Origin of the sequence: Modicisalibacter radicis (assembly GCF_900961225.1) — a bacterium.
Lineage (GTDB): Bacteria > Pseudomonadota > Gammaproteobacteria > Pseudomonadales > Halomonadaceae > Modicisalibacter.
Genome location: NZ_CAAHFN010000033.1, coordinates 1 through 56424, shown reverse-complemented (window position 1 = coordinate 56424; position 56424 = coordinate 1). Strand labels below are relative to the sequence as shown.

General features: G+C 64.6%; 52 protein-coding genes, 1 tRNA gene and 1 pseudogene (1 of these 54 only partly in view). 30 read left to right on the top strand and 24 right to left on the bottom strand.

Annotation, left to right across the window (positions count from 1 at the left end; all coding sequences use genetic code 11):
• Positions 1-1284, top strand: partial view of an adenylosuccinate synthase gene (locus tag HR9077_RS01865; RefSeq protein WP_136064542.1) — the 3' portion only. 12 nt of this gene lie to the left of the window's left edge; the window shows 1284 of its 1296 coding nt (coding positions 13-1296); the start codon falls outside the window, past its left edge; its stop codon occupies positions 1282-1284.
• A gap of 96 nt (positions 1285-1380) precedes the next feature.
• Here the strand turns inward: HR9077_RS01865 and HR9077_RS01860 are convergent, their stop codons facing one another.
• The 8 genes from HR9077_RS01860 to HR9077_RS01825 all read right to left on the bottom strand — a co-directional run bounded on the left by HR9077_RS01860 (position 1381) and on the right by HR9077_RS01825 (position 14329).
• Positions 1381-2376 (bottom strand): TerC family protein, encoded by a 996-nt coding sequence (locus tag HR9077_RS01860; RefSeq protein ID WP_136064540.1) that lies wholly within the window; start codon positions 2374-2376, stop codon positions 1381-1383.
• A gap of 288 nt (positions 2377-2664) precedes the next feature.
• Positions 2665-5436 carry a tetratricopeptide repeat protein gene (locus HR9077_RS01855; protein WP_136064538.1) on the bottom strand — a complete coding sequence of 924 codons (2772 nt, stop codon included), beginning with the start codon at positions 5434-5436 and terminating at the stop codon, positions 2665-2667.
• Between the two features lie 83 nt (positions 5437-5519).
• Positions 5520-6770 (bottom strand): alginate lyase family protein, encoded by a 1251-nt coding sequence (locus tag HR9077_RS01850; RefSeq protein ID WP_136064536.1) that lies wholly within the window; start codon positions 6768-6770, stop codon positions 5520-5522.
• Positions 6771-6851: 81 nt separating this feature from the next.
• On the bottom strand, positions 6852-8105 hold the full coding sequence (locus HR9077_RS01845) for an alginate lyase family protein (protein ID WP_136064534.1): 1254 nt from the start codon (positions 8103-8105) through the stop codon (positions 6852-6854).
• Positions 8106-8203: 98 nt separating this feature from the next.
• The gene (locus HR9077_RS01840) at positions 8204-9133 is read right to left on the bottom strand and encodes a polysaccharide lyase (protein WP_244612985.1); all 930 of its coding nucleotides are present in this window, start codon (positions 9131-9133) and stop codon (positions 8204-8206) included.
• A gap of 100 nt (positions 9134-9233) precedes the next feature.
• Complete coding sequence (locus HR9077_RS01835) at positions 9234-10799, bottom strand: PilZ domain-containing protein (RefSeq protein ID WP_136064532.1); 1566 nt, start codon at positions 10797-10799, stop codon at positions 9234-9236.
• A gap of 35 nt (positions 10800-10834) precedes the next feature.
• Positions 10835-12769, bottom strand: a complete 1935-nt coding sequence (locus HR9077_RS01830; protein ID WP_136064530.1) for a glycosyltransferase — start codon at positions 12767-12769, stop codon at positions 10835-10837.
• Between the two features lie 210 nt (positions 12770-12979).
• Positions 12980-14329, bottom strand: a complete 1350-nt coding sequence (locus tag HR9077_RS01825; protein ID WP_136064528.1) for a UDP-glucose dehydrogenase family protein — start codon at positions 14327-14329, stop codon at positions 12980-12982.
• A gap of 408 nt (positions 14330-14737) precedes the next feature.
• Between HR9077_RS01825 and HR9077_RS01820 the strand changes: the two genes are divergently transcribed.
• The 7 genes from HR9077_RS01820 to HR9077_RS01790 all read left to right on the top strand — a co-directional run bounded on the left by HR9077_RS01820 (position 14738) and on the right by HR9077_RS01790 (position 21508).
• Positions 14738-15205, top strand: coding sequence for an SUF system Fe-S cluster assembly regulator (locus tag HR9077_RS01820; RefSeq protein ID WP_136064526.1), 468 nt, complete (start codon positions 14738-14740; stop codon positions 15203-15205).
• A gap of 56 nt (positions 15206-15261) precedes the next feature.
• A complete protein-coding gene (gene sufB, locus HR9077_RS01815) occupies positions 15262-16704 on the top strand; it encodes a Fe-S cluster assembly protein SufB (RefSeq protein WP_136064524.1) in 1443 nt (480 codons plus the stop codon).
• Positions 16705-16807: 103 nt separating this feature from the next.
• The gene (gene sufC, locus HR9077_RS01810; protein WP_136064522.1) at positions 16808-17560 is read left to right on the top strand and encodes a Fe-S cluster assembly ATPase SufC; all 753 of its coding nucleotides are present in this window, start codon (positions 16808-16810) and stop codon (positions 17558-17560) included.
• Positions 17557-18942 carry a Fe-S cluster assembly protein SufD gene (gene sufD / locus HR9077_RS01805; RefSeq protein WP_136064520.1) on the top strand — a complete coding sequence of 462 codons (1386 nt, stop codon included), beginning with the start codon at positions 17557-17559 and terminating at the stop codon, positions 18940-18942. The genes sufC and sufD overlap by 4 nt, the downstream gene beginning before the upstream one ends.
• Positions 18926-20167, top strand: a complete 1242-nt coding sequence (locus HR9077_RS01800) for a cysteine desulfurase (protein ID WP_136064518.1) — start codon at positions 18926-18928, stop codon at positions 20165-20167. Before sufD ends, HR9077_RS01800 begins: the two co-directional genes overlap by 17 nt.
• Before the next feature lie 19 nt (positions 20168-20186).
• The gene (gene sufT / locus HR9077_RS01795) at positions 20187-20753 is read left to right on the top strand and encodes a putative Fe-S cluster assembly protein SufT (protein ID WP_136064516.1); all 567 of its coding nucleotides are present in this window, start codon (positions 20187-20189) and stop codon (positions 20751-20753) included.
• A gap of 77 nt (positions 20754-20830) precedes the next feature.
• On the top strand, positions 20831-21508 hold the full coding sequence (locus tag HR9077_RS01790; protein ID WP_136064514.1) for a SanA/YdcF family protein: 678 nt from the start codon (positions 20831-20833) through the stop codon (positions 21506-21508).
• Between the two features lie 63 nt (positions 21509-21571).
• Here the strand turns inward: HR9077_RS01790 and HR9077_RS01785 are convergent, their stop codons facing one another.
• The 4 genes from HR9077_RS01785 to HR9077_RS01770 form a co-directional block, all read right to left on the bottom strand.
• Complete coding sequence (locus tag HR9077_RS01785; RefSeq protein WP_136064512.1) at positions 21572-22018, bottom strand: ferritin family protein; 447 nt, start codon at positions 22016-22018, stop codon at positions 21572-21574.
• Positions 22019-22147: 129 nt separating this feature from the next.
• Positions 22148-23056: a 30S ribosomal protein S6--L-glutamate ligase gene (gene rimK, locus HR9077_RS01780; RefSeq protein ID WP_136064510.1), complete on the bottom strand. Its 909-nt coding sequence runs from the start codon at positions 23054-23056 to the stop codon at positions 22148-22150.
• A 75-nt stretch (positions 23057-23131) separates the two neighbouring features.
• Positions 23132-23569: an ATP-dependent zinc protease family protein gene (locus HR9077_RS01775; protein WP_136064508.1), complete on the bottom strand. Its 438-nt coding sequence runs from the start codon at positions 23567-23569 to the stop codon at positions 23132-23134.
• Between the two features lie 84 nt (positions 23570-23653).
• Complete coding sequence (locus HR9077_RS01770; RefSeq protein WP_136064506.1) at positions 23654-24682, bottom strand: DUF3549 family protein; 1029 nt, start codon at positions 24680-24682, stop codon at positions 23654-23656.
• A 304-nt stretch (positions 24683-24986) separates the two neighbouring features.
• Between HR9077_RS01770 and HR9077_RS01765 the strand changes: the two genes are divergently transcribed.
• The 5 genes from HR9077_RS01765 to HR9077_RS01745 all read left to right on the top strand — a co-directional run bounded on the left by HR9077_RS01765 (position 24987) and on the right by HR9077_RS01745 (position 28098).
• Complete coding sequence (locus HR9077_RS01765; protein ID WP_136064504.1) at positions 24987-25751, top strand: amino acid ABC transporter substrate-binding protein; 765 nt, start codon at positions 24987-24989, stop codon at positions 25749-25751.
• A gap of 16 nt (positions 25752-25767) precedes the next feature.
• The gene (locus HR9077_RS01760; RefSeq protein WP_136064502.1) at positions 25768-26442 is read left to right on the top strand and encodes an amino acid ABC transporter permease; all 675 of its coding nucleotides are present in this window, start codon (positions 25768-25770) and stop codon (positions 26440-26442) included.
• Positions 26439-27194, top strand: coding sequence for an amino acid ABC transporter ATP-binding protein (locus HR9077_RS01755; protein ID WP_136064500.1), 756 nt, complete (start codon positions 26439-26441; stop codon positions 27192-27194). Before HR9077_RS01760 ends, HR9077_RS01755 begins: the two co-directional genes overlap by 4 nt.
• A 74-nt stretch (positions 27195-27268) precedes the next feature.
• Positions 27269-27595, top strand: coding sequence for a YqcC family protein (locus tag HR9077_RS01750; protein WP_136064498.1), 327 nt, complete (start codon positions 27269-27271; stop codon positions 27593-27595).
• Between the two features lie 2 nt (positions 27596-27597).
• Positions 27598-28098: a gamma-glutamylcyclotransferase family protein gene (locus HR9077_RS01745; protein ID WP_136064496.1), complete on the top strand. Its 501-nt coding sequence runs from the start codon at positions 27598-27600 to the stop codon at positions 28096-28098.
• A gap of 118 nt (positions 28099-28216) precedes the next feature.
• Here the strand turns inward: HR9077_RS01745 and HR9077_RS01740 are convergent, their stop codons facing one another.
• Complete coding sequence (locus HR9077_RS01740; protein ID WP_136064494.1) at positions 28217-28795, bottom strand: OmpW/AlkL family protein; 579 nt, start codon at positions 28793-28795, stop codon at positions 28217-28219.
• A 261-nt stretch (positions 28796-29056) separates the two neighbouring features.
• Between HR9077_RS01740 and HR9077_RS01735 the strand changes: the two genes are divergently transcribed.
• Complete coding sequence (locus HR9077_RS01735; protein ID WP_136064492.1) at positions 29057-29335, top strand: cyd operon YbgE family protein; 279 nt, start codon at positions 29057-29059, stop codon at positions 29333-29335.
• Between the two features lie 52 nt (positions 29336-29387).
• Here the strand turns inward: HR9077_RS01735 and putP are convergent, their stop codons facing one another.
• From putP to HR9077_RS01700, 7 genes are all read right to left on the bottom strand, one after another.
• Positions 29388-30878, bottom strand: coding sequence for a sodium/proline symporter PutP (gene putP, locus HR9077_RS01730; RefSeq protein ID WP_136064691.1), 1491 nt, complete (start codon positions 30876-30878; stop codon positions 29388-29390).
• 300 nt (positions 30879-31178) lie between these two features.
• Positions 31179-34367, bottom strand: a complete 3189-nt coding sequence (gene putA, locus HR9077_RS01725; RefSeq protein ID WP_136064490.1) for a bifunctional proline dehydrogenase/L-glutamate gamma-semialdehyde dehydrogenase PutA — start codon at positions 34365-34367, stop codon at positions 31179-31181.
• Between the two features lie 205 nt (positions 34368-34572).
• Positions 34573-35382 carry an AraC family transcriptional regulator gene (locus HR9077_RS01720; protein WP_136064488.1) on the bottom strand — a complete coding sequence of 270 codons (810 nt, stop codon included), beginning with the start codon at positions 35380-35382 and terminating at the stop codon, positions 34573-34575.
• 112 nt (positions 35383-35494) lie between these two features.
• Positions 35495-35866 (bottom strand): hypothetical protein, encoded by a 372-nt coding sequence (locus HR9077_RS01715; RefSeq protein WP_136064486.1) that lies wholly within the window; start codon positions 35864-35866, stop codon positions 35495-35497.
• A gap of 8 nt (positions 35867-35874) precedes the next feature.
• The gene (locus tag HR9077_RS01710) at positions 35875-36864 is read right to left on the bottom strand and encodes a Bug family tripartite tricarboxylate transporter substrate binding protein (protein WP_136064483.1); all 990 of its coding nucleotides are present in this window, start codon (positions 36862-36864) and stop codon (positions 35875-35877) included.
• Between the two features lie 240 nt (positions 36865-37104).
• Positions 37105-37180 (bottom strand) — tRNA-Gly (locus HR9077_RS01705).
• A gap of 311 nt (positions 37181-37491) precedes the next feature.
• The gene (locus HR9077_RS01700) at positions 37492-37902 is read right to left on the bottom strand and encodes a CBS domain-containing protein (RefSeq protein ID WP_136064481.1); all 411 of its coding nucleotides are present in this window, start codon (positions 37900-37902) and stop codon (positions 37492-37494) included.
• Between the two features lie 367 nt (positions 37903-38269).
• Between HR9077_RS01700 and HR9077_RS01695 the strand changes: the two genes are divergently transcribed.
• A complete protein-coding gene (locus HR9077_RS01695) occupies positions 38270-38527 on the top strand; it encodes a hypothetical protein (protein ID WP_136064479.1) in 258 nt (85 codons plus the stop codon).
• 105 nt (positions 38528-38632) lie between these two features.
• The gene (locus HR9077_RS01690) at positions 38633-38791 is read left to right on the top strand and encodes a YqaE/Pmp3 family membrane protein (RefSeq protein WP_136064477.1); all 159 of its coding nucleotides are present in this window, start codon (positions 38633-38635) and stop codon (positions 38789-38791) included.
• A gap of 88 nt (positions 38792-38879) precedes the next feature.
• On the opposite strand, the gene HR9077_RS01685 is transcribed toward HR9077_RS01690, so the two are convergent.
• Entirely contained in the window at positions 38880-40739 is a 1860-nt protein-coding gene (locus tag HR9077_RS01685) for a sigma-54-dependent Fis family transcriptional regulator (protein ID WP_136064475.1), read from the bottom strand.
• A gap of 261 nt (positions 40740-41000) precedes the next feature.
• On the opposite strand from HR9077_RS01685, the gene HR9077_RS01680 reads away from it, so the two are divergent.
• The 6 genes from HR9077_RS01680 to HR9077_RS01655 all read left to right on the top strand — a co-directional run bounded on the left by HR9077_RS01680 (position 41001) and on the right by HR9077_RS01655 (position 47004).
• On the top strand, positions 41001-42080 hold the full coding sequence (locus HR9077_RS01680; protein WP_136064473.1) for an ABC transporter ATP-binding protein: 1080 nt from the start codon (positions 41001-41003) through the stop codon (positions 42078-42080).
• 10 nt (positions 42081-42090) lie between these two features.
• On the top strand, positions 42091-43206 hold the full coding sequence (locus tag HR9077_RS01675; RefSeq protein ID WP_136064471.1) for an ABC transporter ATP-binding protein: 1116 nt from the start codon (positions 42091-42093) through the stop codon (positions 43204-43206).
• A complete protein-coding gene (locus HR9077_RS01670) occupies positions 43193-44056 on the top strand; it encodes a carbohydrate ABC transporter permease (RefSeq protein WP_136064469.1) in 864 nt (287 codons plus the stop codon). The genes HR9077_RS01675 and HR9077_RS01670 overlap by 14 nt, the downstream gene beginning before the upstream one ends.
• Before the next feature lie 10 nt (positions 44057-44066).
• Positions 44067-44879: a carbohydrate ABC transporter permease gene (locus HR9077_RS01665; protein ID WP_136064467.1), complete on the top strand. Its 813-nt coding sequence runs from the start codon at positions 44067-44069 to the stop codon at positions 44877-44879.
• Between the two features lie 42 nt (positions 44880-44921).
• Positions 44922-45194, top strand: a complete 273-nt coding sequence (locus HR9077_RS01660; RefSeq protein ID WP_136064465.1) for a DUF2160 domain-containing protein — start codon at positions 44922-44924, stop codon at positions 45192-45194.
• 67 nt (positions 45195-45261) lie between these two features.
• Positions 45262-47004 carry an ABC transporter substrate-binding protein gene (locus HR9077_RS01655; protein WP_136064463.1) on the top strand — a complete coding sequence of 581 codons (1743 nt, stop codon included), beginning with the start codon at positions 45262-45264 and terminating at the stop codon, positions 47002-47004.
• Positions 47005-47098: 94 nt separating this feature from the next.
• On the opposite strand, the gene HR9077_RS01650 is transcribed toward HR9077_RS01655, so the two are convergent.
• On the bottom strand, positions 47099-47494 hold the full coding sequence (locus HR9077_RS01650; protein WP_136064461.1) for a DUF6314 family protein: 396 nt from the start codon (positions 47492-47494) through the stop codon (positions 47099-47101).
• A gap of 95 nt (positions 47495-47589) precedes the next feature.
• On the opposite strand from HR9077_RS01650, the gene HR9077_RS01645 reads away from it, so the two are divergent.
• Entirely contained in the window at positions 47590-48492 is a 903-nt protein-coding gene (locus HR9077_RS01645) for a carboxylate/amino acid/amine transporter (protein WP_136064459.1), read from the top strand.
• A 32-nt stretch (positions 48493-48524) separates the two neighbouring features.
• Here HR9077_RS01645 and HR9077_RS01640 read toward each other — a convergent pair whose 3' ends face one another.
• Complete coding sequence (locus tag HR9077_RS01640) at positions 48525-49649, bottom strand: SO_0444 family Cu/Zn efflux transporter (RefSeq protein WP_168380870.1); 1125 nt, start codon at positions 49647-49649, stop codon at positions 48525-48527.
• A gap of 78 nt (positions 49650-49727) precedes the next feature.
• Positions 49728-50714: a DUF1853 family protein gene (locus HR9077_RS01635; RefSeq protein WP_136064457.1), complete on the bottom strand. Its 987-nt coding sequence runs from the start codon at positions 50712-50714 to the stop codon at positions 49728-49730.
• A 97-nt stretch (positions 50715-50811) separates the two neighbouring features.
• Here HR9077_RS01635 and HR9077_RS01630 point away from each other — a divergent pair, with 97 nt between their 5' ends.
• From HR9077_RS01630 to HR9077_RS01600, 7 genes and pseudogenes are all read left to right on the top strand, one after another.
• On the top strand, positions 50812-51693 hold the full coding sequence (locus tag HR9077_RS01630; RefSeq protein ID WP_136064455.1) for an NAD(+) kinase: 882 nt from the start codon (positions 50812-50814) through the stop codon (positions 51691-51693).
• 1 nt (position 51694) lies between these two features.
• A complete protein-coding gene (locus HR9077_RS01625) occupies positions 51695-52702 on the top strand; it encodes a metallophosphoesterase (RefSeq protein ID WP_210725831.1) in 1008 nt (335 codons plus the stop codon).
• 226 nt (positions 52703-52928) lie between these two features.
• On the top strand, positions 52929-53774 hold the full coding sequence (locus tag HR9077_RS01620; RefSeq protein ID WP_136064453.1) for a rhomboid family intramembrane serine protease: 846 nt from the start codon (positions 52929-52931) through the stop codon (positions 53772-53774).
• Positions 53775-53849: 75 nt separating this feature from the next.
• Positions 53850-54107 (top strand): YeaC family protein, encoded by a 258-nt coding sequence (locus tag HR9077_RS01615; RefSeq protein WP_136064451.1) that lies wholly within the window; start codon positions 53850-53852, stop codon positions 54105-54107.
• Positions 54108-54136: 29 nt separating this feature from the next.
• Positions 54137-54931 (top strand): DUF2797 domain-containing protein, encoded by a 795-nt coding sequence (locus tag HR9077_RS01610; RefSeq protein ID WP_136064685.1) that lies wholly within the window; start codon positions 54137-54139, stop codon positions 54929-54931.
• 55 nt (positions 54932-54986) lie between these two features.
• Positions 54987-55865, top strand: a complete 879-nt coding sequence (locus tag HR9077_RS01605; protein ID WP_136064449.1) for a glycine betaine ABC transporter substrate-binding protein — start codon at positions 54987-54989, stop codon at positions 55863-55865.
• Positions 55866-56117: 252 nt separating this feature from the next.
• Positions 56118-56424, top strand: a pseudogene (locus HR9077_RS01600) (transposase); the annotation flags it as partial.

Here is a 56424-nt window from a genome sequence, read left to right as displayed (position 1 = left end):
GTAGTCGTACTGGGCACCCAGTGGGGTGACGAGGGCAAGGGCAAGGTCGTCGATCTGCTGACCGAGTCGGCGTCCGCGGTGGTGCGTTTTCAGGGTGGTCACAATGCCGGCCATACCCTGGTCATCGACGGCGAGAAGACCGTGCTGCATCTGATCCCGTCGGGGATATTGCGCGACGACAAGACCTGTGTGATCGGCAATGGCGTGGTGCTGTCGCCGGAAGCGCTGATCAGCGAAATCCGCGAACTGGAAGCCAAGGGCGTGCCTGTCCGCAAGCGGCTGAGACTGTCGCCGGCGTGTCCGCTGATCCTGCCGTACCACGTGCGGCTCGACCAGGCGCGCGAGAAGGCCCGGGGCATCGCCAAGATCGGCACCACCGGACGCGGCATCGGCCCGGCTTACGAGGACAAGGTCGCGCGTCGCGGGCTGCGCCTGGGCGACCTGCTGCATCGCGAACGTTTCGCGTCCAAGCTGGGCGAAGTGCTGGACTATCACAACTTCGTGCTGCAGCACTATCACGGCGAGCCCGCGGTGAATTTCCAGCAGATCCTCGACGAGGCGATGGTAATGGCCGAGGAGCTGCGACCGATGGTCTGCGACACGGTCAGCCTGGTGCACGACTTCCGCAAGGCCGGCGACAATATCCTCTTCGAGGGCGCCCAGGGCTCGCTGCTGGACATCGACCACGGTACCTACCCCTACGTCACCAGCTCCAACACCACCGCCGGGGGCACCGCTACCGGGTCGGGCGTCGGGCCGCTGTATCTGGATTACGTGCTGGGCATCACCAAGGCCTATACCACGCGCGTCGGCTCGGGACCCTTCCCCACCGAACTGTTCGACGAATTCGGCCGTCACCTTGCCGAGCGCGGTCATGAATTCGGGGCCACCACCGGGCGGGCACGGCGCTGCGGCTGGTTCGATGCGGTGGCGTTGCGCCATGCCGTGCAGGTCAATTCGGTCTCGGGCATCTGCCTGACCAAGCTCGACGTCCTCGATGGGCTGGAAAACATCCGGGTCTGCATCGGCTATCGCAGCAAGGATGGCGAGACCCTGGACGCGCCGGTGGATTCCGAGGGCTACGAAGCGGTCGAGCCGCTCTATCAGGACCTGCCGGGCTGGAGCGAATCGACACTGGGCATCAAGCGTGTCGAGGACCTGCCGTCCAACGCCCGTGCCTACATCAGTTTCCTCGAGGAGCAGACCGGTACGCCGATCGACATCATCTCCACCGGCCCCGACCGCAACGAGACGATCGTGCTGCGCAATCCGTTTCTCGACTGAGCGCGAGGCAGGCCGGCGAGCGTCGCCGGACTCGATCGAAAACCCGCCACCGTCACGGTGGCGGGTTTTTTGTAATGGCTACGCGGTCCGAGCTGATTATTTGCTTTGGGAGGCCGTGTGGCTCGACTTGATCAGGCTGGCGGCGGTGGTGACCACCAGCGTACCGACGATGATCGTCAGCGACAGCCAGATGGGGATTTCCGGAGCCCAGTGCACCCCTTCGCCGCCATTGATGAACGGCAGGGCGTTTTCATGCAGTGCCTCGAGGATCAGCTTGACGCCGATGAAGCCGAGAATGATCGACAGGCCGAGCCCCAGGTAGACCAGCCGATCGAGGAGTCCACCGAGCAGGAAGTAGAGCTGCAAGAGGCCGAGCAGCGCGAAGGCGTTGGCGGTGAAGACGATATAGGGCTCTTTGGTCAGGCCGTAGATCGCCGGGATCGAGTCCAGTGCGAACAGCAGGTCGGTAAAGCCCAGCGCGATGACCACGAAGAACAGCGGCGTCACCACGCGCTTGCCATTCGCCCTGGTCAGCAGCCGATTGCCATGATATTCGCCGGTCGCCGGAAACACCTTGCGGGCCCAGCGCTCGAAGCGCGTCTCGTGGTACTGCGGGCCGCCGGCCGCCTGATCCTTCAGGCTGTCATGGGCGAGCTTGAACGCGGTATACAGCAGAAAGGCGCCGAAGACGTAGAAGACCCAGCTGAACTGGGCGATGGCGGCCGCGCCGACGGCGATGAACACGCCGCGCATGACCAGGGCGATGGCGATCCCGATCAGCAGCACCTTTTGCTGGTACATGCGCGGAACCGTGAACTTGGTCATCAGGATCACGAAGACGAAGAGGTTGTCGACCGACAGGCTCTTCTCGGTGATGAAGCCGGCGAAATACTCGGTGCCGTGATCGGCGCCCCAGACCAGCCAGAGGCCGGCACCGAACAACAGCGCGATGGTGATGAAGAACAGCGACCAGCCGGCGGCCTCCTTGAGCGTCGGCTCGTGGGGCTTGCGGGCGTGGAAGATGAAGTCGAAGCAGAACAGCGCGATGATACCGGCCACGGTGGCCAGCCATACCCAGGTCGGGACGGACATAGGAGTCTCTCCGGTCGTCGTTAACGGACACCGAAGGTCTCTTCCGCCCCGGGTGGCGCCTCGCTAGCCGACGCCCGATCGGGACCGATGACGCCGGGGCGTTGTGCGCCCGTGCTGACGACGTCACCATCGTGGAGCCGCCGTTGCCGGTCCGCCTCCACCTCGGGAATACTCCCCTTCCTGTGGTGGCTGAGTGTCGCGCCGTTGTCCCCGACAAGCAAGAGGCCGGAGATAAAAAAGCCGGGCCCCAGAGGGGGCCCGGCATCGCGGTCGGTGGAGACCCGGCGGTCAGCGCGATTCGCTCCCGGTTGTGTTGCCGGCTGCTTGCGCCGCGGCTTCATCGGTCAGCAGGTCGCGCATGGTTTCCAGACCCATGTCGCCGCCTGAATCGAGGGTACTGTCGAGCCACACCAGCGCCTGCTCCTGGCTGACGCTTTCAAGACCGTTGGCCCTGAGGTAGGCCTTGGCGAGCGCCAGGCGAGCCGTGGGATGACCTCGCTCGGCGGCCTCGTAGAGGTATTCCGCGCCACGCGTCCTGTCCATGGGCAACAGGGTGCCACGCAGATATTCACGTCCCAGCGTTGCCATCGACCCGGCATGGCCCTGTTCGGCGGCATCGGCGAGTAATCGGCGACCGCGTTCGACGTCCTGTTCGAGCTGGAAGTCGCCATACAGCAGCGTCCGCCCGTAATACTGCTGGGCGGTCAGATCGCCCGCGTCGATGGCCTGCTCGAGCCATTTCACGGCCTGGTCGGTATCCTGTTCGACACCGGTACCTTCCATGTAAGCCGCGCCGAGAAGCTGGGCGGCGTAGGTATCGCCGCTGTCGGCGGCATCCGTCAGATAGCGGCGACCCTGGGCGGCATCCTGCTGAACGCCTTGGCCCTTGAGGTAGGCCTGACCGAGTACGATACGCGCGGAAATGTTGCCGCTAGCGGCGGCTTCACGGAGTAGCGAAACCCCGCGCTGGGGCCTGGCGTCGACGCCCTGGCCCTTGAGATAGGCTTCGCCGAGGTCGGCCTTGGCGCCGTTATGCCCACGATTGGCGGCGCGTTCGAGATAGTCGACGCCGCGCGGTACATCACGGGCGACACCCTGACCCTCGAGGTACATACGGCCCAGCGTGGCAGTCGCTCCGCCGTGGCCTTGTTCGGCTGCTCGGCGTAGCCAGTTCAGCGCTTGCCGGCTATCGCGGCGCACGCCGTCGCCATTGAGGTAGGCGCGGCCCAACGCGGCCATGGCCGGAACGTTGCCCATCTCGGCGGCCTTGCGCAGGGCGTTGACGTTGCCTCGTTCGCCGAGGTCCCGGTAGGTGCGTGCCAGTGCCTCGGTAGCCGAGGGGTGGCCACTTTCCTCGGCTTTCTGAAGCCAGTACTGCGACCGTTCGTAGTCGCGTGGGATGCCGCGACCTTCGCGATAGGCGCGGCCCAGCACGACCATGGCGTAGCCATCGCCTTGATTGGCGGCTTCCTCCAGCATGCTGATGGCCTTGGCGGGGTCGCCCTCGCTGAGCTTGCCGCTTAGATAGGCATCGGCGAGCTTGGTGGCCGCCGTGACATCGCCCTGGTCCGCCGCCTGGCGAAGCCAGCGCTCGGCTTCTGCGGGCTGGAAGGGCAGGGCTTCGCCTTCGAGATAAGCCTCGCCAAGCTGACGCGCGGCGGTGGTCTGCCCCTGTTCCGCCGCTTCCTGCAACAGGGCCTGAGCGCGCTGCGGGTCCTGGCTCGTACCCGTACCGGTAAGGTAGGCCGCGCCGAGTTGCGCGGTGGCATACGGATGCCCCACCTCGTGACCGCGCTCGAGGTACTCGACGGCCCTGGCCGGTTGGGCGCGTACGCCATCGCCTTCCATGTAGGCCTTGCCGAGGGCCGCATAAGCGAGACCGTCACCCGCCTCTGCGCCTTTTTCCAGCAGGCCGATGCCTCGCTGAGGTGCGGCAGTCAGGACATCGCCGCTCAAATAGGCGCGGCCCAGGGTAATGGCGGCGTTGGTCGAGCCAGCGTTGGCGGCGCGCTCGAGCCAACGCTGGGCCCGGTCGGGGTCGGCCGCAACGCCATGGTCTCCGAGATAGGCGTTGCCCAGCTGGGTCATGGCTTCCACGTCGCCTGCGTCGGCGGCTTTCTTCAGCATCTCGAGCCCACGTTGCTGCTGGCCGGATTCCAGGAACATCTCACCGGCTTCACCCAGGGCATCGGGGTTTCCGGAATCGGCCGCCGCCGTCAACCACTTCCGGTGGAGTTCGGGGCGCGAACCCAGCAAGCCGTCGTCGGCGTACAGGCGTGCTAGCTGCACCATCGCCTGGGTATCGCCGGCCCGAGCCGGCTGTGTGAGTGCCTCGGCATAACGCTCGGCGTAGCGTTGGGAGCGCTCACGATTCGTCTCTAGCCAGCCGCCTGGCGCATAGCCGCGTGCCAGCGAGAGTAGAGAGCCGTTATTGCCCCCTTTGGCGGCCGCCTCGTAAAGCGCACGAGCGCGCTGTGGATCGGCTTCGACACCTTCGCCGGTCGCCAGCATGTCGGCGAGGTCGGCTCTGGCACTCGACAGGTCGCCGTTTTCGACGGCTTGCTGGAATAGAAAATAGGCGAGTGTCTTGTTCTGCTCGACGCCATCGCCCTCGCGATACAGTCGCCCCAGGCGATGCGAGGCATTGTCGAGCACCGAAGAGGGGTTGCGTATGGCCTGGGCGTAGAGCTGGGCTGCTTGCCCGGGGTCGCGGGGAACGTACTCGCCATCGTCATAGATCTTGCCGAGTTCGTAATACGCAGGAATGATGCCTTCGGCCTGGAGCGATTCGAGGTTCGCGATGGCTTCTTCCGTGTTGCCCTTGGCCAGCGCCTGGCGCGCGAAATCCATGCGGCTCCAGTCCAGCGAGCTCATGTCGTAGGGCGTTCCGCCATCGAACCAGTCCTGGTATTGCGGGGCGAGCCGGGCTTCGACCTCGTCCATGTGCTGGCTGGTACCGACGGCGCAACCGCCTAGAAGCGAAACCGTGCCCAGCAAGGCGAGCGCCTTGAAGGGACGTTGATGCTGCTGGCGGAGAGTCGATCGTTGTGGGTCAGTCATAGGTCCATCCTGGATTGTTAGCCAACGCCACCCCTGTCGTGCCTTGTGCCGGCTTCGCGGTCAGGCTCAAGGGGGCAAGGTTGCTACTCCGGGGAATCGGGGATGGTGATCCCCGATCGTTGCTTGTTCGAATCGTTCAGCACGATGCGTTGCTGGGCCTCGGGGGCCATGAAGTACAGCGTGATGTAGCCCCCGGCACTGCGGTTGTTGAGGGGGCGGTACTGCTTGAGAAAGCGTTCCATGCGTGGGTAGTCCTTGTGATGCAGATAGATCTCCATCCATGAGAAATATTGGTCATCGTTCAAAAAGCCGTGATATTGCTCGTGCGGTGCATAGTCCTCGAGCCGTGTGGGATCGTCGATGATCTGGAACAGGTAGGTCACCGGATCCTGGATCGTCAGGCCGTCTATCTCGAGGTTGAAGATGTCGTAGCCCTGGCGGGCGATCACCTGCATGTTGGTGACCAGATAGAGCAGGGCGTAGTTCTGATAGTGCGTGGCGCGCCGTCCGCGGGTGAGTTCGTGGGGCAGGCCCCCTTCGGGGGTCAGGTCGCTGAGCGCCGAATAGACGGCACTGACACCGTACTGGAACAGCGCGTCGTCGTCGGTCAGGACACCGATCATCGAGGCATAGAGCGCCCGACGGTAGAAGTGATTGTTGCAACAGTCGCCGGAGCTGCCGGGAATGGCGGAATGCCGCTTCGCGAGGCTGCTCAGCCAGTCGTCGATGTGCTGTTTTTTCTCCTCCATGCCCTCGATGCGGGGGCGCACGATCGAGTAGGCCAGGGCCGCGGCAAACATCATCGACTCGGTGCTATACCAGGCCTGGGGATCATGGGGGGAATAATAGAATTTCCACAGGGCATTGGCTTCGGCCCATTTATTGAGAAACTTGATCAGGCATTCGCTGTAATAGTCGTTCTGTGTGGCGACGTAGGCCCCGGCGAGTCGGCTGACATCGTCCTCGAAATTGAACAGCGGTCGTGTGGCTTCACGCCAGGCGTCGGGGCTCGGATAGAACCCGGGGATGCGTATCCGCTCGTCCAGCGGGGGCGTAGCCATGAGCGAGGTACAGTTGTCGGTGATCTGCAGCCTGTCCATCTGGCCCAGCAACAGCGAATTCGACGTGTCGTCGAGTAGCGCCATGCGGGCGCTTACGTCGAAATACGAGGCATCGGGGTCGGTGACCGTATATTGCGAGAAGTCCTTTTCCTGGCGCTCCTCGTAAGTATAGCTCCAGGCCGAGGAGCAAAGCAGGCCGGTCAGCAAGCCAGCTGCCACGATCCGGAGCGGTTTCAGGTTGCCCCGAGGGGGCTGAGTAAAGCGCTGTGTCATGTTTTGTGCGTCCCTGCGTTATCGGCTCGGAAGGCTGGTTCCCTTGCGCATCCAGGCGCAACCAGCCCAGGCGATCATTTTTTAGTTCTCGGTGTCGGGTATGGTGATCTCTGTCTGTTGATCTTGTGACTCCTCCTTCATGCTGAGCTGCTGCGCCTCGGGATCCATGAAATACAAGGTAATGTAGCCACCGGCACTGCGGTTATTGATGGGGCGATATTGCTCCAGGAAGCGTTCCATGCGCGGGTAGTCCTCATGGTGAAGATAGATCTCCATCCATGAGAAATACTGTTCATCGTTCATGAAACCCTGGTACTGCTCGTGCGGTGCGTAGTCCCCAAGACGAGTGGGGTCGTCGATGATCTGGAACAGGTAGGTCACCGGATCCTGGATGCTCTGGCCGTTTACCTCGAGGTTGAAGATGTCGTAGCCCTGGCGGGCGATCACCTGCATGTTGGTGACCAGGTAGAGCAGGGCATAATTCTGATAGTGCGTTGCGCGCCGCCCGCGAGCGAGTTCGTGGGGCAGGCCTCCTTCGGGGGTCAGGTCGCTGAGTGCCGAGTAGATGGCACTGACGCCGAACTGGAAGAGTTCGTCGTCGTCGGTCAGGACACCGATCATCGAGGCATACAGCGCACGGCGATAGAAATGGTTGTTGCAGCAACTGCCACCCAGCCCTCCTCTGACACCGGAATGCCGCTTGGCCAGACGATTGAGCCAGTCGTCGATATGGGTCTTTTCTTCCGCCATGCCTTCGATACGCGGACGCACGATGGAGTAAGCCATCGCGGCGGCAAACATCATCGACTCGGTCGCATACCAGGCCTGAGGGTCATAGACCGAGTAATAGAACTTCCACAAGGCGTTGGCTTCCGCCCATTTGTTCAGGAACTTGATCAGACATTCGCCATAGTAGTCATCCTGGGTGGTGATGTAGGATCCCGCCAGGCCGCTGACATCCTCCTCGAATTCGAACAGTGGCTGCGAGGCTTCACGCCAGGCATCGGGGCTGGGGTAGAAGCCGGGGATGCGTATCCGTTCGTCCAGAGGCGGTTTTGCCAGCAGCGAGGCACAGCTGTCTTCGATCTCCAACCGGTCCATGACGCCCAGCAGCAAGGAGTTTGACGTGTTTTGCAGCAGCTTCAGGCGGGCATCCACGTCGAAATACGAGGCGTCGGGGTTGGTAACCGTGTACTGCGAGAAATCCTTTTCCTGACGCTCCTGGTACGTATAGCCCCAGGCCGAGGTGCAAAGCGCACCGCCCAGCAAGCCGGCCGCCAGTGCCTGGAGCGGTTTCCGCGTGCCTAGAAGGAAACGGGTGAAGCGAAGAGTCATCGATAGTCTTTCCTGATTGCCTGATTCGGGCGGCCAGTGCCAAGTGGCGCTTCCAGAGTGAGCCCGCCGGTATGGCAAGCGGGCCAGTGCCGAACCGTTCAAGGCTCGGGGGCGAAAACTTCGAACGCGCCGAAGTCGGCGACCTGGTCTCGTGGGGTGCGCCAGTCTTCACCGTGTCCACCGAAGAAGGTGGAGAACATGACTCCGTCCACGCTCAAGTCATCGGTCGTCCGGTAGACGATGCCGTGCTGTTCGAGAATGGGCTCGCCGTCGATCCAGACCCGGGCAATGCCGTTGTCGCGCTCGGGGTCATTGAGGATGATTTCCTGTTCGAGGGTGATCCATTCGCCGGTCGGGAAGGTCCATTTGCCGCGTCCTACCGAGTCACCATAGTCGCTATCCTTGTTGGCGACGTATTCGTAGAGCTCGCCCTGGCCCTCCTTGCGCCACATGAAGCGCATCGAGAAGCCATCCTTGCCCGAAACCTCATCGCCGCCACTGGGTGCGTTACCGCCATAGAGGCCGGGCAACTTGCCACCCTTGACGAACTCGAAGCCCTCTTCGAAACGCACTTGATACTTGAGACAGGCACGCTCGGCACCATGCAGCCGGTCGAACTTGGCATAAAAGCCTGCACCGCCCTCCTCGGTATCGCTGGGGGCCGAGGTTCCTTCAGGGTACGTCACGCGAAATGCGGGTTCGCCGAGACCGCTCTCCTGGGTCGACAGTAGCGAGACGTTCTTGTCCAGCCCCCAATGTTTCTTGGCCGAATAGCTGGCTTCGATGACTTGCTCCATGTCGCCGTGTCCGCCGCCATGCGGTTCGGGCGAGGCGACCAGCGGGTAGCGTTCGGAACAGGCAGAGACCGCGGGCACCGAGAGCGAGGCATCCGTGTCGCTCTCGTCGTCAGCCGAGGCCGGAAGCGCCAGCGCGCCACTCAGCGCAAGGCTGAACAGGAGTGGGCCGAGCATTCGTCCGCGGTGTTGGGTATCGGGCACATGAGCGGGGAGCGTTTGATTCCGTAGCATCGCCATGTCCTCCAGGTGATTGAAATGTAGCGCCAGGCTGGTCGATCCGTGATGTACCAGCCCGGCAGGCGACTACTGCTTGCGAATACCGTGGGTTGCCTCAGCCCGTCAGGCTGGAAGCCTTGGCCAGTGCCGAGTCGAACCAGTCGCCGACAGTCTGGGCGACGGCGCGACCGCCTTGCCAGATCCATTCGGCCATGCCGTCGATGATTGGCGCTTCGGAGAAGCGCACATCGACGGGCTTGCCGACATCGCTGGCGTCCAGGGGATCCTCGGGCACCAGCAGCACGCTAGCGACGTTTTGCTCCTGGCGCACCCATTCGGGGAAACCGGCGCGTGGCTGGCGCTCGACATCCAGTGCGACCGAGCGAACGCGTGCCTCGATCGGCTCGGAGGCGTTGGGCAGGGCGACATAGGCGACCTGATGCGGTTCGATGTCGCTGATCTGATCCATGTGCACCAGTGCCTCGACCATGATGTCGTTCTCGCCGGTGCGAATCAGCGTCATGAGCCGATCGCCCTTGTTGATGAAGGTGCCGCCGCCGCTGCCCAGCGCCCAGGCCACGACGCAGTCACACGGACTGTAGAGAGCATTGGCGGATGCTCGCGCCTCGAGCGCATCGACCCGGGATTGCTCGTAGTCCCGAGCCTGAATGAACTGCTTGATGCGGATCTCGGCGACTTCCGGCGATACGGTTTCATAGCTCGGCGGGCGACCGTTCGACGGGGTGGTCGACTGGGCCATGCTGATCTGTTGGGCGTCCGAGTTCTCGAGGCGTTCACGCATGTTCTCGATCAGCCGGGAGTTGTAGTCGTGCGCCGCTCTGGCCTGGATCAGATCCGTCTGCAGATCGCTGTTGTTGACCCGGGCGAGTTGCTGGTCGCGCTCCACCCGGTCGCCGGGTTGCAGCGAGTGATCGCTGAGCTGGCCGGCGCCGGGGGAAAGGATATCGATGCGCGGGGCGGTGACGGCGGCGAAATCGGGCTCGATCAGCATGAAGTTGCGATAGGCCGTGGCGGTGAGGACCGCCAGCAAGGTCAATGCAGCCAGCGTCAGTGCCAGATAACGCCCCCAGGGCTTGCGCTGGCGGGGCTGATGATGAGCGGCACTACTGGACTTGCGCTTGCGCGGGGTCTGTGGGTCCTCGGTAGCGACCAGGCTTTCCACCGAGGCGTGGTTGCCGCTGAGATGCGCGCGGATGACCCGCCGCAGCAGCTCGCGATGCCGCCTTGCAATCTTGGTTATCTCGAAGGCTATCTCATATTGCTTGTCGCGCCGGCGACCTTCGTCGCGCAGTACCTTGGCATCGACGGGCACGATGAGCTCCGCGGCACCGGCCATCAGCAGCAGCGATGCCGAAACCACCTTGCCCTCTTCGATTGGCTTGTCGCTGTAGACCGAGAAGCCACCCAGCGACAGGTCATGCCCGGAGAGGGTGGTATCGTCCTCGAAGCGGACCTGGAAAGGTATGGCGACACGAACGTGACGACGTTCATCGCGGCGTTCATGGCTCAACTGGCCGTCACGTGCGACATGCTCGTCATGCGACTCGCTTGGCTGGGAGGCTTGTTCGTGGTCGGTGCGTGCTGGCCGGTCTCGTTCGTGGCCAGGCCCGTCCAGCGTTGGTTCTTTTCTGTTGGGATCGCGAGAGTGGTCATCGCTCATAATCGTTTCTCCTTGTCCGGGTCGTGTCCGTGTTTTCAGTCCTGACGGGACGCGAGCCTGACTTCCATGTCAGTCAGGGTGACTGCGCCAAGCATGGTTTCCAGCTCACAGGGGGCTTGTCGGCTGCAATGGAACTGCCCAACGTCGGTCAGGGTCCGACCGCCTTCGTCGTGCAGGCCTTCGGCGAGGGCGGGGCTGAACTGCATCACGGTCGGGCGGTCACCGCCATGCCCGCGAAGCTGTTGTGTCCGCACTTCGCCCAACTCGAAAAGCTTTTCGGTGAGCTGCGAGCCGACGTGCAGCTTGCCGGCGGGTAATTGCACGTGCGTCCCTTGCGGGGCGTCGGCCAAAGCCAGTGCAAGCCAGTCGCCATCGTCGTCGACACCGCTCTGACCCGTGCCGTCGATCTGCTGGCTTTGGTCTTGCATGATGGCCAGCGAGGTCTGATCGGGCGGTGCGACCACGCCGACGAAGATGGCGAGGGCCAGCAGCATGCTGCCGAGGTACACGCTGTGCATGAAATGGCTCATGCGCCGTTGGCGCCTGACCGCCTTCGGGTCGTCCGGTTCGCCGGCGGAGATCCCCTGACGCGACCAGGACTGGCGGTTGAATCGGAAGCTGACGTAAGTCTTGAGCAGTGCCCCGGAGACCTGGTTGTAGTAGAGCAATGGCACCCATAGCAGGCTAAAGCGTCCGTGCTGCATGGCCAGCACACAGGAAGCGATGCTGCGAGTGAAGAAGATCCACAACAGGTAGGCGAAAATGAACGAGGGGCGCACGAACAGCGTCAGCATGATGGCCACCGTAGGCCCGATCAGCGTCGTCCACATCGACAGGCGCTGGTCGACCAGGCTCCACCAGGTGAAAAGCCCCATGCTCTTCGGACCCAGGGCGATGGCACGCCCGCTGGTGCGCAGCATGTTGCCGAACCAGCGACGCATCAGGTCCAGCGACGACTTGAAGAAGCGGTTCTTGTCGGGTAGCTCCTCGAAGCCGGACACGTAGACGTCCGGTACGTAGAGCATTTTCCAGTTGTTCTTGATCAGCCAGTACCAGGTCGACTTGTCATCGCCCGACAGGAACTTGAAGTTCCCGAAGCGCCAATGCTCGACATGGTCGTTCTCGACGAGTTCGATGAATTCGGGGTTGGTGGCGAGTTCGGCGCGAAAGGCGCTGTAGCGGCCGGTCAACACCAGCAGTCGCTCGGAAACCGCCATCGAGCTCATCATCAGATGACGCTGGGCGTAGCGCAGGTCGTACCACTCCTTGGTCACGTCGTCACCGTCGACCATGGCCCGGTTGTTGGTGGTCAGCGCACCAAGCTCGGGTTGCGAGAAGAAGAACGACAATGAGCGCGACAGCGTGCCGGGTTCGACTTCGATATCGCCGTCCATGGTGATCATCAAGGAGCGATGGCTGGGCATGCGGCGCGAGATCGCGCGCAGCACTTCGGCCATGGCCGAGCGCTTGCCATCGCCTTTCTGGAACATGTAGCTGACCTCGACATTGGCTGGCCAGTCATTTTCCGCCATCACGTGATCGATGACGTCGATGTCGCTGCGATCGGAAATGGCCGCGAAGATGGTCGTGGGTACCCCATAGTCGCGCGCTTCGCGAACCAAGGCATCGTATACGGAAAACGACACTTCGGGCTCGATACGAAACGAGGTGCACAGTACATAGAGTGCATCGGGACGTTCGGTGGCGCCGGCAATGTCCGCTTCTCGACGCAACCGCGGAAAGACCCGCTTGTTGAACCAGAGCGAGCGCAGGACATGGGTGAACCACCAGGAATAACGCCAGGCACCGATCAGGCCGATGGCGAGAATGAAGCTCTTGGACCCGGGCGAGAAGACCTCGGGAGGCAGCTCGAAAACGAGCACCACCAAAAGCGAAATGATGAACAGCAGGGTCGTCAGCTCAGTTATGCGACTGGCTGTCGAGCGCTTGCCGTGTTTGCTCGGCGACATGGCAATCCTTCCAGGAGTGTCGATGGCAGCTTAAGGACGATTCGCAATGGCATTGCTGCGCTTGATTGACCCACCGGGGACGCGCGCATCCTTGGCTCTCCCCGGGGGCTGGAGGGTCCTGCCCGTATCAGCCCCTGCGACCTTCGAGGAGCGGGTCTGCCGGGTTTGATCGCGGTCGGTTGGCAACGGCGGGGCAGGACACGACAACCATCAAGCTGCCTTGCGCTGCTTCAGCGAGTCGCCGCGGCCCATGGCGAAGTACAGCAGCCCGGCGGATTTGACGCTCTGCGGATCGAAGAGGTTGCGGCCATCGACGATGACCGGAGTGCGCAGCGTGGCGGCGATACGTTCGAAATCCACGGCGCGGAAAGCCTTCCATTCGGTACAGATCACCAAGGCATCGGCGCCTTCGAGGGCGTCGTCGCGGCGCTCGCAATGGGTGAGGTCGTCGCGCTCGCCGTAGATACGACGGCATTCGTCGGCTGCCTCGGGGTCGAAAGCCTGTACCCGGGCGCCGGCTGCCCACAGGGCTTCCATCAGCGTACGGCTCGGCGCCTCGCGCATGTCGTCGGTGTTGGGCTTGAAGGCCAGCCCCCACAGCGCGATGGTCTTGCCGGCGAGGTCGCCGTCGAAAGCCTGCTCGAGCTTCTGGAACAGCTTGCTCTTCTGGCGCTTGTTGACGGCCTCGACGGCGCTCAGGAGTTCGGCTTCGTAGCCGATATCCGCAGCGGTGCGGCCAAGGGCCTGAACGTCCTTGGGGAAACACGAACCGCCATAGCCGCAGCCGGGGTAGATGAAGTGATAGCCGATACGCGGGTCGCTACCGATGCCGTGGCGTACATCCTCGATGTCGGCGCCGAGGCTCTCAGCCAGGTTGGAAATCTCGTTCATGAAGCTGATCTTGGTCGCGAGCATGGCATTGGCCGCATACTTGGTCAGCTCGGCGCTGCGCACGTCCATGAACATCAGCTTTTCATGGTTGCGGTTGTATGGCGCGTAGCACTCGCGCATCGCCTTGACGACGCGCTCGGAATCGGTGCCCACGATGATGCGCGCGCCCTGGGAGAAGTCCTGGACGGCGGCCCCCTCCTTGAGGAATTCGGGGTTGGAGCAGACATCGAAGGCCAGGTCGGCGCCCCGTTCGTCGAGTACGCGCTGAACGGTTTCGGTGACCCTGTCGGCGGTGCCCACCGGCACGGTGGACTTGTCGACGATGACCTTGGGCTCCTGCATGTGCTGGGCGATGGTCTCGGCGACCTTGAGCACATACTTGAGGTCGGCGCTGCCATCCTCGTCGGAAGGGGTGCCAACGGCGATGAACTGCAGCCTGCCGAAGGCAACGGCCTCGGCGGCATCGGTGGTGAAGCGCAGTCGCCCGGCACGCATGTTGGCGGCGATCATCGGCTCGAGCCCGGGCTCGTAGATGGGGACTTCGCCGTTGTTGAGTCGGGCTACCTTGTCGGCATCGACGTCGACACAGACGACTTCATGGCCAACGTCGGCCAGGCAGGTTCCGGTCACTAGGCCTACATAACCGGATCCGAAGATGGTTATCTTCATTCAATCACCCCTCCATGGTGTTTTATCGATGTTCGCTGGCGATCGGATGGCTTGTATTGCGCCTACCGATAGTCGAGCGAATGCGTCAGGCAGTCTGTCTATCCGTTTTTTCGGATGCGAGCATCCGGGCAGTGCCGACGTACTGCTGAACCTCTGACTGGCTACCGGCGATCGAGGTCGGTTATCGATTCAACCGGCATGCCAGTTCTTCTAATTTAGCTGGGTAATATTTTGTAACCCAGACGTTACGGTCTCTAGCCTAGGAAATGCAGGCCCCGACGTCAAAACCTGGCTTTGGTTTTTTTCGAATACACTGTTCGAAAATACCCGATAACGGCCATGGCTTCACAGGTAGGGCCATATAGGACTAAAATGGTACGCAATCGCTGAACAAGCTGGGGAGCAGCAATGCTGAAGCTGTCGAAGCTGACCGACTATGCGGCCGTGGTGATGGCGCAGATAGCGCGCCACCCGGATCGGGCGTATGCCGCTACGGAGCTTGCTGAAGCAGTCCAGTTGCCGCGCCCGACGGTCAGCAAGACTCTGAAGATGCTGGTGCGCGCCGGTTTGCTGGTTTCGCGGCGAGGGGCCCAGGGCGGCTATCGCCTGGCGCGCGCGCCCTCGCAGATATCGGCCAGGGACATCATCGCGGCCATCGAGGGGCCGGTGGCAATGACCGAATGCAGTCAGATCGACGGCGATTGCGAGTTGCTGGGCAATTGCAGTGTCGCCGACAACTGGCAGCGTGTCACGCTGGGCGTCCAGACGCTGCTCGATAGCGTCAGTCTGGCACACCTGGCGCAGACCACACCAATCAAGTTACCCGTGCAGCTACCCATACAGAGCGTGACGCTGGCGGCTTCGGCCGAAAGCTGACACGCCTATCAACGCTTGAACAGGGCTTAACAGCAGACCGCCCGGAGGGGAAGACCATGGCTACAGAGGAAATGGAGCAGCTCGTTCGTCGCGAGTATACCCAGGGTTTCGTGACCGACATCGAGAGCGACACGGTACCGCCCGGCCTGGATGAAAGCGTCATCGCCTTCATCTCGCAGAAGAAGGGCGAGCCGCAATGGATGCTCGACTGGCGTCTCGAGGCCTACCATCAATGGCTGAAGATGACGTCCCCCTCCTGGGCGCACCTCAGCTACCCGCCGATCGATTATCAGGCGATCTCCTACTATAGCGCGCCCAAGAAACCCGAGGATCGTCCGCAGAGCCTCGACGAAGTCGACCCCAAGTTGCTCGAGACCTACGAGAAACTGGGCATCCCCCTGCACGAGCGCGCGGCGCTGGCCGGCGTGGCGGTGGACGCGGTGTTCGACTCGGTGTCGGTGACCACCACCTTCAAGGACAAGCTCGCCGAGGCGGGGGTCATCTTCTGCTCGATTTCCGAGGCGATTCGCGACTATCCCGAGCTGGTCAGGCAATACCTGGGCAGCGTGGTGCCGCAGGGCGACAACTACTTCGCGGCGCTCAATTCGGCGGTGTTCACCGATGGCTCGTTCGTCTACGTGCCCGAAGGGGTGACCTGCCCGATGGAGCTGTCCACCTACTTCCGCATCAACGCCGCCAATACCGGCCAGTTCGAGCGCACGCTGATCGTCTGCGACAAGCGCTCGCAGGTGTCCTATCTGGAGGGCTGCACGGCGCCGCAACGCGACGAGAATCAGCTGCACGCCGCGGTTGTCGAGCTGGTCGCGCTGGAAGACGCCTACATCAAGTACTCGACGGTGCAGAACTGGTATCCCGGCGACGAGGACGGCAAGGGCGGCATCTACAACTTCGTCACCAAGCGTGCCGACTGCCGTGGCGACCGCTCCAAGGTGTCCTGGACGCAGGTCGAGACCGGCTCGGCGATCACCTGGAAATACCCCTCGTGCATGCTGCGCGGCAAGGACAGCGTGGGCGAGTTCTATTCGGTGGCCGTCACCAACGGTCGTCAGCAGGCCGATACCGGCACCAAGATGATTCATATCGGCGCGAACACCAAGTCGACGATCGTCTCCAAGGGGATCGCCGCCGGGCGCAGCGACCAGGCCTATCGCGGGCTGGTCAAGATCGGCCCGCGAGCGCGGGGCGCGCGCAACTTCACCCAGTGCGACTCGCTGTTGATCGGCGATCGCTGTGGTGCGCACACCTTTCCCTATCAGGAGATCGGTAACAGCACGGCGACCGTCGAGCACGAGGCGACGACCTCGAAGATCGGCGAGGACCAGCTGTTCTACTGCCGCCAGCGGGGCATCTCCGAAGAAGACGCCGTCAACATGATCGTCAACGGCTTCTGCAAGGACGTCTTCCAGGAGTTGCCGATGGAGTTCGCGGTCGAGGCCGAGGCGCTGTTGAACGTGACGCTCGAGGGCGCCGTGGGGTAAAGGCGCCGTTGCGCTCGATCATGACGCGCCTGGATACCCGCAAGGCGCACAAGTTTAGCGGAGTCGCCGAGGCGGCTCGAACCCAGATTCAAGGTGGCAACACATGCTCGAAGTCAAAGATCTGCACGTCTGCGTGGAAGGCTCGGAAATCCTCAAGGGACTCTCGCTGACGATTCTTCCCGGCGAGGTCCATGCGATCATGGGCCCCAACGGTGCCGGCAAGTCGACCCTGTCGGCGGTGATCGCCGGCAAGGACGGCTACGAAGTCACCTCGGGCACGATCACTTTCGAGGGCCGCGACGTGCTCGACATGGAGATCGAGGAGCGGGCCCAGGCCGGGTTGCTGATGGGCTTCCAGTACCCGGTGGAGATCCCCGGGGTCAAGAACATCTACCTGCTCAAGGCGGCGCTCAATGCCCAGCGTGCGGCGCGTGGTGAAGGCGAGATGCCGGCGCCGGAGTTCATGAAGCTGGTCAAGGAAAAGCTGGCCTACATGAAGATGGATCCCAGCTTCCTGCAGCGCGCCGTCAACGAGGGCTTCTCGGGCGGCGAGAAGAAGCGTAACGAGATCCTGCAGATGCTGATCCTCGAGCCCAAGCTGGCGATGCTCGACGAGATCGACTCGGGACTCGACATCGATGCCATGAAGATCGTCGCCGAGGGCGTCAACTCGCTACGCCAAGCCGACCGCGCGATCCTGATGGTCACCCACTATCAGCGCCTGCTCGATTACATCACGCCCGACAAGGTGCATGTGCTGGTGGACGGTCGTATCGTCAAGTCCGGCGACAAGAACCTGGCCCTGGAACTCGAATCGCGTGGCTACGAATGGGTCGTGGAGGAGTCCGCAGCATGAGTGAAGAACAGAGTTTTCTCGAGCGGCTACCGGCGCGCGGCGAGGCGCGTGACGCCGAACCGACCTGGGTAGCCGCGCGGCGTCAGGCGGGTGCCGCGCGTTTCGAGGCGCTGGGCTTTCCCACCAAGCGTGACGAGCAGTGGAAGTACACCGACGTGCGGCGAATCAGTCAGGGCCGTTTCGCCCTGGCCGACAATGCCGACTTCTCGCCGGGCCAGGCGGCGGCGTTGACCCTGCCGCTGGCCTCGGCGATCCGCCTGACCTTCGTCGACGGCGTGTTCTCCGCCGAGCTGTCGGATCTCGCCGCGCTGCCCGCCGGCGTCACGGTGGAGCCGCTGTCGCAGGCGCTGAGCGACAATCACGAGGCCGTGGGTGGCGTGCTGGGGCGGCTGACCGGCGTCGATTTCTCGCCGTTCGCGGCCCTGAACACGGCGTTTTCCGAGGAGGGCGCGGTGATCCGCCTGGCCCCGGGAACGGTGGTCGAGGCGCCGATCGTCGTGCAGTTCCTGTCGCGCGCCAATGCCGAACCTGTGATGTGCCACCCGCGGGTGCTGATCCAGGCCGGTGCACGCAGCGAGGCCACGGTGATCGAGCATTTCGTCGGCGAGACGGACGCCGCCAATTTCACCAACGTGGTGGCCGAGGCGCTGCTCGAGCGTGGCGCGATCCTCACTCATTACAACCTTCAGGAAGCGCCGCTCGGCGACCTGCTGGTCACCAGCCTGCAGGTCGACCAGGGGCGCGACAGCCGCTTCACCTCGTTCAACGTCAACCTGGGCGGGGCGCTGGTGCGCAACGATCTGGTCAGCGAGCTGAACGCCGAAGGCGCCGAGGCCCACTTATACGGGCTGTTCTACGCCCAGGGGCGCCAGCACGTCGATAACCACACGCTGGTCAATCACAATGCGCCGCACACGATCTCCAACGAGAACTACAAGGGGATCCTCGACGATCGCGCGCGGGGCGTGTTCAACGGCAAGGTGGTCGTCAAGCGCGACAGCCAGAAGATCGAGGCGGACCAGAGCAATGCCAACCTGTTGCTCTCCGATCGCGCCGAGATCGACACCAAGCCCGAACTCGAGATCTACGCCGACGACGTCAAGTGCTCGCACGGGGCGACCACCGGCCAGCTCGACGAGGAGGCCGTGTTCGCGCTGCGTACCCGGGGGCTCGACGAGCAGACCGCGCGCGGCCTGCTGACCCTGGCGTTCGCCGGCGAGGTGATGGATCGGGTGACCCTCGACGCCATCGCCGAGCGTGTCGAACGGGCGGTGGCCGGCAAGCTTCCCGAGCGCTTCAATCTCACCGGTCTGGTCGAAGTCGCCGCGCTCGAGCAGGCCGGCCATGCGCAGGAGGAAGGCGGGCATGACCGCGATGGCTGAACTGACCCTGGATGTGGCGAAGGTGCGTCGTGACTTTCCGATCCTCGATCGGCAGGTGCATGGCAAGCCGCTGGTCTATCTCGACAATGCCGCGACCAGCCAGACCCCGGTCCAGGTGATCGAGACGCTCGACCACTACTACCGGCATTACAACGCCAACATCCATCGCGGCCTGCATACCCTGGCCGACGAGGCGACCGCCGCGTTCGAGACGACGCGGGCCACCGTGCGCGATTTCATCGGTGCCCGCGAGTCCCGCGAGATCGTCTTCACGCGCGGCACCACCGAGGCGATCAACCTGGTCGCCAACAGCTGGGGGCGAAGCAACCTCAAGCCGGGCGACGAAGTGCTGGTCTCGCGCCTCGAGCACCACTCCAACATCGTGCCGTGGCAGCTGCTGGCCGCCGAACTGGGGTTTACCATCCGGGTCATCCCGATCGACGATCGCGGCGTGCTCGACATGGACGCCTATCGCGAGCTGTTCAGCGAGCGCACGCGGCTGGTGGCGGTCAACCATGTCTCCAACGCCATCGGCACGATCAACCCGGTCGCCGAGATGGCGCGCATCGCCCACGCCCACGACGCGCTGATTCTCGTCGACGGCGCCCAGGCCGCGCCGCATGAGCCGATCGACGTGGCCGCGCTCGACGTCGACTTCTATGCCTTTTCCGGTCACAAGGTCTATGGTCCGACCGGCGTCGGCGCGCTCTATGGCAAGGCCGAACTGCTCGAGGCCATGCCACCGTGGCAGGGCGGTGGCGAGATGATCGACACGGTGTCCTTCGAGGCCGGCAGTACGTACGCCGCGATCCCCCACAAGTTCGAGGCGGGCACCCCGGCGATCGGCGAAGTGATCGCGCTGGGGCGGGCGCTCGAGTGGGTCGAGCAGACCGGCGTGGCGCTGATCGGCGCCTGGGAACAGCGCCTGCTGGCGCATGCTCACGAGCAGCTCGCCGGTATTCCCGGCCTGCGCCTTCTGGGCACCGCACCGCACAAGGCCGGTGTGGTATCGTTTGTCGTCGACGGCGCGCATGCCCAGGACATCGCGCTGCTGATCGACCAGTTGGGGGTGGCTATCCGCACCGGCAATCACTGCGCTCAACCGCTGTTGCAGCACTTTGGCGTGACAGCAACCTGCCGGGCGTCCTTTGCCGCCTACAACACGCCCGAGGAGATCGATATCTTCGTCGCGGCGCTCGCGCGTGCCGTCGAGATGGTGCGATAGACTCGGCAACGGAGCCGCAATGCAGCCACTGGAAAGTCTTCTCTACAAGGGGCAGCAGATGCCCCTGCAACGCGATGTCGAGGCGATCTCGATCCCCTTCGGCAAGAGCGTCACGCTCACCGAGGATGCGATCGTCTCGATCATGCAGGCCAAGGGCAGTACCGTCAGCGTGGGCTACGAAGGGCGCATGTTCCTGATCGAGGGCAGCGATCTCGATGCGCTCGGTCTGGAAGCCCTGCCCCGGCCGACGCTGCCCGCCGACGCCGACGACGAGGCGCTCGAGCGCTTCGTCTGGGAGCAGCTGCGTACCTGTTTCGATCCCGAGATTCCGGTCAATATCGTCGATCTGGGCTTGGTCTATGGCTGTCGTATCGAGCACTTGCTGAGCGGCGAGCGGGTGGTGACCGTGCGCATGACCCTGACGGCCCCCGGCTGCGGCATGGGCGATGTGATCGCCGAGGATGCCCGGCGCAAGATCCTCGGCGCGGAGCCGATTTCACGGGTGCATATCGATATCGTGTTCGATCCGCCCTGGAGTCGCGATATGATGACCGAGGAAGCCCGGCTCGAACTGGGCCTTTTCTGACGCACGAGTGGGCTGCCCACTCGACGCACCGTGAGCGCTTCGGCGCGGCCCAGCAATGGCGGGAGAGCTGACAGGCGATGGCGGCAAAGCGCACCGCATGGCTCAAGCGGGCGGCTGGATGGTCAGCCGCCCTGTTGGTGTTGGCCGCCGGGGTCGTCCTGGCGGCCAACTGGTGGTTGCTGTCGCGAACCCAGGGACGCATCGAGGAGGATCTGCTGCTGTGTCGCGCGGCGCCGGTCGGCATCGTCTTCGGCACGTCCTACTGGGCGCGTGGCGGCGGGCGCAACCCGCATTACGCCGCGCGGCTCGGCGCCGCCTCGCGCCTTCTGCGCATGCATCGCGTCCAGCACCTGCTGCTCTCCGGCGACAACCGCACCCGCTACTACAACGAGCCGGTCACCATGTGGCGCGACCTGCGCGAGGAGAACGTGCGCGACAGCGCCATGACGCTCGACTACGCCGGCTTCAGCACCTTCGATACCCTGGTTCGCGCGCGGGAGATATTCGCCGTCGACCGGGCGCTGTTGATTACCCAGGACTGGCATTTGCCGCGGGCGCTGTTCATCGCCGATGCGCTGGGCATCGAGGCGACCGGCTGCGCCGCGCCGACGCAGCGCGTGTCGGGAGAGTGGCGCCTGCGCATGCGCGAATGGCTGGCGAGGGTGGCGACGCTGGGCGATCTCTATCTGTGGCACCGCGAACCCTATTTCCTGGGGCCTCCGGAACCCCTGCAAATCGCGCCGGCGGGGGGGTGAGCGCATGGACACGCTTCGCGGAGCCGGTGCACGAAGCCCGGCGACCCTTCTCCGGGCCACGAGTCACCGGCGCTGCTTGGGCTTCTGCAGCTTGTAGAGTTCACGGATCAACGCGCGACAGCCCTTCCAGCAGCGCTCGATGACCGGTTCGATGGAATCGGGCAGGGGGTGCGTGTACAGGGTCGACAACGACTGCATGACCACCCGCTCCTGTTCGAGCAGTTCGCCGACCAGTACCTGGCTGTCATCGCCGACGAAGCTCTTCAGCCGACTCCACAGCCACAGATAGTCGTCGCGCTCGACGTCGGCGTCACGGGGCAGGATGTCGAGGTGCTGCTTGGCGAGCGCCTGGAGTTCGCGCATCGCTTCGCCGCGCTCCTCGAAATGCGGCTTGAGCGCGTCGCGCAACGATGGGCGCAAGCGTTCGAGATTGTCCTGGAAGTAATCGAGGCTGTCGGCCAGCGCTTCCAGTACGTTGTCCATCGCCACTTGGCGATTATCGAGAAACATGAGCAGTCACCTCCTCCGGTGACGCAGATTGTGCGGCTGGAAACAGTGTTTTGCTACCCCTGGCGGCAAGAAATACTGTGTTTCCATCGAAATGGCGTCGCCAAGGTTATCGGCGGCGGGGCGCGACACTTAACCCTTGGGTTTGGGCGGCGCCTTGCGCGGGGTGGCGGCGTTCTTTTCCAGGTGCTCGATGATCAGTCCGGCAATGTCGCGGCCCGTGGCATTCTCGATTCCCTGGAGCCCCGGCGAGGAGTTGACCTCCATGATGACCGGGCCATGATTGGAACGTAGCAGATCGACGCCGGCCACCCGCAACCCCATCGCCTTGGCGGCGCGAATCGCCGTGGAGCGTTCCTCGGGGGTGATGCGGATCACGCTCGCGCTGCCGCCGCGGTGCAGGTTGGAGCGGAACTCGCCCTCCGCGGCCTGGCGCTTCATCGACGCGACGACCTTGTCGCCGATCACGAAGCAGCGTATGTCGGCGCCCCGCGCCTCCTTGATGTATTCCTGCACCATGATATTGGCCTTCATGCCCATGAAGGCCTGGATCACGCTGTCGGCGGCCTGGTTGGTCTCGGCGAGCACCACGCCGATCCCCTGGGTGCCCTCCAGCAGCTTGATGACCAGTGGCGCGCCCTTGACCATGGTGATCAGGTCGGGGATGTCGTCGGGCGAGTGCGCGAAGCCGGTGATCGGTAGCCCCAGGCCCTTGCGCGAAAGCAGCTGCAACGAGCGCAGCTTGTCGCGGGAACGGGTAATGGAGACATTGTCGTTGAGCACATAGGTGCTCATCATCTCGAACTGGCGCAACACGGCGCAGCCATAGAAGGTCACCGAGGCGCCGATGCGCGGTATCACCGCATCGAAGGGTTCGAGTTCGGCACCCTTGTAGTGAATCGATGGGCGGTGAGAAGCGATGTTCATGTAGCAGCGCAGCGTGTCGACCACGCGGACGCTGTGGCCTCGACTCTGGCCCGCTTCGACCAGTCGGCGAGTGGAGTACAGATTGCGGTTACGCGACAGCAGGGCGATGTGCATGGTGTTCTCCAGACTGGGCGGAAGCGATGTTTAGAATAGCGTGGCGCGGTATTTAGGCGAGCGTGTCGCGGTCACTCAGGGCTCGCCATGCAGGAAGGCGGCACCCGGCGCGACCAGCAGGCGGCGCATGGCACGGCGCCCCAGCAACATGGGATGGCGCATGTTGCGGCGATCGCTCAGCGAGAGCTCGACGGGGTAGTCGAGTTCGCCGAGCTGCATGTGGGTGCGGATGATGTAGCGCCATTCGGCCTGGCCGTTGGAGCTGGTCACCTTGCGGCGGTCGTGAAGATGCATCCTGACCGGGTGCGCCGGGCTCTCGGTGCCGCTGCCGCGTGTCACGAAACTGACCCACAGGTGGCCATGCTCCTCGAAGGTCTCTATCTCTTCGGCATGCAGGGACGATGTGCGGGCCCCGGTGTCGGCCTTGCAGCACAGCGTCAGGCCGATTTCCGGGAGGGTCACCATTTCGCGGCGGCCGATCACCGCCTTCGCCTGGTAGGGCAATGCTTTCATCGGCGCTCCCTTTGGTTGGGTACGGCCAGTCTGGTACGGCCAGTCTGGTACGGCCAGTCTGTTACGGCCGGTCCGGCACAGGGCTCAATGGGTGAGCGGCTGCAGGCATCGGCCGACGGGCGACTCCGGCGAGGCCTGCCGAAGTTCCATCAGCAACGGTAACCGCAGACGGGGCAGCAATGCCAGATCGCGGACCACGTTGGTGAAGCCCCCCGGACTGTGGCGGGCCAGGGCGTCGAGGAAAAGCGGCAGGCGCCGGGCGTGCTCCAGGTGCGCCCAGCCGCGCGCGGCGATCGCCGCGAGCAGATCCGGGCCGCAGGCGGCGCGGTCGGCAAGCAAGGCATCGTACCAGGGGCCGACGAGGGCGGTCTCGCCTTGGCCGACGCCGCGCACGCAGGCACTGAATGTCTCGATATCGCCCGCATGAGCGGCCGCCTCGCCCCGGGCAATCAACGCCCGAACCAATTCGCGTCCGGGCTCGACGTGCTCCAGGCAGTGGCTCAGCGGACGCAGCACTTCGACCGGGAGCGTGTCCAGTCGTGCCGCCAGCCTGACGGCCTGGACCTCGTCGTGGCGCACGCTGAAGTCCGCCACGCCTTGCAGGCCGAGGGCCGGCCACTGGGCCTGCTGGTCCGGCGCCAGGAGATAGCTCTCGGCGAGCTCGAAATGCTCGCTGGCGGGTCGTCCCAGGTCGGCGCTGGCACGGGCATGCAGCAGCGAACGCTGAACGACGTCGGGGGTGAAGGCCAGCGGATTGTCCTGCATCAGGTTGTCGATCTGCTGGCCTTCGTCGCCCTGCAGCCGGTTGGCCGAGCGTCCCAGGGTTTCCAGCAGTCGCTGCAGGAAGGCATCGCGCGGCGCCGGGTCGAGCAGACCCTGCTCGTCCAGGGGCAGCGACAGGAACCAGACCAGTGGATCGTCGCTATCGCCGAGGCGAAACACGCAGGCCAATTGGGCTCGGCCCAGCCAGGGCAGCGGCCAGGGCCGGGTGCCCGATTCGAAGGCGGCCAGCGTGGCCTCGGGGCAGGCAGCGACCCGACGGCCCAGCGAGTAGAAACGGACCTGGGCGCCGCTGCGGATGAAGAAGTCGCAAAGCGTTTGTATCGGCGGCATGGCGTCCTCGCGGTTGAGCCGCGCACTGTAGCGCGTCGTCGTCGCCCTTGCCACCCTGATGAGTCACTGGCTGGTCGGTTTTTGACCAGCTTGCCCCGGCCCAGGCGGCATGGGCGCAAGCGGGGCTTTTCCAGCGATTATCCACAGGCTCTTTCAGGAAAACTGTGAATCAAGTTGCGCGGTGGGCGGGGGCACAAATAGTTAGTCGCTATTGGTCAAAGGCGGCTCAAGTTACTAAGCTATGTAACCAAATCGAATAAACGTACCATTCGTTTATTCTTGTTCTTGCATACGGAGAGTCATCATGCGGCGATTACTGGCAACCCTGGCATTGGGCACTCTAATGGCGGCGCCTTTGGGAGCGATGGCGCAGGCGCCGGACGACGACAGTTTCAAGGTCGGCATGTCGGGCGGTTATTTCCCGTTCACCTTCGTCGAGCAGGACCAGCTCAAGGGGTTCGAGGTCGACGTGATGAATGCGCTGGGCGAGCAGATGGGCGCGGATATCGAATTCGTCACCGCGAACTTCTCGGGACTGTTCGGCATGCTCGAGTCGGGGCGTATCGATACCATCGCCAACCAGATCACCATCACCGAGGAGCGCCAGGCCAAGTACGCCTTTACCGAGCCCTACGTCTATGACGGTGCCCAGGTAGTGACCCGCGAGGGCAATGACACCATCGAAGGGGTCGAGGACCTGCGGGGCAAGACCGTGGCGGTCAACCTGGGCTCGAATTACGAACAGCTGCTGCGCGAACTGCCCTATTCCGACGAGATCGACATTCGCACCTACGAGAGCAACATCGAGCAGGACACCGCGCTGGGTCGGGTCGATGCCTTCGTCATGGACCGCGTGAGCGCCTCGCAGGTGATCAAGGAAAAGCCGCTGCCGCTGGAACTCGCCGGCAAGCCGTTCTCGGAGATCCGCAATGCCCTGCCGTTCCGCGATACCGAGCAGGGGCGCGCGCTGCGCGATCGCTTCGACGAAGCGCTGGCGACGCTGCGCGAGAACGGCACCCTGGAGAAGATCTCCCAGCGCTGGTTCGGTACCGACATCACTCAGCGTTAAGCGCCGGATCACTTGAATGAACACCTTGAATATCGACTACATGCTGGGTCTGGTGCCGGTCCTGCTCGGCTACCTGCCGCTGACCCTGGAAATGGCGGCGGCCGGGATGGTACTGGGACTGGCCCTGGCCGCCGCGTTGGCGGTGGTACGGGTGCTGCGCGTGCCCGGCCTCAATGCCCTGACGCTGCTGTTCATCTCGTTCTTTCGCGGCACGCCCCTGCTGGTTCAGCTGTTCCTGTTCTATTACGGTCTGCCGCAGCTGGTCAGTGCGCTGACCCAGATCAACGGCATCACGGCGACGATCCTCGGCCTGACGCTGCATTTTTCGGCCTACATGGCGGAATCGATACGCGCCGCCATCGTCGGCGTCGACCGTAGTCAGACCGAGGCGGCACTGTCGGTGGGCATGACCAACCTTCAACTCATGCGGCGCATCGTGCTGCCCCAGGCCACGCGGGTCGCGGTACCTACGCTGATGAACTACTTCATCGACATGATCAAGGCGACGTCGCTGGCCTTCACGCTGGGGGTCACCGAACTGATGGGCGCCACCCAGAAGGAGGCGGCGGGCAGCTTCCTGTATTTCGAGGCGTTCATCACCGTGGCGATTTTCTACTGGGTGATCGTCGAATCGCTGGCCTGGCTGCAGCGTCGTCTCGAAACCCGACTCAACAAGGCCTATCGGCGATGATCGAACTCAAGGGACTGACCAAGCGCTTCGGCGACAGCACGGTACTCGACGGCATCGACCTGGCCATCGAGCGGGGCGAGATCATCGTCGTGATCGGCCCCTCGGGCACCGGCAAGTCGACGCTGCTGCGCTGCGTGAACTTCCTCGAGCGCCCGGAGGCCGGGCAGGTCACGGTCGGCGACCTGACGGTCGAGGCCAAGCGGGCCAGCAAGCGGGACATTCTCGAGCTGCGCCGGCGCACGGCCTTCGTCTTTCAGAATTACGCCCTGTTCGCCAACAAGACGGCGCTGGAGAACATCGCCGAGGGGCTGATCGTGGTCAACGGCTGGGCGAAGCCGCGTGCCCACCGGCAGGCTCGCGAGATCCTCGAACGTATCGGCCTGTCCGACAAGGCGGACGCCTATCCGGCATCGCTTTCCGGCGGCCAGCAGCAACGCGTGGGCATCGGCCGGGCGATGGCCGCACAGGCGGAAGTCATCCTGTTCGACGAGCCGACCTCCTCGCTGGACCCGGAGTGGGTCGAGGAAGTCCTGGGAGTGATGAAGCAGCTTGCCGACGAGCGTCAGACCATGCTGGTGGTGACCCATGAAATGGGCTTCGCCCGGGACGTCGCCGATCGGGTGATCTTCATGGACGGCGGTCGTATCGTCGAGCAGGGCCCGCCCGCGGCGTTGTTTTCCGCGCCGCGTGACGAACGTACCCGCAGTTTCCTGCGCAAGGTGCTGGCCGGCCAGTCGCTGGGCGAGCCTTGAGGTCGTCTGGTCGGCCCCTTGGCGCGCGACTCCGGCCCGCGCGATAATGGCGTTTTGCTATTGACGGAGCCGCAATGACTGCCCACCAGCAACTCGACCAGGCGCTCGGTGAACTCGAGTCGGCGCTGCGCAGTATCGATCTCTGGGACACCGCGCGCCCCGCCCCCGAGGCCTTCGACAGCGCCCAGCCATTCTGCGTCGATACCATGGACCTGGCGCAATGGCTGCGCTATGTCTTCATCGCGCGCCTTCAGGCCCTGGTGGACGCGCGGGCGCCGCTACCGGCGAGCTGTGAAGTGGCGCCGGCCGCCGAGGCCTACCTGCAGAACAGCAAGCCAAGCAACCGTGCGGTCCTGGTGGCGGCGGTCGCCGAGGTGGATCGTATCGTCACGGAGTCCTGAGCATGGCCTACTACTTCGCCTATGGCAGCAACATGAACGTCGCCCGGGTGGTGGCACGCATCGGCGATACCCGGCGGGCCCTGCCGGGGGTGCTGGTCGACCATGCGCTGCGTTTCGACAAGACCTCGCGGGTGCCCGGCATTGCCCACGCCAATGTGGTGGCCGAGCCCGGGGCGCGGGTCGAGGGCGCGCTGTTCGAGCTGCAATATCCCGCACAGATCGAGCTCATGGATCCCTTCGAAGGCGTGCCCCACGATTATCGCCGCCATGCCTGCCGCGTCGAAACCGACGAGGGGCCGATCGAGGCGTGGGTATATATCGCCGTTGCCGGCAAGACCCGCGAGTCGTTGCGTCCGGCGCGCGAATATCTCGATCATCTGCTGGCCGGTAAACCGTTCCTTTCCGAGCATTATCACGCCCGCCTGAGCGAGGTCGATGCCGTCGAGGGCTTGGCCGACAGGACCTTGACGATGCTGGGACTGTCGCGATTGACGCCGCGTTGATCCGCCCGATTCGGCTGGCCGGTGCCGCGGCGGCTGGAGACGGCCTTACGGATTGCGGACACGAAAACGCCGGGCGAATGCCCGGCGTCTTTGGTTGCTGCGCGTCGAAGGCGCGAGCTTAGAAGTTCAGCGTCACACCGCCGCCGACCATGACCGGATCGGTGTCCAGTTCGCCGCTGGCGCCGCCGGCGTTGTAGTCCGGATCGACATCGGCGTAGGAGGCGAAGCCGTTGAACGACAGGTTGTCGGTGACCACCAGGTCGATGCCCACTTCGCCCTTGGGAGCCCAGGTGTTGTCGACGCTGAGTCCGCTGCTTTCACCCGAGAAGCGGGTGTAGTTGGCGCCCACGCCGGCATAGGGCTGGATGCGCGAGTCGAGCCCGCCGAGCGGGTAATACTCGACCATCAGGTCGATCGGCTGGCTCTCGACTTCGCCATCGATACCATTGCCGGACAGGTCGTGCTCGAACTTGTCGCTGCTGCCCAGGGTCACGCCGACCTTGTCGTGCACCATGTACCCGATGCTGCCGACGAAGGCGCTGTCGTCGCTGAGGTCGACGCCGTCACCGGTGGAGTTGTTCTCGGCGACACCGCCGCGCAGCAGAAAGTCTCCAGCCTCGTAGGCGAGGGTGGTCTGCGAGGCAACGATCAGGCTGCCGGCGACGATGGAAGCGGAAAGCAGTTTCATCTTGGTCATGGGGTGACTCCTTGCTATTTAAGCTTCAGCGGATTGCAACATCCGTTGTCTGTTTGCTCCGGCCTTTGCCGGCCTTACAAAACAGTGTTTTCAAACTGTGCGAGCAGTATAGGAAACACTGTTCGCTTATGTCACGTAAAATTTTGTTATTAGACTAAAGCCTGACATAGTCTGCTGTGATCGGGTGCCACGAAACCGCTGCTTGGCGCTTGACCCGGCGAGCCGCTTTACTGGAAGCAGGTAACGGACGAGGAGCGAGACATGCTGGAGGCAAGCTATCGACAAGGGGCCCGGCTATTGGCGCTGGTGGCGACCTCGGCAATGGCACTGATGCTGTTGTTGCGACCGGAGATCGTCAGCGGCTTGACCTTCGCCTGGCGCTTGCCGCTGTGGCTGCTCGGGGTGTGGGCACTGGGCGCCGGTTTCGCTCATGGCGCTGGCCTCACGGTGCGTCCCGGGCCGCTGCGGCGTTGGCTGGGGCCGCCCTGGTGCTGGGTGGCGCTGGGGGTGTTCGGCGTATTGCTGTTGCTGCGGCTCTGAAAAAGGGCTCCCTGAGGAGCCCTTTCATGCCTTGCACGAGTCGTGCGCTCGTTTAGCGAGCGATGTGCTTGTACTCACCCGCATCGGCAGTAGCACTGCTCACCACCAGGATTGCAATCAAAGAGGCGATGAAACCGGGAATGATCTCGTACACACCCGGGCCACCCATGAACGCTGCGCTCCAGCCCAGTGAAATCCAGATGATGACGGTGGCGGCACCCACGACCATGCCGGCGATGGCACCGGCGCCATTGGTACGCGACCACATCAGCGACAGGATGATCAGCGGGCCGAATGCCGCACCGAAGCCGGCCCAGGCGTTACTGACCAACCCCAGAACGTTGGAGTCAGGGTTAGACGCAATGACGGCTGCAACCAGGCCGACCAGAACGACACAGACCCGGCCGACGGTCACGGATTCGCGCTCACTCGCTTCCTTGCGCAGGAACAGCCGATAGAAGTCTTCCGTAAGCGAAGAGGAGGACACCAGAAGCTGGCTGGAGATGGTACTCATGATCGCGGCCAGCAGAGCCGCGTAGAGGAAGCCGGTGATGAACGGATTGAACAGCAATTCGGCCAGGATGATGAAGATGGTTTCGGGGTCCTCGACATCCAAGCCGTTGCGTACCGCGTAGGCTCGACCAAAGATACCCAGCGAGATGGCACCGATGAGCGAAACACCCATCCAGGTCATGCCGATATTGCGCGCAATCGGAACCTCCTTCAGGGTCCGAATCGCCATGAAGCGCACGATGATATGAGGCTGACCAAAATAGCCCAGCCCCCAGGTGACCGCAGAAAGCCAGCCGATGAAGGTCAGCCCTTCCGTCCAGGAGAGCAGCGTGGGGTCGACTTCTCCCAGCGTCTGTGTCGCCTGGGAAAATCCGCCGCCACCTTCGCCGAAGAGCACGACGAGCGGCATGAGTATCAATGCCACGACCATGATGCACCCCTGCACGAAGTCGGTCATGCTCACTGCCAGGAAGCCGCCGACGACCGTATAGACCAGCACGACGCCCAGGGTGATGATGATGCCGACCGCATAATCGCTTATGCCCCCGACATTGATGATCTCCCCGAACGCGCTTTCGAAAAGCTTGCCACCTGCGACCAGGCCGGATGCCGTATAGACCGCGAAGAACACGACGATGACAATGGCAGAGACGGTACGCAGCGACATGGACCGGGTCGGGAACCGGTTTGCCAGAAAGGATGGAATCGTCAGGGCATTCCCGTAATGCACGGTCTGCTCGCGAAGCCGGGGGGCAACAAGGATCCAGTTGATGAACGCCCCCACGAAAAGGCCTATGCCGATCCATGCGGAGGCCAGGCCGGTCACGAAGAGCGCCCCGGGAAGTCCCAGAAGCAGCCACCCACTCATGTCCGATGCCCCGGCCGACAAGGCCGCTACTTTTGGGCTGAGGCCCCGGCCGCCCAACACGTAATCTTCGGACGAAGACGTGGATTTGCGCATTGCGTAGATGCCGATGGCGATCATGAGCGCAAAATAAAGGAATAGACTAATCCAAACACCAATAGCCATGGGCTTCTCCAGTTCATTAGCGCGGTTACCGTGCAGAATCCGGTAGTGGCGCGCATTGTTTTTGTAACTCTCTTTCGCCTTCATGCAGCCCGGTGATGCCGGTGCCGCGTATCGCCCGGCAGGGCACGAAGATAAGGCCGAGGGTCAGTGTGTTTCTGCCATGTTGGGTCGTCCTTCTGCAGCTGTATTGTTGTCAACGCCGAAGGGGCCCTGCCTGCCTAGAGACGAATGGCAGGGTCCTTGCGTGCGTATCCGCCAGGCGCGTGTTGTCACTGCGCCTGGCGGACTGTCCGGCCCGGGTTACTCATCACCCAACGCGAGCAGTGACGCGTTGCCGCCCAGGGCGGCGGTATTGACGGTCAGCGTTTTTTCGGTGGCGAAGCGCAACAGATAGTTGGGACCACCGGCCTTGGGACCCGTCCCGGATAGCCCCTGGCCACCGAAGGGCTGAACACCGACGACGGCGCCAATGATATTACGGTTTACATAGACATTGCCCACACGAATTTTCTGCGCAATGGAGTTGGCAAACGATTCGTTACGGCTATGCACGCCGAAAGTCAGCCCATATTGCTTGGCATTGATGGTCTCGATCACGCGATCGATCTCGTCGGCCTTGTAACGCACGATGTGCAGGATCGGACCGAACTGCTCACGCTCCAGCGCTCCGATGGTGTCTATTTCGAAGGCGGTGGGAGCGACGAAGTTGCCGTGGGCGGTGTGCGCCGGGTCGAGCGAGGTCTCGGCGATCAGCCGGCCTTCGCCCTTGAGCCGCTCGATATGCGCGAGCAGGCCCTGACGCGCCTCGTCGTCGATCACCGGACCGACGTCGGTGCCCAGGTCGCGGGGGTCGCCGACGCTGAGTTCGGCCATGGCGCCCTTGAGGATCTCGATCACCCGGTCGGCGACGTCGTCCTGCAGGTAGAGCACCCGCAGCGCACTGCAGCGCTGGCCGGCGCTCTGGAACGACGAGCGGACCACGTCGGCGACGACCTGTTCGGGCAGTGCGGTGGAGTCGACGATCATCGCGTTGAGGCCACCGGTCTCGGCGATCAGCGTGGCTAGCGGGGCTCCTTCCCGGGCGGCCAGCGAGCGGTTGATGATCTGCGCGGTATCGGTGCCGCCGGTGAAGGCGATGCCGGTGATTCGCGGATCGGAACTCAGCACACTGCCCACGGTGGGGCCGTCGCCGGGCAGTAGCTGGACGACATCGCGCGGCATGCCGGCTTCATGGAGCAACTCGACGACGCGATGGGCGACCAGCGAGGTCTGCTCGGCCGGCTTGGCCAGCACGCTGTTGCCGGCCACCGCGGCGGCGACCATCTGACCGCAGAAGATCGCCACCGGAAAGTTCCAGGGACTGATCGTCGCGAACACGCCCTTGCCGCCCATCATCAGCTCGTTGGACTCGCCTGTCGGGCCGGGCAACTGGGTCGGCTCGGCGAACAGCTCGCGGGCGCGATTGGCGTAGTAGCGGCAGAAATCGACCGCTTCGCGGATCTCGTCGACCCCATCGGTGAGCAGCTTGCCGCCCTCACGCGAACACAGCGTCATCAATTCGGCGAGATGTTCCTCCATCAGGTCGGCGAAGCGCTCGAGAATCTGCGCACGCTCTTCGACCGGCGTGGCTTCCCAGCGCGGGAAGGCCTGCCAGGCGACTTCCACGGCGCGTTCGGCCTGTTCGCGGGTGGTCCACTGCACGCTACCCACCAGTTGGCGCGTGTCGTAGGGATTCTTGACTTCCTGGCGCTGCTCGGCGTCGTCGGCCACGTCGAAACCCAGCAACGGCTTGACGTGATGCTCCTTGTCCATGTGCGGCGCCATGGCGTCGACAAGGGGCTGGTAATGATCGTGGATGTTCAAGTTGACGCCCTTGGAGTTCTTGCGCGAGCCGTAGATGTTCGGCGGCAACGGGATCTTGGGATTGGCGTAGTGCTCATACTGGCCGAGCGTCTCGACCGGGTGCATGCACAGCGACTCGACCGGCACGCGCGGATCGACCAGCTGATGCACGAACGACGAATTGGCGCCGTTCTCGAGCAGGCGGCGTACCAGGTAGGGCAGCAGGTCCTTGTGGGCCCCGACCGGTGCATAGATGCGGCAGTAGGTGCCCTGGGGGGCGCGCTTGAGCGCGGCGTCGTAGAGCGCCTCGCCCATGCCGTGCAGGCGCTGGAACTCGAACGGCCGGTCGGTGGCGTTGGCCAGCTCGAGAATGGTGCTGATGGTATGGGCGTTGTGGGTGGCGAACTGCGGGAAGATCCGCCCACGGGTATTCTCGGAAAGCAGGAAGTGCACGCAGACCAGGTAGGCGACGTCGGTATTCGCCTTGCGGGTGAACACCGGGTAGCCGTCGACGCCGAGCTGCTGGGATTCCTTGACCTCGGTGTCCCAGTAGGCGCCCTTGACCAGGCGCAGCGGGATCTCGTCGCCCTGCTGGTCGGCGAGGCGATTGATGTAGTGCAGCACCGGCAGGGCGCGCTTGGCGTAGGCCTGGACGACCAGCCCGAAGTGGCCCCAGCCGCGGCACTCCTCGCTCTCGTAGACGGCGCGGAAGACTTCCAGCGAGAGCTCCAGGCGATCGACTTCCTCGGCGTCGATGGTGATCGCCACGCTGCGCTCGCGGGCCATGGCGACGAGCTGCTTCACGCTGTCGACCAGCTCGACCAGGATCTGCCGGCGATGGCCGAATTCGTAGCGCGGATGCAGCGCGGAAAGCTTGATCGAGATCGACGGGGCGGGGGTCTTGTCGCCGAGCTTGCGGCTGACCTCGCCGACGCGCTTGATCGCATTGGCGTAGTCGTCGAAGTAGCGTCCGGCGTCTTCGCGGGTCCGTGCGGCCTCGCCGAGCATGTCGTAGGAGTAGGTGTCGCCCTTGTCGAACAGCGGTTGCGAGCGCTTCAGGGCCTCGTCGACGGTGCGCCCGAGCACGAACTGGCGGCCCATGATCTTCATCGCCTGGTACATGGCGCTGCGGATCACCGGCTCGCCCATGCGGTTGACCAGCTTGTTGATGAAGTTGGCCGGCTTGCCGTCGCGGGGCTTGTCGAGCTGAACGACCCGGCCGGTCATCAACAGGCCCCAGGTCGAGGCGTTGACGAACCACGACTCGCTCTGGCCGACGTAGGACTTCCAGTCGGCGGGGCCCAGCTTGTCCTCGATCAGCGCATCGGCGGTGGCCTTGTCGGGGACGCGCAGCATGGCTTCGGCCAGGCACATCAGCATCAAGCCTTCGTGGGTGTCGAGGCTGTACTGCTGCAACAACTCATCGATGGAATCGACCGCGGTATCCATCTCGCGCACTTCGCGGACCAACTCGGCGGTCTTGTCGCCGATCCGGGCGAAGTCGTTCTCGTCGGCCTGAAGGACGGCGACGAGTTCGGCCATGTAGGCATTCTCGTCGACGATATAGTGCTCGCTCAGGCGCTTGAGCAAGGTATCCAGGTCCTGTTGCCAGGTCTGGCTGTCCAGCATGGTCTTGGCATCGAGCATGTGAAGACCCCGTTATTGGCGTGTGACTCGGGCGCGCCGTGGACCCTCTTCCTTGAAGGCACGCGAACGCCGTGACCCCGGTGCGAACATCGGGGCCCGAGAGGAAAAACCCAGAGTGTTCTGAATTTAGGGTGGGAGAAGACGCCGCGTCTTGCCAATTTCGCGGTGACTTTTGTTAAAAACCCGGAAGCTGGCCGGGCTCGGGTCAGCGCTGCGACGAAGGTGTCAGGCGGCGATATGGATGGCTCGGCGTCTCGTGGTTCAGCGATGGCTGGCGTCGCAGTTGCCCCGGCGGGTGGCCGTAGGCGCGACGGAAGGCGTGGGAGAGCGCGCTCTGGCTGGCGAAGCCGGTGCGCGCGGCGATCTCGCTGAGGGGCAATGGCGAATCGGCCAGCAGTTGCCGGGCGACCGCCAGGCGCTGATGCAGCAGGTACTGGTAGGGGGTCACACCGGTCTGTTGGCGAAACAGCTCGCCGAAATGCGCGGCACTCAGGCAGGCGCGGCGGGCCAGGTCGGCGACGGTCAAGCGGCGCTCGATGTTCTGCCCGATATAGGCATCGATGGCCGCCAGGTCGATGCGCCGGGTGCGCTGAGGAGCGTCGTCCGGCATGCGCGCATTGAGGCAACCCAGAAACGTCGCGGCGAGCAGGTCGCCGGGCGCCGGCTGCGGCTGGGTGAGCTCGCGGACCAGAAAGCGCAGGTAGACGCGCAACGGGGCGTCGAGCGCGAAGAAGCGCGGCGCATCGAAAAGCCGGGCATGCGCGCGATGGCTGCCGGTCAACGCCGGCGCGTCGTCGGGCAGATCGAATATCAGCTGACGGTTGGTGCCGATGCCCTCGTAATAGTGCAGGTGATTGGCGGGGACGATACAGCCGGACAGGGCGGCGATGCGCCCGCCGAGCCCTTCGATCTCGAAATCGGCGTGACCGTCGAGACCGATCACGATCTGGTGGAAGTCGTGCGCGTGATGCTTGATGGTGTTGTCGAGCGGTGTGAGGCGAATGGCGCTGGACATGTCGTTACCTCGTGACGCCAGTGGCGACCATTGTATGTCGTCACCGGCGTCAAGACGAGAGCGGCCGGCAGGTTATCCATCGACCTTCGCCGACACGGGGTGAAGGCTGCCGCTAGAACTCGCGCCGACCCTCCTCGAGCGCCATGTGGGCGGCGAGATGGTCGCGCAGCACGCCCAGCTCCTCGCGGCCGGTACGCGTCAGCAGCGAACCGCCGGTGGTCGCCTGCGATGGGCGGCCATGTTCGTCCATGATCAGCATGGCGCTACGCCGCACCCCCTCGAGGTATTCGTCGTGGCGAACCGGGTAGCCGACCACCGTGTGCCATTCGTTCGCCGAGGCTTCGTCGCCGAGTACGCGGTCGAACAGCCGCAGCAGATGCTGCGGCTCGGTACGATAGCGGGGCGTGCGGGCCAGCATCATCATGGCGATCGTGCTGCCGATGACGACCATCGATACCACGAATATCAGCAGAAAGAGCGCCATGGATTCGTTTACTTCACCAGGCCGAGCGAGTCGGACATGGCGCGGATGTCCCGTACCTGCTGGTGGGCGAAGTGCTCCATGGCCTCGCCGCTCTTGTGGAAGGGCAACAGCCCGTTGCGCTGCATGAGGGTCTTCCATTCTTCGGTGGCGTAGAGGGTATCCAGGCGCTCGACCCACCACTGGTAGGCCTCATCGGAGGCGCCGCCGGGCAGGTAGAAGCCGCGCCAGTTGGGGGCGACCACGTCGATGCCCTGTTCGCGCGCGGTGGGGATGTCGGCGAGCTTGCCGGGCAGTCGCTCTTCGGCGAACACCGCGAGCAGGCGAAGATCGCCGCTCTCGACGAAGCTCAACGCTTCGGTGAGATCGCCGGTGAAGGCGTCGATATGCCCGCCCAGCAGTTGGGTGATCGCCACCGAGCCGGAATCGTAGGCCAGGTACTTGATGTCGCGCAGTCGTTCGACACCGGCCTGGCGTGCGGCCATCAATACCTTGAGGTGATCGAACCCCCCGGCCACGTCGCCGCCCGAGAAACTCACTTGGCCGGGGTCCTCGCGCAGCGCATCGAGTAGTGCCTTCAGGTCCTGGTAGGGCGAATCCCGGGGTACCGCGATGATCCCGTAATCGGCACCCAGCGCGGCCGCCCAGCGTACGTCATCGACATCGCCCTCGGCGTAGCGACGCTGGGCCAGGCGTGTCGTGGTGGCGGTCGAGGCGGCGACGATGAGCGATTCATCGTCCTGTCGCTTGGCGCGCACATGGCTGAAAGCCACACCGCCGCTTGCGCCCGGCACGTTGATCGTCTGCATGCCGGCGGGGATCAGGTCCAGATCCTGTAGCGTGCGGGCCACGCTGCGGCAGGTGAAATCCCAGCCGCCGCCGGGCTGTGCCGGGGCGATGCAGTCGGTCTTGCCCTCGGGCAGGGCATGTGCCGAAGCGCCCGGGAGCGACAGCAAGGGCAGGGCGGCCGTCAGTGCCAGCGTGCGGAAGGTCTTTTTCATGGTGCGTGCCTTTTTCAGCATCGTGAGGGTGTATCCAGCGGCGAGTAGCCTAACGGATTACGCGAGGCGCGTTAATTCACCGATGGTGCCGGCCGTTGTGTCCGGCTGGGCAGGCTGTGTTGAGGCAGGCAAGCCGCGGGAACGCCGGGCGCCAGTGCCCACGGCGAGAGGGCCGTTCGTTCGGCTGGAGTCCCGACCGGGTACAGCGAAGGCCTGAGATCGATAGACAAGGGGCAGGATTGGAGCGGGCAAAGGGATTCGAACCCTCGACCCTCAGCTTGGGAAGCTGATGCTCTACCAACTGAGCTATACCCGCTCGGCGAAACGATGATAATGAATCCCCGGCCGTGCTGGCAAGGAAAGCGTTCGCGCTCGCGGGAGTCCGAGGGGCGTCGCGACGGGCAGGAACGCAGCGCTGGGCGGGCGACAGGGCCCGTACAAAGAAAATTTCAATCTGCATGGAGAAATGTCGGCGATCCGTGGTCATAGGGTTAAGCGCGATTTTTCGGCAGTCGCTGAGAATTGCGTCTTTTGCTTACTGCATTCGATCCTTGGCCGCCGCATCCTCGATGCGGCGGTTTTTTATGGGACGCTCGTCGATGCGCGCCCGGCGCCGGATCGTGCCGGCTAATGCGCGCTGCGCATCTGCAGGATGGCGCCGACCACGTCGCGGCGGGTGACGATGCCGACCAGACGCTCCTGCTCGATCACCGGGTAGACCTTGGGCTTTTGTCCCTGCATCTCCTGGGCGAGGTCGGTCACGCTCTTGTTGGGGGTGACCGTAAGCACTTCATGGCGCATCAGGTCGCGTACCGGTGCCGGCTCGTCGCTGAGGTAGACGCTCTCGAACAGCTTGGCCATGACGTCATGTTCGGAAATGAACCCGATCAGGTGGTCGCGCGCGTCGACGACCGGCGCGCCGGGCAATCGGTGCAGGGCCAGGCCGGCCACGAGTGTCGCCACCGAGGTGTCAGCGGTGACTCGGTAACAGTCGCGAGACATGATGTCGCGTACCGTCATGGGGGCCTTGTTGGTCATGGGGCTGTCTCCCTCTAAGGACTGAAACCATGCTGGACGCGACCCTGTCCAACCGGGATTGCCCGGCCCGCGATGCCTGCGGTCATCGAAAGCGCCGGATGGCGTTCGCGGCGCCTGCGATTTCAGCATAGTTCAGCCGGCGACAATGGTCGGTTGCTTCACGGCTCTGTCGAGCCGCGCGCGGCTGCTACCCTGGGGGCATGCCGTCGCTGGCGTCCGGCCGCCACGGTGGCTCGCCGGCGGCTGGCGCCGTCCATCGACGGCGAACGCAAGCAACGGGGCCGCTGTCATACGGCCATAGACCCTACATGCATGGCGTCGCGTCGGTCGCCCCCGGCGGCCGACGCGACGCCGCAAGGAGGTATTCATGAACGCACGGGATTATCTCGCCAAGCAGGGCATCGCGCTCGAGCGAGACGAAGAGCGCCCCAATACGCTCGAGGAGCTGGCCTGGCAGCGCGCACGTCATGCCGGAAGCCAGCGCCCGCGTAGCGGTACGCCGCATGACTGGGAGGATTGGGAGCGTCATCATGCCCAACTCGCCGATGATGCCGAGCGGATCGTGCAGAAGTACGACCCTGCGGCACACCGCCATGGCGATGACGAACCCCGGGGCGGGTCATGACTTGAAGAATCCGGCCGTCGGGCCCATATGGCAAGTAGCGTTCGCGATGCACTGTTTCGCGTTCGAGCAAGGAACGGCACCTAGCGCCTCTAAAGGAGACACATCATGGACGTGATACGCATCATTCTGGCCATCCTGCTCCCCCCGCTCGGGGTCTTCCTCCAGGTCGGCCTGGGGCTGCATTTCTGGCTCAACATCCTGCTGACGATACTCGGCTATATTCCCGGGATCATTCATGCGGTATGGATCATCGCCCGGCGCTGAAAACCTGCCAGACCCTTGTCGAGATCGAGCCCCCTGCCTGCCCAGGGGGCTTTTTGCGTTCATGGCTTGCGCCATCGAATCTTGACGGCTAGCCGGGAGCGCTTGCGGCGGTTTCCCTCAGGCGCTTGTAGAGCGTGGTGCGGCTTATGCCCAGTTCGCGCGCCAATGCCGAAAGATTGCCGCGGTGGGCGGCCAGGCGCTCCCGCAGGCCGGTCGGGGTACCGGTGGGGGGCGGCGAGCGGTCGGGCATGGCCAGTGGGGCCGAGGCGGCATGGCGATCATCCGGGGCGAAGGCCTGGAAGGGCAGGTGCCGCAGTTCGAGCTGCGGCCCGTCGCTGATTGCCAGCGCGACACGCAGAACGTTTTCCAGCTCGCGGATATTGCCCGGCCAGCGCTGCCGGCACAGCCAGTCCAGCAGCTCGGGCGAAGCCCGGGGCGGCGTGTCGCCCATCGCCTCGGAATCGAGTTCGCGCGCCAGCTGCGCCAGCAGGACCTGCACCAGGGCCGGGACGTCGTGGCGTTCGCGCAGGGGAGGCAGGCTCAGTTCGACCCCGCACAGGCGGTAGTAGAGGTCGGCGCGAAAGCGTCCGCCGGCCACCTCGTCCGCCAGCGGCCGGTGGGTGGCGGCGATGACCTCGATATCCACCGGGTAGGCGATGCCGCCTCCCAGCGGCGTGACCTCGCGCTCCTGCAGGGCCCGCAACAGCCGGGCCTGAACCGGCAGGGGCATATCGCCGATCTCGTCGAGGAACAGCCGACCGCCATGCGCTTCGCGCAGGCGCCCGGGATTGCCACGCGGGTCGGCGCCGGTGAAGGCGCCGCGCACATAGCCGAACAGTTCGGCCTCGACCAGGGCGTCGGGGATGGCGGCACAGTTGATGGCGACCAGCGGCTTGTCGGCGCGCCGGCTCGCGGCGTGCAGCGCCTTGACGAAGACTTCCTTGCCGGTTCCGGTTTCGCCATAGAGAAGCATGGCGATGCCGCGGTCGCTGAGGCGCTCGGCGAGAACGATCGCCTGGCGCAGGCGCGGGTCGCCCAGGTCGAGGGCCGACAACGGGGAGGGTGTGGCGTGCCGCGCGGTATCGGCCAGACGGTCCGGCGCCGCGAGCCGGCCATAGCAGTGATAGCGGTCGGCGACGCGCAGAGGCATCAACTCGTTGCAGTGCGCCGTCAGTTCCGGCCAGCGCCGGTCGAAGAGGGTGTCGAGCGAGGTTCCCGGCAACTCGTCGCGCTCGAGCTTCAGCAGCCAACAGGCCCGTGAGTTGCCGCTAACCAGCCGGCCCTGTTCGTCGAGAATCAGCAGGCCCGAGCGCGGTCCGTCGATATCGTCGCGGTTGGCGTTGAAGGTCAAGCGGAAACAGTGCCGGCGGTAGTGCGCGATCAGGCGTTCGTTCTCGATCTGCATCGCCAGAACCGGCAGCAATCCTTGATAGCGGGACGAACGGCTGCGGTAGGGGTCGCTTAGCAGCGCCAGACAGGCGTCGGCCTCCCCGCGCCAGTCGCGGACCGTTACCGCGTGGCCGGCGAGGTGGTGCAGGTCGCTACAGGTATGCTCGCGGCCCACCACGTCCAGGGCGGCGTCCTCGGCGAGGCAGGTGCCGATGGCGTTGCAGCCGATCTGTTCTTCCCCCCATCGGGCGCCGGGCAGCAGCCACGCTTCGCGGTTTCCGAGCATTGCCCGCGAGTCGCCCCAGTGGGCCAGGATCACGGCGTCGCGGTCGGCCAGCACCAGTACGCATTGCCAGTGGCGCAGCATGGCGGCGATCTCGGGGACGAGCCTTTCCTCCAGGAGATCCAGCAGGGGCCGGGCCAGGGCCTGCCGCTGCCCGGTGTCGGCCGCCGAGTGTCGGGCCGGCTGCCGGGCGCCATCCGGGTCGGCGACGCTGCCCAGGCGATATTCGGCACGCGCTATGTGGGCACGGGGGCGGTGCTTGGCATCCTCTGGCATGAGACTCCCCTGTCTTGTTTTTCGTTTTCGAACATTTCGCTGCACAGTCTTCTGTTCAGAAAGTGTCCAGGGTGTGTTCAATCCAGCCTAGTCGAGTTGTCCATAAATACGCTTATACCAAGGTAGGGTGAGGTTTTTACGTAATCATAACAATGACTTGAAAAGGTCTTGTGGAAGGCTTGAGGCTGCGTGATGAAACTGGCATGGCGTTCGCTTATGAACATGAAGAATTTGCGAACATGAAAAGGATAAGCCGACATCATGTCTCTAGTCCTCGAACATATCGACCTCACGGTCAGCGGCGAGAAACATATCAGCGATGCCTGCCTGAGCCTGGAGCCGGGCTCGTTCAACGTGCTGCTGGGCCATACGCTGTCGGGCAAGACGACGCTGATGCGACTGATGGCGGGGCTCGACGCGCCGGATCGCGGGCGGGTGCTGTTCGGCGCGCGGGACCTGACCCGCGTTCCGGTGCGCAAGCGCAATGTCTCGATGGTCTACCAGCAGTTCATCAACTACCCCTCGCTGCGGGTGTTCGACAACATCGCCTCGCCGCTCAAGCTGGCCCGGGTCCCCAGGGACGAGATCAAGCGGCGGGTCGAGGAGATCGCCGCGATGCTGCGCATCGATCATCTGCTGGGGCGCTACCCGCTCGAGCTGTCCGGCGGCCAGCAGCAGCGCACGGCCATGGCCCGGGCCTTGGTCAAGGATGCCGACCTGGTGCTGTTCGACGAACCGCTGGTCAACCTCGACTACAAGCTGCGCGAGGAGCTGCGCCTGGAGATGCGCAAGCTGTTCCGCTCGCGCAACACCATCGCCGTCTACGCCACCACCGAGCCTTCCGAGGCGCTGGCGCTGGGCGATACCACCACGTTGCTGCATCAGGGCCGGATCCTGCAGAGCGGCCCCAGCGATGCGGTCTACCATCGCCCCGCGTCGGCCGAGGCCGCCTCGCTGTTCGGCGAGCCGCCGATCAATCTGCTCGAGGTGACGATCACCGGCAGCGAGCTGCGCATCGGGCGCACCGCTTTCCCTCTGCCGGGGCCGCTGGGCAGCCTCGGCGATGGCGATTATCGCCTGGGCATCCGCCCCAGCCATCTCAGCCTGACGCCCCTGCACGACGACGACCTGGAGTTCTGCGTCGAGGTCGGCGTCGCCGAGATCAGCGGTTCGGAGACCTTCCTGCACGTCGCCAGCAACGATCTCGAACTGGTGCTGCACCTCGGCGGTATCCACGACTTCCCGGTCGACAGCGCGATCCGGGTCTATGCCCCCAGCACCAAGCTGTTCGTCTTCGACGCGCCGGGCGAGCTGGTCCGGGCCCCATCCCTTGCAGCGTAGTGAGGCAACCATGGCGGAAATCCGACTCGACCAACTGGCTCACAGCTATGCGGCGAACCCCGAACAGGCCAGCGACTACGCGTTGCGGCGCATCGACCACGTCTGGGAGCAGGGCGGCGCCTATGCACTGCTCGGCCCGTCGGGCTGCGGCAAGAGCACGCTGCTCAACATCATCTCTGGGCTGCTCGAGCCCTCTCAGGGGCGGGTGCTGTTCGACGGCGAGTCCGTCAACGCGCTGTCGCCCCAGCAGCGCAACATCGCCCAGGTTTTCCAGTTCCCGGTGGTCTACGACACCATGACGGTTCGCGAAAACCTGGCCTTCCCCCTGCGCAACCAGGGACAGCCGGCGGCCAAGGTCGACGAGCGGGTCCGCGAGGTGGCCGAGGCGCTGGAGATCGAACACCTGCTGGCGCGCAAGGCGAGCCATCTCACCGCCGACGAGAAGCAGAAGGTCTCGATGGGGCGCGGGCTGGTGCGCGACGACGTCGCGGCGATCCTCTTCGACGAGCCGCTGACGGTGATCGATCCGCAGCTCAAGTGGCGGCTGCGGCGCAAGCTCAAGCAGATCCACAGGCGCTTCGACATCACCATGGTCTATGTCACCCACGACCAGTTGGAGGCATCGACCTTCGCCGACAAGATCGCGGTGATGTACGAGGGCGAGATCGTCCAGTTCGGTACCCCGCGCGAACTCTTCGAATACCCCGCCCATACCTTCGTGGGCTACTTCATCGGCAGCCCGGGCATGAACCTGTGCCCGGTCACGCCGAGCGCCGGTGGGGTGCGCCTGGCCGGCTGCGAGGTGGCGTTGGCCGAGGACGTGCGCGCGGCGTTGGCACGGCATGCGGAGCAGCGGCTGGTGCTGGGCATTCGCCCCGAATTCATCCAACTGGTCGCGCCCGGCGAATCGCCGCTGACCGCCCGGGTCGACCTGGTGCAGGACCTGGGTACCTACAAGATCGTCGATCTGCTGCTCGAAGGCCTCGACGCCGAGCTGCCGATCAAGGTGCGCATCGAGGAGGACCACGCGGTACCCGAGGGTCGGGTGGGGCTATTGCTGCCCCAACGCTGGACCCGTTTCTACGCCGACGATCGGCTGGTGGAGGTCGACCATGCGAGTGCATAACAACAAGGCCTGGTGGCTGGTGCTGCCGGTATTCGTGCTGGTCGCCTTCAGCGCGATCATCCCCATGATGACGGTGGTCAACTACTCGGTGCAGGACATCTTCGACCCGAGCACGCGCTTTTTCGTGGGTACCGAATGGTATCGCGAGATCCTGCGTGACCCGCGGCTGCACGATTCGCTGCTGCGCCAGTTCGCCTATTCGTTCAGCGTGCTGGCTATCGAGATACCGCTGGGCATCGCCGTGGCGCTGTCGATGCCGCGCCGGGGCATCGGCGTATCGGTCTGCCTGATTCTGCTCGCGTTGCCGCTGCTGATCCCCTGGAACGTGGTCGGCACCATCTGGCAGATCATCGGCCGCGAGGACATCGGGCTCTACGGCTGGCTGCTCAACGCCGCGGGGGGCGATTACAACTATGCCTCCAATCCCCGCGATGCCTGGATCACGGTACTGATCATGGATGTCTGGCACTGGACCTCGCTGGTGGCGCTGCTGTGCTATTCGGGACTGCGCTCGATCCCCGACGTCTACTACCAGGCGGCGCGCATCGACCGCGCCTCGCCCTGGGCGGTGTTCCGCTACATCCAGTTGCCCAAGCTCAAGAACGTGCTGCTGATCGCGGTGATGCTGCGCTTCATGGACAGCTTCATGATCTATACCGAGCCGTTCGTGCTGACCGGTGGCGGGCCGGGCAGCACCACGACCTTCCTCAGCCAGACGCTGACCCAGATGGCGGTGGGGCAGTTCGACCTGGGCCGCGCGGCGGCGTTCTCGCTGATCTACTTCCTGATCATTCTGCTGGTCACCTGGGTGTTCTACACCGCCATGACCCACGCCGACGCCAAGGACTGAGGGGACGACCATGAGCTATCCCAAGAACTATCGCAAGCTGCTGGTGATGGTGGCGTACCTGGCCTTCGTGCTGGTGCCGATCTACTGGCTGGTCAACATGTCGCTGAAGTCCAATCGCGAGATTCTCGGCGGCCTGTCGCTGTGGCCGAACGACCTGACGCTCGACAACTACCGGGTGATCTTCACCGATCCGACCTGGTACACCAGCTACCTGAACTCGCTGTCGTTCGTGTCGATGAACATGGCGATCTCGCTGGCGGTGGCATTGCCGGCGGCCTATGCGTTCTCGCGCTATCGCTTTCTCGGCGACAAGCACATGTTCTTCTGGCTGCTGACCAACCGCATGGCGCCACCGGCGGTGTTCCTGCTGCCGTTCTTCCAGTTGTACTCCTCGGTGGGGCTGTTCGACACGCCGATCGCCGTGGCGCTGGCGCACTGCCTGTTCAACGTGCCGCTGGCGGTATGGATCCTCGAGGGCTTCATGTCGTCGGTGCCCAAGGAGATCGACGAGACGGCCTACATCGACGGTTACAGCTTTCCGCGCTTCTTCTTCACCATCTTCGTGCCGATGATCCGCCCCGGCATCGGCGTGACGGCGTTCTTCTGCTTCATGTTCTCGTGGGTCGAGCTGCTGCTGGCACGCACCCTGACTTCGGTGGACGCCAAGCCGATCGTCGCCCAGATGACGCGCACCGTTTCCGCCTCGGGCATCGATTGGGGAGTGCTCGCCGCCGCCGGGGTGGTCGCGTTGCTGCCGGGTATCGCGGTGATCTACTTCGTTCGCAACCACGTCGCCAAGGGCTTCGCGCTGGGCCGCGTCTAGCGGCGCCGGGTGTGAGTTGGCTCAGATAGAGAGGAGTACGTCATGGAATGGATGGCCTGGACACTGCCCACGGCGACGTTCTTCATCGTCATCGCGCTGATGCTCTGCGCGATGACGGTGTGGCAGGTCGTCTCGCCGGGGCACCAGCGCAAGGGTTTCCTGCCGATCGCCACGACCCGCGGCGATCGCCTGTTCATCAGCCTGCTGGTCGCCGGCTACGCGCACCTGCTGTTGCTGGCGGTGACCGGCTGGCCGCTGTGGATCGCCACGCTGGCCAGCGTGGCGGGGCTCGCCATCATCTTGAAATGGGGGTAATCGCGACGACGACAACGCTGCAAACCGATGTACAACCTAAGGTCACAAGCACAACAACGAGGTCACCATGTCCTACACCAAGTACGCCCCACGGCCGACGCGCCTCGCCCTGGCAATGAGTCTGGCGACGTGCCTGTCGGTCCCGACACTGGCCCTGGCCGATCAGTACCAGGACGCCGCCAAGCGCTGGATAGACAGTGAGTTCTCGCCGTCGACGCTGACGCCCGAGGAGCAGATGAAGGAGATGCAGTGGTTCATCGACGCCGCCGAACCGCTGCGCGGCATGGAAATCAACGTGGCCTCCGAGACGCTGACCACCCATCAGTACGAGGCCGAGGTACTGGCCAAGGCGTTCCGCGAGATCACCGGCATCCAGCTCAATCACGACCTGATCCAGGAAGGCGACGTGATCGAGAAGTTGCAGACCCAGATGCAGTCGGGGCGCAACATCTACGACGGCTACGTCAACGACTCCGACCTGATCGGCACCCATTTCCGCTATGGCAAGGTCGTGCCGATTTCCGAGATGATCGAGGGCGATGGCGCCGAGTTCACCTCGCCGACGCTCGATCTCGACGACTTCATCGGTCTGTCGTTCACCACCGGGCCCGACGGCAAGGTCTATCAGCTGCCCGATCAGCAGTTCGCCAACCTCTACTGGTTCCGCGCCGACTGGTTCGACAACCCCGAATACCAGCAGCGCTTCAAGGACAAGTACGGCTACGAGCTGGGCGTTCCGGTCAACTGGTCGGCCTACGAGGACATCGCCGACTTCTTCTCCAACGACATCCGGGAGATCGACGGCAAGCGCATCTACGGCCACATGGATTACGGCAAGAAGGACCCGTCGCTTGGCTGGCGCTTCACCGACGCCTGGTTCTCCATGGCGGGAGCCGGCGACAAGGGCATACCCAATGGCCTGCCGGTCGACGAGTGGGGGATTCGCGTCGAGGAGTGTCATCCGGTGGGATCGAGTGTTACCCGAGGCGGGGCGGCCAATGGGCCGGCTGCCGTGTATGCCACCCAGAAGTACGTCGACTGGTTGAAGGCCTACGCGCCGCCCGAAGCGCAGGGCATGACCTTCTCGGAATCCGGCCCGGTGCCGGCGCAGGGCAACATCGCCCAGCAGATCTTCTGGTACACCGCCTTCACCGCCGACATGACCAGGGAGGGCCTGCCGGTGGTCAACGAGGACGGCACGCCCAAGTGGCGCATGGCGCCGTCGCCGGTAGGGCCCTACTGGGAAGAGGGCATGAAGAAGGGCTATCAGGACGTGGGTTCCTGGACGTTCTTCGACTCCACCCCCGAGAAGAACCGCATGGCCGCCTGGCTGTACGCCCAGTTCGTCACCGCCAAGAGCGTGTCGCTGAAGAAGACCCTGGTGGGGCTGACGCCGATTCGCGAATCGGACATCCAGTCCCAGGCGATGACCGACGCCGCACCCAAGCTGGGCGGGCTGGTCGAGTTCTATCGCAGCCCGGCGCGCCTGCAATGGTCGCCGACCGGGACCAACGTGCCGGACTACCCGAAGCTCGCGCAGCTCTGGTGGCAGTACGTGTCGCGGGCGGCCAGCGGCGAATCCACCGCCCAGGAAGCGCTCGATGGCCTGGCCGAGGCCCAGGATCGCATCATGGAGCGCCTGGAGCGCGCCAACGTCCAGGACACCTGCGGTCCCAAGCTCAACGAGCCGCGCGACGCCCAGTACTGGCTCGACCAGCCGGGCGCGCCCAAGCCCAGGCTCGACAACGAGAAGCCGCAGGGCAAGACCGTGCCCTACGACGAGATGGTCAAGTCCTGGCAGGAAAGCTGAGACCGGCTGTCATTGTCTTTTGTGCTTCACGGCGCCTCCGGGCGCCGTTTTCATGACAGGCGGTCCGAAGGTTCGCCGGCTGGCAGGCATGGCGTCAGCGATAGCGATAGTGCAGGCGCTCGTTCTTGCGCGGGCCCTCGATGATCCACTCCAGATCGAATCCGTCATAGGCCAGCGTGAGCCGCGCGCGGTATCGATCGGCGGCGCACTGATGCGCGTCGCGGGCGACCCAGTCGGCGGTGTCGCCGGGATCGGCCGGAATCAGTTCGAACAGCCGCACGGCCGCTGCGGCGCCGCGACGCTCGTGGCTCAGGGCGATGGCGTCCTGTGTCGGCGTCCAGCGAAAGACGTTGCGAAAGGCGATCGACTCGGTCGCACCCACCAGGTGGAAGCGCCCGCTTTCGCTGAACGTCAGGCTGGCGTCGGCGTGCTCCTCGACGTCGACCGTGCCCTGACCCTTGCCGGCCCAGCCGCTGCGCGAGCCCGTCAATGGCTGTGAACTAAAAGATACTTTTGAAGTTGACAGGAGCCGTTGGCGCAGCGCTAAGATGGCCGCCTCGATTGGTTGATTCACGGATCGCTTCCATGTCCTATCTGCTGGGTGTCACGGCCCTCTGGGCCTTCTCTTTCTCGCTGATCGGCGCGTATCTTTCCGGTCAGGTGGATAGCTACTTCGCGGTGCTGGTGCGGATTGCCCTGGCCAGTCTGCTGTTCCTGCCGTTCCTGCGTCCGCGCGCCCTGGGCCATGCCCACAAGCTGGCGCTGATGGCCATCGGCGCCGTCCAGCTGGGGTTGATGTACATCTTCTTCTACCAGTCATTCCTGCTGCTGTCGGTGCCGGAGGTGCTGCTGTTCACCATCTTCACGCCGCTCTATGTGACGCTGCTCGACGACGCCATGGACAAGCGCTTCACGCCATTCTATCTGGTCACCGCGGCGGTTGCCGTGGCCGGTGCGGCGGTGATCCGTTACCAGGGCGTGAGCGCCGATTTCTGGCTGGGCTTCGCCGTCGTCCAGGGTGCCAACCTGTGCTTCGCCGTCGGCCAGGTCGGCTACCGGCATCTGGCGCGTCGGCTGCCCGCCGAGGTGCCCCAGCGCAGCGTGTTCGGCTGGTTCTACCTGGGCGCGCTGGCGCTGGTGGTGATCGCCTACGCACTGTTGGGCTCGGCCCAGCTACCCAGCAGCGGCGTGCAGTGGGGCGTGCTGGCCTGGCTGGGGCTGGTCGCTTCGGGGCTCGGCTATTTCCTGTGGAACAAGGGCGCGACCCGGGTCGATGCCGGCGCCCTGGCGATCATGAACAACGCCCTGATTCCCGCGGGGCTGCTGGTCAACCTGGTGATCTGGAATCGCGACGCCGACCTGCCCCGGCTGGCCGCCGGTGGTGCGATCATCGTCGCCGCGCTGCTGATCAACGAAGGGTGGGCGAGGCGTCGCCCGGCGAAGCGTCGCCCGGCGAGGCGTCGCCCTGCACGGGCAACGACCGACTGAGATAGTGCCACCCACCAGCCAGGAGTGGCCGATCAGCAGCAGCCGTCGTCGCAGCCAGCGGCGGCCGGACGGCGGCGCGTCGCCAGCCAGGCACGCCCGAACCAGCCCAGCGTGAGCGCGGCGAGGATGGCCGCGGCGACCAGCGTCAACCAGTCCGGCAGCAATTCGCCGCTGGCGGCCAGTTCGGCTTGCACATCGAGGTCCCAGACGCCGGCCAGCGCGTTGGTCAGGTAGCCGAAGGCGATCGCCACGCCGATCACGCTGGCCAGGTAGATCCCCAGCGTGCGTGTACCCAGTTCGCGGCGCACGATCCCCAGCGTGGCGATGTTGGTGGCCGGCCCGGCGAGCAGGAACACCAGCACCGCCCCCGGCGACACGCCGGCCAGCAGCAGGCCGGCGGCGAGCGGCGTCGAGGCCGAGGCGCAGATGTACATCGGTACCCCGATCAACGCCATCACCAGCATCGCCGGCAGGCCGTCGCCGAAGCGGGTCAGGAAACTCTCGGGCAGGAACGCGGTGACCGCGGCGGCCAGGGCCAGGCCGACCAGCAGCCAGCCGGCCAGGTCGCCGAACAGCTCGCCGAAGGCGCTGCGTTGGCCTGCCAGCAGGCGCCGGGTCAACGGCGGGCGTGCCGGCTGGCGGGCCTCGCAACCGGCGCTCGAACAGCAAGCGGATCCGCTGGCCCGTGGGGCGGTGTCGGTCGCGACGGCCGAGGCGCTCAGCGAGCTGGCCGCGCGCGGCTCACTGACGCTGGTCAGCACGCCGGCGGTGATCGCGCTGACGATCGCCGCGACGGGGCGAACGATCGTCAGCAACGGGCCCAGCAGGGCGTAGGACAGGGCGATCGAATCGACCCCGGTCTCCGGCGTGGCGATCAGAAACGAGGCCGTCGAACCGCGCGAGGCGCCACTGCGGCGCAGGCCCAGCGCGGCGGGGATGACCCCGCAGGAGCACAACGGCAACGGCGCACCGAGCAGCGCCGCCTTGACGCTGGGCCAGAGCCCTTCGCCGCCCAGGTGGCGGGCCAGCCGGTTGGCATCCAGCAAGGCCTGCATCAACCCCGCCACCACCAGCCCCAGCAGCAGCCAGGGGGCGGCGTCCAGCCACAGGTGCCAGAAGGCGCTCAGCCATTGGGAGAAGTAATCGAGATAGGTCACTGTGCACTCGCCCCGACAAGATGAATCGATGGTACGAGTCTAAACCCTGGAGTGCACTACAGGGTCAAGTGCCGTCCATCATGACCGCGCTCTCGGCGGGAGAGGAATCGCCCGCGGCCAGTCGTCCGCCACCACGAACAGCCGCCGATAGGCCCCGTTCGCTTCGTGCAGGATCAGTTGACGCGGCATGCCACGCGCAGCGAAGTGCGCATCGAGCCGCTGGGTCAGCTCGGCCAGCGGCAGCAGGGCGCTAGCGGGTGGCGGGGCCAGCCAGTGCGGCTTGTCGAGGAATGCCCCGCGGGGCGGCCTCGCGGCCTCGAGCGTGGCGCAGAAGGCTGGCCAGTCGCGACGGTACAGCCATTCGCCGACCAGGGCGCCGGCATGATGTCCCTGGGGCAGCGGCAGCGGCGAGGGGGTGTCGGACCAGGGACGAAACAGCACGCCGAGAATCGCCAGGCGTTGTTCGAGAGGGCGGCCGGGTGGCGCTGCGCCGTAACGTTCATGCAGCGCGGCGGCTTCGGGACGGTGGGCCAGCGGCAACTGGTGGCCCAGCGAGCGTTGCCGCTTGACGGCCAGCGAATCGGCACAGCCAGGACCGATCCAGCGCGCCGCATCGTGGCGCGGGCCGGGGCCGTCGGGCAGGCCCAGATAGTACTTGATGGCCAGTTCGAGATGGATGGGGGGACCGCCGTCACGCGCGGCGTAGATGAGGTCGAGCTCGCCCAGCGTGGCCCCGCGCGCGTCATGGACCGCCAGGTTGGCGGCCAGCAGGCGGGTGCCCGGTGCGCGGGCCAGCAGGAAATGCCACAGCGCCTCGTGATACAGCCCCAGGCGAACGGCGCGGCGCGTATCGAGTGCCGCTTCGAGCGCGGTCGGGTCGCGTTCGAGCGCGTCGAGCCAGGCGGTCCTGCGTTCGGGATCGGCCAGCCCCAGCTCGTCGAGCGTGGGGCGGCCGGGGTAGGCGGTGACCAACAGGTCGGGGGCCTCGAGCAGCCAGGCCAGGTCGCGTACCAGTGGATGCCGGTAGTCGTCGAATGCGCGCTCGGGCCGATCGGTGCGGGGCATGACGTACCTCATGGCAGGCTGCGGCGAATGGCGGCGCGGTTTGCCCGGGCCCTGTCGAGCCCCCATAATAGCCGGCTCGACGTGGCTGGGAGCGCCCATGGAACCTTTCAAGAACATCGGTCTGATCGGCCGTCTCGGCAGCGCCAGCGTGGTCGAGACGCTACGCCGGCTGATCCGCTTTCTGGGCGCACGCGGCCATCATGTCATCATCGAGGATCGTACCGCCAGCGGACTGGACGCGCATGGACAGCAGGAAGCCAGCCGCAGTCGTCTCGGCGAGCTCTGCGATCTGGTGATCGTGATCGGCGGCGACGGCAGCATGCTTGGCGCGGGTCGCGCACTGTGCCGTAGCGGTACGCCGGTGCTGGGCATCAATCGCGGCCGGCTGGGCTTTCTGACCGATATCCTGCCCGACGAGGTCGAGGAAAAGGTCGGCGAGGTGCTGGCCGGTGACTACGAGACCGAGCAGCGCTTTTTGCTCGACGCCGAGGTGTATCGCGAGGGCTCGCTGATCGGGGCGTCCGACGCGCTGAACGACGTGGTGGTGCACCCCGGCAAGGCGGTGCAGATGATCGAGTTCGAACTGTTCATCGATGGTCTTTTCGTCTACAGCCAGCGTGCCGACGGGCTGATCATGGCCACGCCCACCGGTTCCACGGCTTATGCGCTGTCCGGCGGCGGGCCGATCGTGCACCCCGGGCTCGAGGCGATCACCCTGGTGCCAATGTTCCCACACACGCTGTCGAGCCGGCCGATCGTGGTCGACGCCGCCAGCGAGATCAAGATCCATATCGGCGAGACCAACGAAGCCTATCCGCACGTCAGCTGCGACGGTCAGACCCAGGTGGTCTCCAAGCCCGGCGACATCCTTCATGTGCGGCGAAAGGCGCAACGCCTGACGCTGATCCACCCGCGCGGTCACAATTACTACGAGATCTGCCGCAGCAAACTCGGCTGGAGCAGCCGGCTGGGGGAGTGACATGAACATGACCGGCGGTATCGACGGTTACGACCTGATCGGCGATGTGCATGGCTGCGGCGCGACGCTGGGCGCGCTGCTGGAAAAACTCGGCTATCACCTCACCGGCGGCGTCTATCGCCATCTGCGCCGCAAGGTGATCTTCCTCGGTGACCTGATCGACCGCGGTCCGCGGATTCGCCTGGCGGTGTCGATCGCGCGGCGCATGGTGGAGTCCGGCGAGGCGTTCATCGTGATGGGCAATCACGAGATCAATGCGCTGGCCTACTACCAGCGCTGCCCCCCCGGCGCCGGTTGTGAGTGGCTGCGCGAGCATACGCCGCGGCACAACCGGGTCATTCGCGAGACCCTCGAGCAGTACCGCGACCATCCTGCCGAGTGGGACGACACGCTGGCCTGGCTCATGGAGGTTCCGCTACTGCTCGAGCGCGACGGTCTGCGGGTGGTTCATGCCTGCTGGGACGCGGCACTGATCGAGCGCTTTCGCGCCGCCTATCCCGAGGGTCGCATCGACACGGCCTTTCTGCAGGAATCCGCGTACGCCGGAAGCTTTGCCTCCCGGGTACTCGAGCGGCTGACCCGCGGCGTCCATCTGAATCTGCCCGAGGGTACCGAGATACACTCCGGGGACGGCTTCACCCGGCGTACCTTCCGCGCCCATTTCTGGGCCTGCGATCCGCAGACCTACGGTGACGTGGTGTTTCAGCCCGACAACCTCCCCGGGGACCTGGAGCTGCGGCGGTTGTCGAGCGCCGAGCGTGCCCAGTTGCCGTATTACGGGCCGGAGCAGTGCCCGCTGTTCCTGGGACATTACTGGTGCGAAGGGGTGCCGGCGCTGCCGGCCCCGAACATTGCCTGTCTCGACTACAGCGCGGTCAAGTTCGGTCGTCTGGTCGCCTATCGCTGGGATGGCGAGGCGACCCTGAACGCCGACAAGTTCGTCTGGTTGCGTGTTCCCCGCGAGGAGCGTGCCCGCCCCCAGCCCTGGGACCTCGACCTGGACTCCTGATGCTACAATTCGTTACATATTTTTTTGCCACCGCATGAAACTTGTTCCCGAGGCGGCCGTCAGAGTGAGTGTTCCCTTGAATGATCCCTTGCTTATTGTCCGGCGGCCCCCTCCGCCGGACTTTTCTTTTTGCGTGTTCATGTCACGTGTCAATGCCCGCGCTGCACTGGAAGCCCGAGCCGGGACCCGGCCACAAGGCTCTTGGCCAGGAAGATAAGGACCGACCATGCACAAGGTGCTGATGATCCCCCGCGGAATCGATACCCGGGCCCTGCGCAAGGCGCTCTGGGCACAACGCATCGGCCATCGCTTCAGCGAGGAGGGCGATGCCCAGGTACTCTGGCTGGCCGACCCGCGCCAGCACGCGCAGATGATGCAGATCATCGAGCGCTGGCAGCGTGGCGACCCCCTCGTTCAGGACGACGATCCGCCACCTGTCGCCGCCAGTTGGCGGCGCGGTGCGCTGGCCGAAGCGCCGCTGGCGGCCGGGTTGCTGGCGCTCTGCCTGGTGGTCTTCGCGCTGATGGCGCTGCTCGGCGACCGGGTCGTCGCCTGGCTGACCATCGTTCCGGTGAGCGTGGTCGGCAACAGCCTGAACGTCGGCTCGCTGGCCGACAGCCTGGCCGGCGGCCAGGTCTGGCGACTGCTGTCGCCGGCCTTTTTGCACTTCGGCTGGATGCACCTGATCTTCAACATGCTGTGGTTATGGTACTTCGGCCGCCAGGTCGAGAGCCTGCATGGCAGCGCCCGGCTGGCCTGGGTGGTCGCGATCAGCGCGGTGGGCTCCAATCTCGCGCAGTACGCCACCGGGACGGTGCTGTTCGGCGGCATGTCCGGCGTCGACTACGCGCTGCTCGGTTACGTCTGGCTGATGTCGCGGCGGGTGCCCCAGAGCGGTTTTTTCGTGCCTACCATGCTGGTGGTCTTCATGCTCGGGTGGATGGTCTTCACCATGACCGACTTGGCCGCGCCGGTGGGCTTCGGCAACGTCGCCAACGAAGCGCACCTGGGGGGGCTGCTGCTGGGCCTGGCGTGTGGCTGGCTGGCCAGCTGGCGGGCAAGATCCCAGTGAAATCCAGCGAGTGCCCCTCGGCCGACGGGCCAGGGCACTCGCGAGTACGTACCGGCTATTTCTTCGGAGCCTATGATGAATGAGATGACCTTCGAACGCATGATCCAGCAGATGACGCCGACGATCTACGACAGCCTCAAGCAGGCCGTGGCGCTGCGCAAGTGGCCCGACGGCCAGCGCCTCAGCGACGAGCAGACCGAGCTCTGCCTGGAAGCGGTGATGCGTTACGAGATCGCGCACAACGTGCCCGAGCACGAGCGTGTGGGCTATATGCAGGGCAGCTGCAAGAGTCAGGCCGCAAGTGACGAGGACAGCATCAAGTGGATGAACTGATCGTTCGCCAGGGAGGCTGCCTGACCAAGATGGCGATCACCCTGGACGACGCCGGTCGGGCGCGATATGCGCTGCGCGCCGGCGAGTCGCGCCTCGACCTCAATGCGCGGCTCGGGCAGTCGCTGCGGCTGGTGCACAGCGGGGCGATCGCCTGCACCCATTGCGGGCGGGCGACGCGCAAGAGTTTCGGCCAGGGGCACTGCTATCCCTGCTTCAAGCGCCTGGCGCAGTGCGACACCTGCATCGTCAAGCCGGAAACCTGCCACTATTTCGCCGGTACCTGTCGCGAGCCAGAGTGGGGCGAGCGGCACTGCTTCCAGCCGCACGTGGTCTACCTGGCCAACTCCTCGGGGCTCAAGGTGGGCATCACCCGGCATACCCAACTGCCGACGCGCTGGCTCGACCAGGGCGCGATTCAGGCGTTGCCGATCCTCGAGGTCGATACCCGCCAGCAGTCGGGCTTCGTCGAGATGCTGTTCAAGGATCTGGTCGCCGATCGCACCAACTGGCGGGCGATGCTCAAGGGCAGCATCGCGCCGCTCGACCTGTGCGCCGAACGTGACCGGTTGTTCGCGGCGTTGACCGGGGGGCTGGCCGAGCTGCGCGAGCGCTTCGGCGCAGACGCCATTCGTACCCTCGATGCCGAGCCGACGCGCATCGACTACCCGGTACTCGAACCGCCGACCAAGGTCGTCTCGCACAACTTCGACAAGACACCCAGCGTCGGCGGCACGCTGATGGGCATGAAGGGCCAATACCTGATGTTCGACACCGGGGTGATCAACCTGCGCAAGTTCACCGGCTATGAGATCAGCGTGGAATAGCCGTCGAGTGCCGCCATGGTATGTTGTGGTGACCCCACCACGAGGAGCCATGATCATGTCACGGAAGAGGCAAACGCTACTGGCCGCCGGGATGCTGGCCACCAGCATGGGCGCGCAGGCGCAGCAGGACGACAAGCGGATCGTCGTCGGCACGCTCAACTGGACCGAGAACATCGCCGTCGCCAACATGTGGAAACAGGTGCTCGAGCAGGCGCCGTACAATTACCGGGTCGAACTGTCCAACGTCGGCAAGAGCGTCGCCTTCAGCGGCGTGGCCAGCGGCGATCTGGACGTGTCGCTGGAGACCTGGCTGCCGGCCACCGATGCCGACTATGTCGAACCCTACGAGGATGACCTCGAGATCCACGATGTCTGGTACGACGGTGCCGGCATGGGCCTGGTGGTGCCCGCGTACGTGGACGTCGACGGCATCGGCGAGCTGGCCGAGCGGGCCGATGAATTCGCCTATCAGGGCGAGCCGACGATCGTCGGGATCGATCCCGGTTCGTCGATTTCGGGTTTCACCGAGGATGCCATCGAGCGCTACCAGTTGCCGATGCGTCAGCTCAGCAGTTCGGAAGTGGCGATGATGGCGGCGCTGGACGACGCCTATCGGCGCGAGGAGCCCCTGGTCGTGACGCTGTGGAGCCCGCACTGGGCGTTCGCCGAATACGATCTCAAGTACCTCGATGACCCGCAAAACATCTACGGCGACGAAGAGGCGATCCACTGGTTTTCGCGCAAGGGCTTCGCCGAGGACGATCCCTGGCTGACCGCGGTACTCGACGCCTGGCGGATGGATGACGACTCGCTGGGCAGCCTGATGGCGGGCATCGAGGAGGCCGGCGATCCGGTCGTCGGCGCGCGGCAGTGGATCGAGGCCAATCGCGCGCTGATCGACGAATGGCTGGCGGCGGGTGGCGCGGTGAACTGAGCCGGACAAACGGCCGCAGGACTCGCAACCACGGCCGCGTGCCGGGGTTGCGCTTTTCTGGGCGTCGTAGAGATGTTGCCGGCCTGCATCCTGGGGAAGGAGGTCATCTCGTGTAAAAATGCGTGTATGGTTTTACGCTCACACTAAACCTTCTCAGCTTTCCTACGGTGGCTTTTGACCTTCCCCCAGAAACCGGTCCACCGCCAATGTGAGATTTCCGCTACGTTTACCCTGATAGCAGGAGATCTCGCGATGAAGCGAAACCGACATACCGAAGAGCAGATCATCAGCATCCTCAAGGCCAACGAGCGCGGCGTCTCGGTCGCTGAGCTGGCCCGGCAGAACGGCGTGACCGAGCAGACCATCTACCGCTGGAAGGCCAAGTACAGCGGTATGGAAGTCTCGGAGGCCAAGCGCCTGCGCGAGCTGGAAAGCGAGAATGCCCGACTGAAGAAGCTGCTGGCGGAAAGCGCCCTCGACAATGCCGCGCTCAAGGAGATCGTTTCGGGAAAGTGGTGACGCCCGAAGCGAAGCGGCGTGCGGTGAAGCACCTGGTGGC

Bases quoted from the DNA above. Each gene is read 5' to 3' on its own strand.
- sufB (WP_136064524.1), top strand. From the start codon at position 15,262: ATGGCTACAGAGGAAATGGAGCAGCTCGTTCGTCGCGAGTATACCCAG.
- HR9077_RS01860 (WP_136064540.1), bottom strand. From the start codon at position 2,376: ATGTCCGTCCCGACCTGGGTATGGCTGGCCACCGTGGCCGGTATCATC.
- HR9077_RS01645 (WP_136064459.1), top strand. From the start codon at position 47,590: ATGTCCTATCTGCTGGGTGTCACGGCCCTCTGGGCCTTCTCTTTCTCG.
- HR9077_RS01830 (WP_136064530.1), bottom strand. From the start codon at position 12,769: ATGTCGCCGAGCAAACACGGCAAGCGCTCGACAGCCAGTCGCATAACT.
- HR9077_RS01850 (WP_136064536.1), bottom strand. From the start codon at position 6,770: ATGACACAGCGCTTTACTCAGCCCCCTCGGGGCAACCTGAAACCGCTC.
- HR9077_RS01660 (WP_136064465.1), top strand. From the start codon at position 44,922: ATGGAATGGATGGCCTGGACACTGCCCACGGCGACGTTCTTCATCGTC.
- HR9077_RS01720 (WP_136064488.1), bottom strand. From the start codon at position 35,382: ATGTCCAGCGCCATTCGCCTCACACCGCTCGACAACACCATCAAGCAT.
- sufD (WP_136064520.1), top strand. From the start codon at position 17,557: ATGAGTGAAGAACAGAGTTTTCTCGAGCGGCTACCGGCGCGCGGCGAG.
- HR9077_RS01670 (WP_136064469.1), top strand. From the start codon at position 43,193: ATGCGAGTGCATAACAACAAGGCCTGGTGGCTGGTGCTGCCGGTATTC.
- HR9077_RS01845 (WP_136064534.1), bottom strand. From the start codon at position 8,105: ATGACTCTTCGCTTCACCCGTTTCCTTCTAGGCACGCGGAAACCGCTC.
- HR9077_RS01620 (WP_136064453.1), top strand. From the start codon at position 52,929: ATGCACAAGGTGCTGATGATCCCCCGCGGAATCGATACCCGGGCCCTG.
- HR9077_RS01665 (WP_136064467.1), top strand. From the start codon at position 44,067: ATGAGCTATCCCAAGAACTATCGCAAGCTGCTGGTGATGGTGGCGTAC.
- HR9077_RS01735 (WP_136064492.1), top strand. From the start codon at position 29,057: ATGCTGGAGGCAAGCTATCGACAAGGGGCCCGGCTATTGGCGCTGGTG.
- HR9077_RS01630 (WP_136064455.1), top strand. From the start codon at position 50,812: ATGGAACCTTTCAAGAACATCGGTCTGATCGGCCGTCTCGGCAGCGCC.
- HR9077_RS01765 (WP_136064504.1), top strand. From the start codon at position 24,987: ATGCGGCGATTACTGGCAACCCTGGCATTGGGCACTCTAATGGCGGCG.
- HR9077_RS01680 (WP_136064473.1), top strand. From the start codon at position 41,001: ATGTCTCTAGTCCTCGAACATATCGACCTCACGGTCAGCGGCGAGAAA.
- rimK (WP_136064510.1), bottom strand. From the start codon at position 23,056: ATGCACATCGCCCTGCTGTCGCGTAACCGCAATCTGTACTCCACTCGC.
- HR9077_RS01625 (WP_210725831.1), top strand. From the start codon at position 51,695: ATGAACATGACCGGCGGTATCGACGGTTACGACCTGATCGGCGATGTG.
- HR9077_RS01790 (WP_136064514.1), top strand. From the start codon at position 20,831: ATGGCGGCAAAGCGCACCGCATGGCTCAAGCGGGCGGCTGGATGGTCA.
- HR9077_RS01755 (WP_136064500.1), top strand. From the start codon at position 26,439: ATGATCGAACTCAAGGGACTGACCAAGCGCTTCGGCGACAGCACGGTA.
- HR9077_RS01675 (WP_136064471.1), top strand. From the start codon at position 42,091: ATGGCGGAAATCCGACTCGACCAACTGGCTCACAGCTATGCGGCGAAC.
- HR9077_RS01745 (WP_136064496.1), top strand. From the start codon at position 27,598: ATGGCCTACTACTTCGCCTATGGCAGCAACATGAACGTCGCCCGGGTG.
- sufT (WP_136064516.1), top strand. From the start codon at position 20,187: ATGCAGCCACTGGAAAGTCTTCTCTACAAGGGGCAGCAGATGCCCCTG.
- HR9077_RS01835 (WP_136064532.1), bottom strand. From the start codon at position 10,799: ATGAGCGATGACCACTCTCGCGATCCCAACAGAAAAGAACCAACGCTG.
- HR9077_RS01715 (WP_136064486.1), bottom strand. From the start codon at position 35,866: ATGGCGCTCTTTCTGCTGATATTCGTGGTATCGATGGTCGTCATCGGC.
- HR9077_RS01685 (WP_136064475.1), bottom strand. From the start codon at position 40,739: ATGCCAGAGGATGCCAAGCACCGCCCCCGTGCCCACATAGCGCGTGCC.
- HR9077_RS01840 (WP_244612985.1), bottom strand. From the start codon at position 9,133: ATGCTACGGAATCAAACGCTCCCCGCTCATGTGCCCGATACCCAACAC.
- HR9077_RS01655 (WP_136064463.1), top strand. From the start codon at position 45,262: ATGTCCTACACCAAGTACGCCCCACGGCCGACGCGCCTCGCCCTGGCA.
- HR9077_RS01750 (WP_136064498.1), top strand. From the start codon at position 27,269: ATGACTGCCCACCAGCAACTCGACCAGGCGCTCGGTGAACTCGAGTCG.
- HR9077_RS01800 (WP_136064518.1), top strand. From the start codon at position 18,926: ATGACCGCGATGGCTGAACTGACCCTGGATGTGGCGAAGGTGCGTCGT.
- HR9077_RS01760 (WP_136064502.1), top strand. From the start codon at position 25,768: ATGAACACCTTGAATATCGACTACATGCTGGGTCTGGTGCCGGTCCTG.
- sufC (WP_136064522.1), top strand. From the start codon at position 16,808: ATGCTCGAAGTCAAAGATCTGCACGTCTGCGTGGAAGGCTCGGAAATC.
- putP (WP_136064691.1), bottom strand. From the start codon at position 30,878: ATGGCTATTGGTGTTTGGATTAGTCTATTCCTTTATTTTGCGCTCATG.
- HR9077_RS01615 (WP_136064451.1), top strand. From the start codon at position 53,850: ATGAATGAGATGACCTTCGAACGCATGATCCAGCAGATGACGCCGACG.
- HR9077_RS01690 (WP_136064477.1), top strand. From the start codon at position 38,633: ATGGACGTGATACGCATCATTCTGGCCATCCTGCTCCCCCCGCTCGGG.
- HR9077_RS01605 (WP_136064449.1), top strand. From the start codon at position 54,987: ATGTCACGGAAGAGGCAAACGCTACTGGCCGCCGGGATGCTGGCCACC.
- HR9077_RS01740 (WP_136064494.1), bottom strand. From the start codon at position 28,795: ATGACCAAGATGAAACTGCTTTCCGCTTCCATCGTCGCCGGCAGCCTG.
- HR9077_RS01695 (WP_136064479.1), top strand. From the start codon at position 38,270: ATGAACGCACGGGATTATCTCGCCAAGCAGGGCATCGCGCTCGAGCGA.
- HR9077_RS01785 (WP_136064512.1), bottom strand. From the start codon at position 22,018: ATGTTTCTCGATAATCGCCAAGTGGCGATGGACAACGTACTGGAAGCG.
- HR9077_RS01635 (WP_136064457.1), bottom strand. From the start codon at position 50,714: ATGCCCCGCACCGATCGGCCCGAGCGCGCATTCGACGACTACCGGCAT.
- HR9077_RS01775 (WP_136064508.1), bottom strand. From the start codon at position 23,569: ATGAAAGCATTGCCCTACCAGGCGAAGGCGGTGATCGGCCGCCGCGAA.
- HR9077_RS01710 (WP_136064483.1), bottom strand. From the start codon at position 36,864: ATGAAAAAGACCTTCCGCACGCTGGCACTGACGGCCGCCCTGCCCTTG.
- HR9077_RS01610 (WP_136064685.1), top strand. From the start codon at position 54,137: ATGGCGATCACCCTGGACGACGCCGGTCGGGCGCGATATGCGCTGCGC.
- HR9077_RS01855 (WP_136064538.1), bottom strand. From the start codon at position 5,436: ATGACTGACCCACAACGATCGACTCTCCGCCAGCAGCATCAACGTCCC.
- HR9077_RS01820 (WP_136064526.1), top strand. From the start codon at position 14,738: ATGCTGAAGCTGTCGAAGCTGACCGACTATGCGGCCGTGGTGATGGCG.
- HR9077_RS01700 (WP_136064481.1), bottom strand. From the start codon at position 37,902: ATGACCAACAAGGCCCCCATGACGGTACGCGACATCATGTCTCGCGAC.
- putA (WP_136064490.1), bottom strand. From the start codon at position 34,367: ATGCTCGATGCCAAGACCATGCTGGACAGCCAGACCTGGCAACAGGAC.
- HR9077_RS01825 (WP_136064528.1), bottom strand. From the start codon at position 14,329: ATGAAGATAACCATCTTCGGATCCGGTTATGTAGGCCTAGTGACCGGA.
- HR9077_RS01770 (WP_136064506.1), bottom strand. From the start codon at position 24,682: ATGCCGCCGATACAAACGCTTTGCGACTTCTTCATCCGCAGCGGCGCC.